The 45,029-nt window shown below is 56.2% G+C and carries 50 protein-coding genes (1 of these 50 only partly in view); 35 read left to right on the forward strand and 15 right to left on the reverse strand.

Going from position 1 to position 45,029, the window contains the following annotated elements:
• The 6 genes from DT594_RS15990 to DT594_RS16015 form a co-directional block, all read left to right on the forward strand.
• Window positions 1-81 carry the 3' end of an alpha/beta fold hydrolase gene (locus DT594_RS15990; RefSeq protein ID WP_281290923.1) on the forward strand. The gene continues 636 nt to the left of window position 1, outside the view, so only the last 81 of its 717 coding nucleotides appear in the window; its start codon lies beyond the left edge, outside the window; it ends in the stop codon at window positions 79-81.
• Complete coding sequence (gene bioC / locus DT594_RS15995) at window positions 74-862, forward strand: malonyl-ACP O-methyltransferase BioC (RefSeq protein WP_149333770.1); 789 nt, start codon at window positions 74-76, stop codon at window positions 860-862. Before DT594_RS15990 ends, bioC begins: the two co-directional genes overlap by 8 nt.
• Window position 863: 1 nt before the next feature.
• The gene (bioD, locus tag DT594_RS16000; RefSeq protein ID WP_149333772.1) at window positions 864-1,544 is read left to right on the forward strand and encodes a dethiobiotin synthase; all 681 of its coding nucleotides are present in this window, start codon (window positions 864-866) and stop codon (window positions 1,542-1,544) included.
• Between the two features lie 91 nt (window positions 1,545-1,635).
• Window positions 1,636-1,944, forward strand: coding sequence for a flagellar basal body rod C-terminal domain-containing protein (locus DT594_RS16005; protein ID WP_096345660.1), 309 nt, complete (start codon window positions 1,636-1,638; stop codon window positions 1,942-1,944).
• 18 nt (window positions 1,945-1,962) lie between these two features.
• Window positions 1,963-2,715, forward strand: a complete 753-nt coding sequence (locus DT594_RS16010; protein ID WP_246164665.1) for a putative metalloprotease CJM1_0395 family protein — start codon at window positions 1,963-1,965, stop codon at window positions 2,713-2,715.
• A 262-nt stretch (window positions 2,716-2,977) separates the two neighbouring features.
• Window positions 2,978-4,783, forward strand: a complete 1,806-nt coding sequence (locus DT594_RS16015) for a phenylacyl-CoA dehydrogenase (RefSeq protein WP_149333774.1) — start codon at window positions 2,978-2,980, stop codon at window positions 4,781-4,783.
• Between the two features lie 93 nt (window positions 4,784-4,876).
• Here DT594_RS16015 and egtB read toward each other — a convergent pair whose 3' ends face one another.
• The 3 genes from egtB to yjgA all read right to left on the reverse strand — a co-directional run bounded on the left by egtB (window position 4,877) and on the right by yjgA (window position 7,689).
• On the reverse strand, window positions 4,877-6,079 hold the full coding sequence (gene egtB / locus DT594_RS16020) for an ergothioneine biosynthesis protein EgtB (RefSeq protein ID WP_178091548.1): 1,203 nt from the start codon (window positions 6,077-6,079) through the stop codon (window positions 4,877-4,879).
• Complete coding sequence (gene egtD, locus DT594_RS16025; protein ID WP_178091549.1) at window positions 6,076-7,053, reverse strand: L-histidine N(alpha)-methyltransferase; 978 nt, start codon at window positions 7,051-7,053, stop codon at window positions 6,076-6,078. The genes egtB and egtD overlap by 4 nt, the downstream gene beginning before the upstream one ends.
• A 120-nt stretch (window positions 7,054-7,173) precedes the next feature.
• Window positions 7,174-7,689: a ribosome biogenesis factor YjgA gene (yjgA, locus tag DT594_RS16030; protein WP_149333778.1), complete on the reverse strand. Its 516-nt coding sequence runs from the start codon at window positions 7,687-7,689 to the stop codon at window positions 7,174-7,176.
• A 103-nt stretch (window positions 7,690-7,792) separates the two neighbouring features.
• Here yjgA and pmbA point away from each other — a divergent pair, with 103 nt between their 5' ends.
• A complete protein-coding gene (gene pmbA, locus DT594_RS16035; RefSeq protein ID WP_149333780.1) occupies window positions 7,793-9,148 on the forward strand; it encodes a metalloprotease PmbA in 1,356 nt (451 codons plus the stop codon).
• Window positions 9,149-9,389: 241 nt separating this feature from the next.
• Here pmbA and DT594_RS16040 read toward each other — a convergent pair whose 3' ends face one another.
• The 10 genes from DT594_RS16040 to DT594_RS16085 form a co-directional block, all read right to left on the reverse strand.
• Complete coding sequence (locus DT594_RS16040) at window positions 9,390-9,662, reverse strand: HPr family phosphocarrier protein (protein WP_149333782.1); 273 nt, start codon at window positions 9,660-9,662, stop codon at window positions 9,390-9,392.
• Window positions 9,663-9,664: 2 nt separating this feature from the next.
• Window positions 9,665-10,519, reverse strand: a complete 855-nt coding sequence (rapZ, locus tag DT594_RS16045; protein ID WP_149333784.1) for an RNase adapter RapZ — start codon at window positions 10,517-10,519, stop codon at window positions 9,665-9,667.
• A 3-nt stretch (window positions 10,520-10,522) separates the two neighbouring features.
• Complete coding sequence (gene ptsN / locus DT594_RS16050; RefSeq protein WP_096346808.1) at window positions 10,523-10,984, reverse strand: PTS IIA-like nitrogen regulatory protein PtsN; 462 nt, start codon at window positions 10,982-10,984, stop codon at window positions 10,523-10,525.
• A 17-nt stretch (window positions 10,985-11,001) separates the two neighbouring features.
• Window positions 11,002-11,310: a ribosome hibernation-promoting factor, HPF/YfiA family gene (gene hpf, locus DT594_RS16055; RefSeq protein ID WP_096346809.1), complete on the reverse strand. Its 309-nt coding sequence runs from the start codon at window positions 11,308-11,310 to the stop codon at window positions 11,002-11,004.
• 93 nt (window positions 11,311-11,403) lie between these two features.
• Complete coding sequence (locus tag DT594_RS16060; RefSeq protein ID WP_149333786.1) at window positions 11,404-12,903, reverse strand: RNA polymerase factor sigma-54; 1,500 nt, start codon at window positions 12,901-12,903, stop codon at window positions 11,404-11,406.
• Window positions 12,904-12,985: 82 nt separating this feature from the next.
• The gene (lptB, locus tag DT594_RS16065; RefSeq protein WP_149333788.1) at window positions 12,986-13,711 is read right to left on the reverse strand and encodes an LPS export ABC transporter ATP-binding protein; all 726 of its coding nucleotides are present in this window, start codon (window positions 13,709-13,711) and stop codon (window positions 12,986-12,988) included.
• Window positions 13,708-14,190, reverse strand: a complete 483-nt coding sequence (lptA, locus tag DT594_RS16070) for a lipopolysaccharide transport periplasmic protein LptA (protein WP_246164666.1) — start codon at window positions 14,188-14,190, stop codon at window positions 13,708-13,710. Before lptA ends, lptB begins: the two co-directional genes overlap by 4 nt.
• 37 nt (window positions 14,191-14,227) lie before the next feature.
• Window positions 14,228-14,815, reverse strand: a complete 588-nt coding sequence (gene lptC, locus DT594_RS16075) for an LPS export ABC transporter periplasmic protein LptC (RefSeq protein WP_149333792.1) — start codon at window positions 14,813-14,815, stop codon at window positions 14,228-14,230.
• Window positions 14,815-15,348, reverse strand: a complete 534-nt coding sequence (locus DT594_RS16080) for a KdsC family phosphatase (protein WP_149333793.1) — start codon at window positions 15,346-15,348, stop codon at window positions 14,815-14,817. Before DT594_RS16080 ends, lptC begins: the two co-directional genes overlap by 1 nt.
• Window positions 15,345-16,316: a KpsF/GutQ family sugar-phosphate isomerase gene (locus tag DT594_RS16085; protein WP_149333795.1), complete on the reverse strand. Its 972-nt coding sequence runs from the start codon at window positions 16,314-16,316 to the stop codon at window positions 15,345-15,347. Before DT594_RS16085 ends, DT594_RS16080 begins: the two co-directional genes overlap by 4 nt.
• Before the next feature lie 280 nt (window positions 16,317-16,596).
• Between DT594_RS16085 and DT594_RS16090 the strand changes: the two genes are divergently transcribed.
• From DT594_RS16090 to hisC, 10 genes are all read left to right on the forward strand, one after another.
• A complete protein-coding gene (locus tag DT594_RS16090; RefSeq protein ID WP_096346816.1) occupies window positions 16,597-17,412 on the forward strand; it encodes an ATP-binding cassette domain-containing protein in 816 nt (271 codons plus the stop codon).
• Window positions 17,412-18,194, forward strand: a complete 783-nt coding sequence (mlaE, locus tag DT594_RS16095; RefSeq protein ID WP_096346817.1) for a lipid asymmetry maintenance ABC transporter permease subunit MlaE — start codon at window positions 17,412-17,414, stop codon at window positions 18,192-18,194. The genes DT594_RS16090 and mlaE overlap by 1 nt, the downstream gene beginning before the upstream one ends.
• A 19-nt stretch (window positions 18,195-18,213) precedes the next feature.
• Window positions 18,214-18,678 carry an outer membrane lipid asymmetry maintenance protein MlaD gene (gene mlaD / locus DT594_RS16100; RefSeq protein WP_096346818.1) on the forward strand — a complete coding sequence of 155 codons (465 nt, stop codon included), beginning with the start codon at window positions 18,214-18,216 and terminating at the stop codon, window positions 18,676-18,678.
• 13 nt (window positions 18,679-18,691) lie between these two features.
• A complete protein-coding gene (locus tag DT594_RS16105) occupies window positions 18,692-19,339 on the forward strand; it encodes an MlaC/ttg2D family ABC transporter substrate-binding protein (protein ID WP_149333797.1) in 648 nt (215 codons plus the stop codon).
• The gene (locus DT594_RS16110) at window positions 19,336-19,641 is read left to right on the forward strand and encodes an STAS domain-containing protein (RefSeq protein ID WP_149333799.1); all 306 of its coding nucleotides are present in this window, start codon (window positions 19,336-19,338) and stop codon (window positions 19,639-19,641) included. Before DT594_RS16105 ends, DT594_RS16110 begins: the two co-directional genes overlap by 4 nt.
• 64 nt (window positions 19,642-19,705) lie before the next feature.
• Window positions 19,706-19,945 carry a BolA family protein gene (locus DT594_RS16115; RefSeq protein WP_149333801.1) on the forward strand — a complete coding sequence of 80 codons (240 nt, stop codon included), beginning with the start codon at window positions 19,706-19,708 and terminating at the stop codon, window positions 19,943-19,945.
• 63 nt (window positions 19,946-20,008) lie between these two features.
• Window positions 20,009-21,274 carry a UDP-N-acetylglucosamine 1-carboxyvinyltransferase gene (murA, locus tag DT594_RS16120; RefSeq protein ID WP_096346822.1) on the forward strand — a complete coding sequence of 422 codons (1,266 nt, stop codon included), beginning with the start codon at window positions 20,009-20,011 and terminating at the stop codon, window positions 21,272-21,274.
• A gap of 19 nt (window positions 21,275-21,293) precedes the next feature.
• The gene (gene hisG, locus DT594_RS16125) at window positions 21,294-21,935 is read left to right on the forward strand and encodes an ATP phosphoribosyltransferase (RefSeq protein WP_149333803.1); all 642 of its coding nucleotides are present in this window, start codon (window positions 21,294-21,296) and stop codon (window positions 21,933-21,935) included.
• A gap of 34 nt (window positions 21,936-21,969) precedes the next feature.
• Window positions 21,970-23,283 carry a histidinol dehydrogenase gene (gene hisD, locus DT594_RS16130; protein ID WP_149333805.1) on the forward strand — a complete coding sequence of 438 codons (1,314 nt, stop codon included), beginning with the start codon at window positions 21,970-21,972 and terminating at the stop codon, window positions 23,281-23,283.
• Between the two features lie 90 nt (window positions 23,284-23,373).
• Window positions 23,374-24,429: a histidinol-phosphate transaminase gene (gene hisC / locus DT594_RS16135; RefSeq protein ID WP_149333807.1), complete on the forward strand. Its 1,056-nt coding sequence runs from the start codon at window positions 23,374-23,376 to the stop codon at window positions 24,427-24,429.
• 33 nt (window positions 24,430-24,462) lie between these two features.
• Here hisC and DT594_RS16140 read toward each other — a convergent pair whose 3' ends face one another.
• Window positions 24,463-25,614: a S1C family serine protease gene (locus DT594_RS16140; RefSeq protein ID WP_149333809.1), complete on the reverse strand. Its 1,152-nt coding sequence runs from the start codon at window positions 25,612-25,614 to the stop codon at window positions 24,463-24,465.
• 162 nt (window positions 25,615-25,776) lie between these two features.
• On the opposite strand from DT594_RS16140, the gene DT594_RS16145 reads away from it, so the two are divergent.
• The 4 genes from DT594_RS16145 to tadA all read left to right on the forward strand — a co-directional run bounded on the left by DT594_RS16145 (window position 25,777) and on the right by tadA (window position 29,986).
• Complete coding sequence (locus DT594_RS16145; RefSeq protein ID WP_149333811.1) at window positions 25,777-26,535, forward strand: Nif3-like dinuclear metal center hexameric protein; 759 nt, start codon at window positions 25,777-25,779, stop codon at window positions 26,533-26,535.
• A 126-nt stretch (window positions 26,536-26,661) separates the two neighbouring features.
• On the forward strand, window positions 26,662-27,567 hold the full coding sequence (gene cysD, locus DT594_RS16150; RefSeq protein ID WP_149333813.1) for a sulfate adenylyltransferase subunit CysD: 906 nt from the start codon (window positions 26,662-26,664) through the stop codon (window positions 27,565-27,567).
• A 36-nt stretch (window positions 27,568-27,603) separates the two neighbouring features.
• Window positions 27,604-29,511 (forward strand): sulfate adenylyltransferase subunit CysN, encoded by a 1,908-nt coding sequence (gene cysN, locus DT594_RS16155; RefSeq protein WP_149333815.1) that lies wholly within the window; start codon window positions 27,604-27,606, stop codon window positions 29,509-29,511.
• 10 nt (window positions 29,512-29,521) lie between these two features.
• Window positions 29,522-29,986 carry a tRNA adenosine(34) deaminase TadA gene (gene tadA, locus DT594_RS16160; RefSeq protein ID WP_149333817.1) on the forward strand — a complete coding sequence of 155 codons (465 nt, stop codon included), beginning with the start codon at window positions 29,522-29,524 and terminating at the stop codon, window positions 29,984-29,986.
• A gap of 146 nt (window positions 29,987-30,132) precedes the next feature.
• Here tadA and mltF read toward each other — a convergent pair whose 3' ends face one another.
• The gene (gene mltF / locus DT594_RS16165; protein ID WP_149333819.1) at window positions 30,133-31,581 is read right to left on the reverse strand and encodes a membrane-bound lytic murein transglycosylase MltF; all 1,449 of its coding nucleotides are present in this window, start codon (window positions 31,579-31,581) and stop codon (window positions 30,133-30,135) included.
• A 190-nt stretch (window positions 31,582-31,771) separates the two neighbouring features.
• On the opposite strand from mltF, the gene purL reads away from it, so the two are divergent.
• The 14 genes from purL to DT594_RS16230 all read left to right on the forward strand — a co-directional run bounded on the left by purL (window position 31,772) and on the right by DT594_RS16230 (window position 44,936).
• Window positions 31,772-35,668 carry a phosphoribosylformylglycinamidine synthase gene (gene purL / locus DT594_RS16170; protein WP_149333821.1) on the forward strand — a complete coding sequence of 1,299 codons (3,897 nt, stop codon included), beginning with the start codon at window positions 31,772-31,774 and terminating at the stop codon, window positions 35,666-35,668.
• A gap of 282 nt (window positions 35,669-35,950) precedes the next feature.
• The gene (locus DT594_RS18985) at window positions 35,951-36,097 is read left to right on the forward strand and encodes a hypothetical protein (protein ID WP_178091551.1); all 147 of its coding nucleotides are present in this window, start codon (window positions 35,951-35,953) and stop codon (window positions 36,095-36,097) included.
• A gap of 114 nt (window positions 36,098-36,211) precedes the next feature.
• Complete coding sequence (locus DT594_RS16175; protein WP_149333823.1) at window positions 36,212-36,499, forward strand: hypothetical protein; 288 nt, start codon at window positions 36,212-36,214, stop codon at window positions 36,497-36,499.
• Window positions 36,500-36,585: 86 nt separating this feature from the next.
• Window positions 36,586-37,035, forward strand: a complete 450-nt coding sequence (locus tag DT594_RS16180; protein WP_149333825.1) for a hypothetical protein — start codon at window positions 36,586-36,588, stop codon at window positions 37,033-37,035.
• A gap of 78 nt (window positions 37,036-37,113) precedes the next feature.
• Entirely contained in the window at window positions 37,114-37,425 is a 312-nt protein-coding gene (locus DT594_RS16185) for a hypothetical protein (protein ID WP_149333827.1), read from the forward strand.
• A gap of 161 nt (window positions 37,426-37,586) precedes the next feature.
• Complete coding sequence (locus DT594_RS19160) at window positions 37,587-38,288, forward strand: toll/interleukin-1 receptor domain-containing protein (RefSeq protein ID WP_149333829.1); 702 nt, start codon at window positions 37,587-37,589, stop codon at window positions 38,286-38,288.
• Between the two features lie 121 nt (window positions 38,289-38,409).
• Window positions 38,410-38,955 carry a hypothetical protein gene (locus DT594_RS16195; RefSeq protein ID WP_218574544.1) on the forward strand — a complete coding sequence of 182 codons (546 nt, stop codon included), beginning with the start codon at window positions 38,410-38,412 and terminating at the stop codon, window positions 38,953-38,955.
• Between the two features lie 77 nt (window positions 38,956-39,032).
• Window positions 39,033-40,064: a DUF6236 family protein gene (locus DT594_RS16200; protein WP_149333831.1), complete on the forward strand. Its 1,032-nt coding sequence runs from the start codon at window positions 39,033-39,035 to the stop codon at window positions 40,062-40,064.
• Window positions 40,065-40,084: 20 nt separating this feature from the next.
• A complete protein-coding gene (locus DT594_RS16205) occupies window positions 40,085-40,507 on the forward strand; it encodes a hypothetical protein (protein ID WP_149333832.1) in 423 nt (140 codons plus the stop codon).
• A gap of 96 nt (window positions 40,508-40,603) precedes the next feature.
• Window positions 40,604-41,644, forward strand: coding sequence for a hypothetical protein (locus DT594_RS16210; RefSeq protein ID WP_149333834.1), 1,041 nt, complete (start codon window positions 40,604-40,606; stop codon window positions 41,642-41,644).
• A 27-nt stretch (window positions 41,645-41,671) separates the two neighbouring features.
• Window positions 41,672-42,484: a DUF2971 domain-containing protein gene (locus DT594_RS16215; RefSeq protein ID WP_149333836.1), complete on the forward strand. Its 813-nt coding sequence runs from the start codon at window positions 41,672-41,674 to the stop codon at window positions 42,482-42,484.
• Between the two features lie 137 nt (window positions 42,485-42,621).
• Window positions 42,622-43,353, forward strand: a complete 732-nt coding sequence (locus DT594_RS16220) for a DUF2971 domain-containing protein (RefSeq protein WP_178091553.1) — start codon at window positions 42,622-42,624, stop codon at window positions 43,351-43,353.
• A 177-nt stretch (window positions 43,354-43,530) separates the two neighbouring features.
• The gene (locus tag DT594_RS16225) at window positions 43,531-44,124 is read left to right on the forward strand and encodes a RipA family octameric membrane protein (protein WP_484103619.1); all 594 of its coding nucleotides are present in this window, start codon (window positions 43,531-43,533) and stop codon (window positions 44,122-44,124) included.
• Window positions 44,125-44,519: 395 nt separating this feature from the next.
• Window positions 44,520-44,936: a hypothetical protein gene (locus DT594_RS16230; RefSeq protein WP_149333842.1), complete on the forward strand. Its 417-nt coding sequence runs from the start codon at window positions 44,520-44,522 to the stop codon at window positions 44,934-44,936.
• The last annotated feature ends 93 nt before the right edge of the window (window positions 44,937-45,029 follow it).

The following is a 45,029-nucleotide window of genomic DNA, read 5'->3' on the forward strand; positions in this document are numbered from 1 at the left end:
GCCAGCCATGCGCTCCCTCTGGAGCAGCCAGAGTGGCTGGCCGAGCACATCGCCGCGTTTTTGGTTCGGCTATATGACTGAGATGGTTATCGATAAACGCCGGGTGGCTGAATCCTTCAGTCGCGCCGCAAGTTCCTATGATCAGGCGGCAGAGTTTCAGCGCCAGGTAGGTTCGAATCTGCTGGCGCGGCTGCCCGAGCGCTTTGCGCCCCAGGCGATCATTGATCTGGGCTGTGGCACTGGTTATTTCACCCGCGCGCTGACGCAACGCTATCAACAGCCGGTAATGGGTCTGGATCTGGCAGAAGGCATGCTGCGTTTCGCCAATAGCCAATCCATTGCCGAGAGCTCCTGGGTAGTGGCCGATGCGGAAGCATTGCCGCTCAAAACCGGGTCGCAGGATTTGATCTTCTCCAGTCTCGCGCTGCAATGGTGCCCTGATCTGTTGCGGGCATTGACTCAGGCCGCGCAAGCACTGCGACCTGGCGGCTGCCTGGCGTTTTCTACACTGGTAGAAGGCACGCTGACAGAGTTGCAGCAGGCCTGGCAGACCGTCGATGGCTTCGTTCACGTCAACCGGTTCATGCCCTTGGCCGACTTGCAGCAATTGCTGGCGATGGCCGGTTTCGGCCGCTGGCACTGTGAGGTAGAAGAGCACGTGCTGCGTTATGCGCAGCTCAGTGGCCTGACCCAGGAGTTGAAGGCTCTGGGCGCTCATAACCTTAACGCAGGACGCCCGGGAGGCTTGACCGGGCGTGCGCGCTTGCGCGCGTTAACCCAGGCCTATGAAAGCTTTCGTCAGCCCGCCGGGCTGCCCGCGACCTACCAGGTGGCGCAGATTCTCATGTTCAAGGAGTCGTAACATGCCCCAACGTTTCTTTGTTACCGGTACCGACACCGAGATAGGTAAAACCACTATCGCCTGTGGCCTGCTGCATGCGGCCAGGAAGGCGGGCCTGACTACGGCTGCCGCCAAACCGGTCGCGGCGGGCTGTGATGAAACCCCAAACGGCCTTCGCAACGAAGACGCGCTGGCGTTACAGGCGCAGTGTCAGCCGGAGCTGGCTTACGAGCTGATCAATCCGATTGCGCTCAAATCGGCCATAGCGCCGCACATTGCCGCCCTCGAAGAAGGCGTGCCATTGACGGTGGAGCTCCTGGCAGGTGGCTGCCTTCAGGTGTTCGACCGCAATGCCGACCTGACTCTGGTGGAGGGCGCAGGTGGCTGGCGCGTGCCCTTGAATGACGAACAAACCCTGGCAGATCTGGCCAAGGATCTGGATATTCCAGTGGTGATGGTGGTGGGCATGAAGCTGGGTTGCATCAATCACGCGATCTTGACCGCCGAAGCCATCGCTGCCGATGGATTGAAGTTGGCCGGCTGGGTAGCCAACCAGGTCGATCCACATATGAGCCGTCCGTCGGAAAATCTGGCGACCCTGCGTTTGCAGTTGAATGCACCGTGTCTGGGATTCGTGCCGTGGATGGAGCAGCCTTCAGCGGCCGCCATCGCCGACTATCTGGATCTGGCACCATTGTCTTGATCCCGGCTGTCGCGAACTGACCGATGGCGGTGCTCGCTGTAGTGGCTTTGTGCTTTAATGGTGCTAACCGTATTTATTGAGGGTAAACCCCATGGCTTCACTCGACCTGATGTCAGCCGGACTGAATAGTGTTCGTCAGGGACAGTACCGCGCCAATACCGCCGCTGCCGAGATCGCCCGCATGGGCGTTCAGCGCGACCCTGCCGCGTCCCAGGCTATCCCGTTGCAACCTGCCAATGGCCAGCCTGCAGCTACCGTTGCCGTGGATACCAATCGGCCAGTCAATCTGGTGGATAGCCTGGTCGAGTTGCAGCTGAGTCAACGCGAAGTAGAGGCGGGCGCCTCTGTCATTGATACAGCAGATGAAGTGCTTGGCACACTGCTGGACGTCACTGCCTGATCCGCCAGGCCTTTTTCAATGAGTAATCTCTCTATTTCCCCCGCCTTTTCGGGCATGGCTTCTGCCTACCCGCGCATGGCGGGCGCGTCGATGGGCGTTGCGGTCAACGGCTTTTCCGATCCTGCTGCTGTCCGTAGTTCCATTGCCCGGGAAGATGACCCGGCGGCGCGCAGTGCTGCGCTCCCAGTTACCGCCGCCAGCCCTTCAGATGAATCCTCCGCTGATAGCCAATCCGAGCGACAGGCGCAAGTACAGAGGCAGCTCAGTCAGGTAGAGGCGGAACTGTTACGCGTTACCCAGACAGAAATCCGTGAGCTTGCCAGTCGTGACCGGGAAGTGCGTACGCACGAGCAGGCGCACAAGGCGGTCGGCGGTCAGTATGCCGGTGCTGTCAGTTACAGTTATGAGCGTGGTCCGGATGGCCGCATGTATGCGGTGGGCGGTTCGGTTGCCATCGATACGGCGGCAATCCCCGGCGATCCGGCAGCGACGTTGCAGAAATTGCAGCAGGTTCAGCGCGCGGCTCTGGCTCCAGCGCAACCCTCCGCGCAGGATTTGTCGGTTGCCGCGCAGGCGGCGCAGGCCATGGCGCAAGCGCGCGCTGAACTGGCGACTGACACCCTGGATGCTGCGACCGGCGAAGATGACGCGAACGCGGAGAATCGCGATCGCACGCCAGTTAATACCGAAGCGGACAAGGGCATCGCAGCATACAAGCAGGTAGATGCAGCAGACAGCCTCCCCGGCCCGTCTTTGCGAGCTCAAGCTTAAACGTTCCAGCCTGACTTCCAGGCGCAAGTCATTTTCTTCTCCACTCAATCTGTCTCTCTGGGCTCTCCCGTTACAATTTTTTTGTAGCGTCGCGGCGTACAAAGAGTTGACATCATTTGCGCGTAAACGTATGTTTCAAACGTCTGTTTGAATTAGCTGCTGATGGCGTGCTGAATTTAGTCCGCACACGATCGAACGCAGCACCCAACCGCAGCCCTGATGCTGCTCTTGAATCCCGTTATAACCGTTGAGGTCAAGTACCATGCCCGATTACAAGGCTCCCCTGCGTGACATCCGCTTCGTCCGCGACGAACTGCTGGGTTATGAAGAACACTACAAGAGCCTGCCAGGCTGCGAAGACGCCACGCCGGATATGGTCGATGCCATTCTGGAAGAGGGCGCCAAATTCTGTGAGAACGTTATCGGGCCGCTCAACCGTGTCGGCGATACCGAAGGCTGTACCTGGAGCGCTGAAGGCGTCAAGACGCCGTCCGGTTTCAAGGAAGCTTACAAGCAGTACGTAGAAGGCGGCTGGCCGAGCCTGGCACATGATGTTGATCATGGCGGCCAGGGCTTGCCCGAGTCTCTGGGGCTGGCGATCAGCGAAATGATCGGTCAGGCCAACTGGTCCTGGGGCATGTACCCCGGCCTGTCCCATGGTTGCATGAACACCATTTCTACCCACGGTACCGACGACCAGAAGCACACCTACCTGACCAAGCTGGTTTCCGGTCAGTGGACCGGCACCATGTGCCTGACCGAATCGCATTGCGGTACAGACCTGGGCATGCTGCGTACCAAGGCAGAGCCACAGGCCGACGGCAGCTACAAGCTCAGCGGCACCAAGATCTTCATCTCTTCGGGTGAGCACGATATGGCTGAGAACATCGTCCACATCGTCCTGGCCCGCCTGCCCGATGCACCGGCTGGCACCAAGGGTATCTCCCTGTTCATCGTGCCGAAGTTCCTTCCCGATGCGAATGGCGAGAAAGGCGAGCGTAACGGCGTTAACTGCGGTTCGCTGGAACACAAGATGGGCATCCACGGTAACGCGACCTGCGTGATGAACTTCGACGGCGCCACTGGCTTCCTGATTGGGCCGCCGAACAAGGGCCTGAATGCGATGTTTACCTTTATGAACACCGCGCGTCTGGGTACCGCACTGCAAGGTCTGGCGCATGCCGAGATCGGTTTCCAGGGTGGCATCGAATATGCCCGCGATCGCTTGCAAATGCGTTCACTGACCGGTCCGAAGGCGCCAGAGAAGGCCGCTGATCCGATCATTGTGCATCCTGATGTACGCCGCATGCTGCTGACTATGAAAGCCTTTGCCGAAGGCAACCGCGCGATGGTGTATTTCACTGCCAAGCAGGTCGACATCGTCAAGAACAGCCAGGATGAAGAGCAGAAGAAGCAGGCCGATGCATTGCTGGCCTTCCTGACGCCGATCGCCAAGGCCTTCATGACCGAAGTCGGCTTTGAAGCTGCCAACCACGGCGTGCAGATCTACGGTGGCCATGGCTTTATCGCCGAGTGGGGCATGGAGCAGAACGTCCGTGATGCGCGTATCTCCATGTTGTACGAAGGTACTACCGGTATCCAGGCACTGGATCTGCTGGGCCGCAAAGTCCTGATGACCCAGGGCGAGGCGCTGAAGTGCTTCACCAAGATCGTGCACAAGTTCTGTCAGAATCAGGAAGGCAACGACGCCATCAAGGAATTCGTAACGCCGCTGAATCAGCTGAACAAAGAGTGGGGCGAGCTGACCATGAAGGTCGGTATGGCTGCCATGAAGGACCGTGAAATGGTCGGCGCTGCGTCAGTGGATTACTGCATGTACTCCGGTTACGCCTGCCTGGCCTACTTCTGGGCCGATATGGCTCGCGTTGCAGCCGAGAAGCTGGCTGAAGGTACCTCCGACGAAGCCTTCTACCAGGCCAAGCTGCAGACCGCGCGTTTCTACTTCCAGCGCATTCTGCCGCGCACTCGCATGCACGTTGATGCGATGCTGTCAGGCGCAGACAACCTGATGGACATGCCCGCAGAGAACTTCGCTCTGGGTTATTGATCGTTTAGGTTGTTATGCTGAAATAGTCGTACTGAAAAAGGCTGCTCCCGTGAGGGGGCGGCCTTTTTTGTGCTGATTGCTTTAGGTCGATGGCTACCGTGCCAGACGCACGCCGCTGAATTGCCAGCGCGCCTGGGCAGGAAAGAAATTACGATAGCTATGCCGCGCATGGCTTTCTGGCGTAGCGACCGAGCTGCCGCGCAAGACCATCTGATTGAGCATGAATTTGCCATTGTATTCACCCACCGCGCCCGCCGCTGGCTGGTATCCGGGGTAGGCGAGATAGGAGCTGTTGGTCCATTGCCATACTTCCCCATGTAGCCCCGCCAGATCCTCTGACTGCGCAGCCAGCTCCCATTCCGCTTCAGTGGGCAAACGTGCCGCGGCCCAACGTGCATAAGCGTCCGCCTCGTAGAAACTGATATGGCTGACTGGCGCATGGTGATTGAGCGGCACTCTTCCATGCAGGGTAAATACGCTCCAGCCCTGTTCATCGTGCTGCCAGTAAAGCGGCGCCTGCCAGCCATGCAGGCCGATATGATCCCAGGCTTCCGAGAGCCACAGCTCCGGACGGCGATAACCGCCATCAAGCATAAACGCCAGAAACTCACCGTTACTGACATTGCGCGTGGCCAGTTCGAAGGGTTCCAGCCAGACCCGATGCCGTGGCCGTTCATTGTCAAAACCGAAACCCGAGCCCTGATGACCAATTTCGATCAGACCACCCGAATAAGTTTGGAAAGCCACGCCGAGGTCGTCGCCCGCCCGCGGTGACTGGTCCGCAGATTCTGCCCGCCAGGCAGGGGCTAACGGGTTGCAGCTGAAGTGGTGTTTGAGGTCGGTGAGTATCAGCTCCTGATGCTGCTGCTCGTGTTGCAGCCCCAGTTCGATCAGATCGAGCTCTGTATCGCGAAGCTCGGAGTCGGCAAGCAGGGCGAGCATATGCCGATCCACATGATCGCGGTATTGGAGAACCCGATCCAATCCAGGGCGCGACAGCAGGCCACGTTCGGCGCGCAAGTGTCGCTCGCCGACGCCAATATAATAGGAGTTGAACAGCACCTTGAAGGCTGGGTCGAAGGGCGGCGGCGGGTGTTTGGATTCCGCCAGCAGAAAGGTCTCGAAGAACCAGCTGGTGTGCGCCAGATGCCATTTCAGCGGGCTGGCGTCAGGCATGGACTGCAGTTGGCAGTCCTCTGCACTCAAGCCGTGCACCAGCGCCAAGCTGTGGGCGCGGACCTTATGGAAGCGCGCCGCTAATGATGCCGCGCGGGGTAGTGGTTGAGGCATGCTCATGCTTGCGCCAGAAACACGCCGAACCAGTGTTGTTCGTCGGTCCAGTAATGGTGCCGGGTAAAGCCCGCTTCCGACAGCATGGCGGCAAAATCCGCTGAAGTGTATTTGTGCGAGTACTCGGTCAAGATACTTTCCCCCTGATCGAAATGCCTGACGCAGCCTGAACCCAGGCCTACGTCGTGATCCGTTTGCGACACAAGGCGCATTTCGATACGGCTGTCATGCTGATTGAAAACCGCATCATGCTTGAAGTTTTCGAGCTGGAAATCCGCCTTCAGTTCCCGGTTGACGACGTTGAGCACATTCAGATTGAAGGCGGCCGTCACTCCCTCACGATCGTCATAGGCGGCTTCGAGTATGGCGCGGGGCTTGAGCAGATCAACGCCGATCAGCAGCTTGCCGTGCTCGCCACAATGCTGGCGGATGCGCCGCAGCAGTCGTAACGCATCCGGTCTGGCGAAGTTACCGATTGAGGAGCCGGGGTAAAAAAATACCGGAGGGGCAAGGGGTTGCTCCGACAACAGATCGCGCAATTCCAGCGATTGGGTGAAATCACTGACCACGCCAATACATTCAACGCCGGGATGGCTGATCGCTATTCTGGCCAATGAATGCTGGAGAAAATCTGCGGCGATATCGACGCCTACCAAGCGCGAGGGCTGCACTGTATCCAGCCATTTTCTGGATTTGGAGCAATCGCCGCAACCCAGATCGATCCATTGCGCGCCACTGGGAAGAGCGGCAGCTATCTCGGCACCGCAGTGGCTGAGAATCGCGGCTTCAGTGCGGGTAGGGTAGTACTCGTCGAGCTCACAAATATGGGTAAAGAGCTCGCAGCCGAAATCATCGTAGAAATACTTGGAGTCGATGCGTGCGGCGGGTTGCAGGAGGCGTTGGCGGAGGAGCTGATGCTCCCTGGTGTGATCTTCCACCAGGGTATTTTCCAGACGTGGCACGGCGAGGGCTGGGGTCACGGTCAGATCCTGTGCGTTGTGGGCTCAGAACCTGAAAGCTAGCAGCAGCTCCGTGCTTTTGCCAACCGATCGGACGACAGGTAGTGCCGTTCGGCTAGCACGCAGCAGCACAGAGGGTAGTTACATATCCGCTTCTACGGTCTCGCGAATCAGCTTGAACAGCTTGCGTGCGGCGGCTGGCGGCTTGTTCTCGGCGGCTTCCTTGCTGGCCTGGCGCACCAGTTGCCGCAGCGTCTGGCGCTCGGTTTGCGGATAGGCGCTCATAAAGGCTTCCTGCTCTTCTGCACTGCCGGTCAGCAACCGATCGCGCCAGCGCTCCATTTGATGAAAATGCTGAGCGTGCGCCTGGGTACTGCTGTCCAGCCGGTCGATATAAGCGCGAATGGCGTCTACGTCCTGATCCTTCATCAGCTTGCCGACAAAACTCAGGTGGCGCTTGAGCGCGCCGCGGGCGGTGTGCCGATGTGCTTCCTCAAGGGCAACACGCAGCTCTTCGGTCAGCTCGAGTTTCTGCAGCTGCGCCGGCTTGAGTTCGACCAGGCGGCGGCCCAGATCGCGCATCTCTTGCAGCTCGCGCTTGACCTGAGTTTTGCTGATGCCTTCCTCGTACTGTTCGTCGTCGTAAAACTCTGTCATGGTCACCTCGTTGCGGCCCGGCTGCGGGTACGTTTCAATGCGCCATGATACCCGTTCACAGCAGCGCTGTCCGAGGTACAATGCCTGCCTTAGAGGAGATTACATGAGCCAGATTCAACCTGCCCAACACGAAGACCCCGAAATCCTGCGCGCCGAATTGGAGCAACGGGTTGCCTTTATTCTGGACGAATCGCGCCGCCAGGGCGCTACCGCCTGTGAGGTGGGTGTCAGTCAGAATACTGGCCTGTCAGTGGGCGTGCGTCAGGGGGAGGTTGAAACCGTCGAGTTCAATCGCGACCAGGGCTTTGCGATCACACTGTACGCAGGACAGCGCAAAGGCTCGGCGAGCACCTCTGATACCTCGGACGAAGCGATTCGTTCGGCTATCGAAGCTGCACTGGGCATTGCCCAGCATGCCTCCGAAGACAGTTTCGCCGGGCTCGCCGATCCCCAGTTGATGGCCACCGAATTGCCGGATCTGGATCTCTATCATCCCTGGGCGTTGAGTGCCGAGCAGGCCATCGAGCGGGCTCTGGTGTGTGAGAACGCCGCGCTGGAGATGGACCCGCGGCTGACCAGCGACAGTGCCAATATCAGCACACAGCAAGGCTGCCGTGTGTATGGCAACAGCAATGGTTTTATCGGCAGTTCGCTGGGCACTCGGCATAGTGCTTCGGCGGTAATGATCGTGGCATCGGATCAGGGTATGCAGCGCGACTATTGGTATGGTGTTGACCGTTTGGCGGCCAATCTGCCGAGTGCCGAGGCTCTGGGTCGCAAGGCGGCGCAGCGCACGCTGGCACGGTTAGGCACGCGCACAGTAAAAACCGCCAAGGTCCCGGTCTTGTTCGCCGCAGATCAGGCTTCGGGGCTGCTGGGTCATTTGATTGGTGCGATTGCTGGCGGCGCCGTCTACCGGCAATCGACCTTCTTGCTGGATGCCATGGGTCAGCCGATATTTCCTGACTGGGTAACCATCGACGAGCGGCCTTATATGCCCCGTGCTCTGGGCAGTTCCGCGTTTGATGGTGACGGTCTGGCGACTCGCGAACAGGCGTTCGTTGATCAGGGCGTGTTGCGTAGCTGGGTGCTTGGCACCTACTCCGGGCGCAAGCTCAATTTGCCGAGTACCGCCAACGCGGGGGGTGTGCACAACCTGCACGTGACCAGCAATGCCGGTGATTTACTGGCGCTGCTCAAGGAAATGGGCACCGGCCTGCTGGTAACCGAATTGATGGGGCAGGGTATCAATGGCGTGACCGGCGACTATTCCCGGGGTGCGGGTGGCTTCTGGGTCGAGGGCGGAGAGATCCAGTTCCCGGTGCAGGAAGTGACGATCGCCGGCAACCTGAAAGACATGTTCGCCAATCTGCGCTGTGTCGGCTCGGATATTGAGCGTCGCGGTAATAATCTGACCGGTAGCTGGTTGGTGGACGGTATGACGGTGGGTGGGGAGTGAGAGGCAGCGGCAAGCCGTGAGCTACAGGTTGCAAGCTTCAAGCGGCAAGTAAAACCTGGGGTTTGCGAGCTCTGGGGGTGATTCTTGGTCCGCTTGGGTTCCCGCCTGCGCGGGAATGACGGGAATGACGGGAAGCCGGCGGGAATGGCGGGGATCGGCGGGAATGTTGGGCCGCGGCGGGAATGACGGCTAGGGCGGGTTGCGGGATAGGTTGGGGCCGGTTACGAGCTTGCAGCTTGGACTACTCACCCTCGCCGAAATAATCCCCGATCAACGCCAACAGTTCCTCCATGGCTTGATCCGCTTCTTCGCCTTCGCAACTGATACAGACTTCCGAACCTTTGCTCGCGGCCAGCATCATCACTTGCATGATGCTTTTGCCGTCGACCAATTCTTCTTCGTTTCCACCGATTCTCACCTGACAGCCATAGCGGTTGGCCACGCCGACGAATTTTGCGGCGGCGCGGGCGTGCAAGCCGAGTTTGTTGATGATTTGTACGCGGGTAGTCGGCATTGTCAGGGCAAGTCGCGGTGGCGGATCAGCAGGTTCGGGATACTCGAAGACAGTTCTTTCACCAATCGCTCGGTTAGATACACCGAGCGGTGGTGGCCGCCGGTGCAGCCGATGGAAATGGTCATGTAGCTGCGCTCGCCTGCGGCATAGCGCGGCAACCATTTGCTGAGAAACTGGTGGATATCGTCGTACATTTCCTGCACTTCAGGCTGGGCCTCTAAATAATCACAAACTTGCGGGTCACGACCTGAATAGGGTCTCAGCTCGGCTTTCCAGTAGGGATTGGGCAGGCAACGCACGTCGAACACCAGATCGGAGTCGACCGGGACACCGCGCTTGAAGCCAAAAGACTGGATCATCACCGACGTGCCATGGGACTGGCTGCCCAGCAAACGCTGCTTCAACAAATCCCGCAGCTGATACAGGTTGAGATGGCTGGTATCAATCTTCAGGCCGGCCAGATCGATGATCGGCTCAAGTAAGCGTAATTCTGCGGCCAGTGCCTCTCCCAGCGAATGGGTGCCATTGGTCAGCGGGTGTTTGCGTCGGGTTTCCGAGAAACGCTTGATCAGCACTTCATCAGTAGCGGCGAGAAACAGGATGTCGCATTGAATACCGGCTTCACGCACCTGCTGCAGCAACTCGGGAAAACGCTCCAGGTCACTGGGAAGGTTGCGTGCATCGATACTGATCGCGACCTTGGGCAAGTTAAGCCCGGTACTGTTGACCTGCCGCGCCAGCTCCGGCAGCAGGCCAGCAGGCAGGTTGTCTATACAGTAATAGCCGTTGTCTTCCAGCAGATGCAGGGCTGTACTCTTGCCGGATCCAGAGCGTCCGCTGACGACTACCAGACGCATGGGTCAGCTCCCGTCGTCTTCGCTGGTCATGATGCGGTACAGGCTCTCAGCGTCCGGTGCGTTGCGCAGGGCTTCGCGCAGACTGGACTGGTCCAGCTTGCCGGCGAGCATCTTGAGAATCTGCAAATGCTGCTCGGTAGCCTCAAGCGGCACCAGCAACACAAAAATCAGGTCGACAGGCTCGCCATCAAGGGCGTCATAGTCGATTTTGGATTCGAGTTGCAATAACGCGCCAACAGCCTTGTGACAGCCCTCCAGGCGGCAGTGCGGAATGGCAATACCATTGCCGAAGCCGGTGGAGCCCAGTTTTTCGCGGGCGATGAGGCTTTCATAAATGCTGTCGGGATCAAGATGGCTATGCTGGGCGACCAGTTTGCCAATCAGCTCCAGAACGCGCTTTTTTGAAACCCCCTGCACACCGGCAAAGGTGCGCTCGGGGGTGAGTATGTGATCAATTTGCATAATGATGCGGAGAGTCTGCCTTAACGGTCGTTGACGCCTTGCTGGCGATTCAGGTTCTTTTCCTTGTACTTGATCAGTTGACGATCAAGCTTGTCCGTCAGTAAATCTATGGCTGCATACATATCGGTATGCTCGGCATTGGCGACTACCTCGCCCCCGGCCACATGGAGTGTAGCTTCGGCCTTCTGGCGCAGCTTTTCAACTTCCAGGGTGACTTGTACGTTGGTTATCTTGTCGAAGTGTCGCTCGAGACGTGACATTTTCTCGTTGACGTAATCGCGCAATGCATCGGTGATGTCCAGTTGATGACCGCTAAGGTTCAGTTGCATACGACTTCTCCTGATTGGCTTGGAGTAACAGGGAACCGTGCTTGGCTCCCTATGGTGCCACCTGCTATCACTAAAATCGTTATTGCATGCTGGCTAGACCAGCCGTTTGCGTTCGCTCGAAGGGGCGATGTTGAGCGACTCGCGGTATTTGGCGATGGTTCTGCGGGCCACATCGATGCCCTGTTCTTCCAGTAAACCAGCGATCTTGCTATCGCTCAATGGTTTCTTCGGGTTTTCTGCTGCCACCAGCTTTTTGATCAGCGCGCGGATCGCAGTGGAGGAGAATTCACCGCCTTCTGCGGTGCCGACATGGCTGGAGAAAAAGTATTTTAGCTCGAAGATGCCGCGCGGGGTATGCATGTATTTCTGCGTGGTCACGCGCGAAATAGTCGACTCGTGCATGCCCACCGCCTCGGCGATATCGTGCAGCACCAGGGGTTTCATCGCTTCTTCGCCATGCTCCAGAAAGCCGCGCTGATGCTCGACGATCTGCGTGGCGACTTTCATCAGTGTTTCGTTGCGGCTTTGCAGGCTCTTGATGAACCAGCGTGCTTCCTGCAGATGATTACGCAGGTAAGTGTTGTCCTGGCTGGCATCCGCGCGGCGGACCATGGAGGCGTAATGATTGTTCACCCTGACCTTGGGCACTGACTCCTGATTCAGCTCGACAATCCAGCGCTTGTTGTCGCGATGCACGATCACATCAGGAATCACATATTCGGGCTCGCCCGAGGCGATTTCCGAGCCGGGGCGCGGGTTGAGCGTCTGTATCAGACTGATCGCGCGGCTGAGTTGCTCTTCCTTCAACCGGGTGCGGCGCATCAGCTGAGTAAAGTCGCGGCTGCCGAGCAACTCCAGGTGATCCTTGACGATCTTCTGCGCCTGTTCAAGCAGGGGTGTGTCTTTGGGAAGCTGGCGCAGTTGCAGATAGAGGCATTCACTGAGGTTGCGCGCGCCTACACCCACAGGTTCGAACTGCTGAATGCGGTGCAGAACCATCTCTACTTCATCCAGCTCGACTTCCAGCTCGGGATCGAGGGAAGCGAGAATCTCCTCAAGGGATTCTTCCAGATAGCCGTCGGCGTTGATCGCATCGATCAACGACAGCGCTATCAACTGATCGGTTTCCGACAGCGGAATCAGGTTGAGCTGCCATTCCAGATGGCTTTGCAGTGTCTCGCCCGAACCGGTGCGGGCGGTAAAGTCCCACTCGTCGTCATCCTGGCTGGGTAGCGAGCTGGCTGAAGTCTGATATACGTCATCCCATTGCGTGTCCACCGGCAGCTCGCTGGGGATCTGTTCGTTCCAGTTGCCTTCTTCTTCAGCCTGACTGTGCTGCTCAATCGCGTCCATCGCCACCGGTTCCGGGATGGTGACCGCCGGCGCGTCATCCTTGTCGAAGCCATTTTCCTGGCTCGGAGAGAAATCATCATCGCCTTCATCAGCCATTTCCAGCATGGGATTGGCTTCCAACGCCTCCTGGACCTCTTGCTGGAGGTCCAGACTGGATAGCTGCAACAGTCGGATGGCTTGCTGCAGCTGCGGCGTCATCGTCAGCTGCTGCCCCATCTTGAGGACGAGCGATGGTTTCATGTTTGAGCGTATTACCTTGTGCGCAATGTTAAATCGATAGCGTTAATCGACAGAATTTTAGCATGCATGGTCTGTTGAATATCTACAGGCGGAAGGCGTGCCCCAGATACACGTCTTTTACCGTCTGGTTGGCAAGGACGGTTTCAGCGTCGCCTTCGGCAATGATATGCCCGTCGTTGACGATATAGGCTTTGTCGCAGATATCCAGTGTTTCTCGCACGTTATGATCGGTAATGAGTACGCCGATGCCCTTGCTTTTCAGGTGCTGGATAATCTGTTTGATATCGTTGACCGAGATCGGATCAACGCCAGCGAACGGTTCATCCAGCAGAATGAACTTGGGTTCGGTGGCCAGAGCGCGAGCGATCTCCGCGCGGCGGCGCTCGCCACCGGACAGACTCATACCCAGACTGTGGGCCAGGTGATGGATGTGGAACTCACGCAACAGCGACTCCAGCGCATCCGCGCGGCCTTGCTTGTTAAGGTCCTTGCGGGTCTCCAGGATCGCCATGATGTTATCGGCAACGCTGAGCTTGCGGAAAATGGAGGCTTCCTGAGGCAGGTAGCCGATACCCTGACGTGCCCGACCGTGCATCGGCAGCTTGGTCACATCCACGCCGTTGACCAGAATATTGCCTTCGTCAGCTTTGACCAAGCCGACAATCATGTAGAAGCACGTGGTTTTGCCTGCACCGTTGGGCCCGAGCAGACCGACCACTTCGCCGCTGTTGATGGATACCGATACATCCCGTACTACTTTGCGGGATTTATACGCTTTGGCCAGGTGACGCGCTTCCAGTGTGGTCATGGGGTGGCCGGTTCACTGCGCTTGCGCGGCTGGATGAGGATCTCGATTCGGTCCTGTTCGCCACCGGTGCCGCCGTTGCTGTTGGCGCGGCCGGCGTCCACCACCTCGCGGGTGATGTCATAGCTGATGTATTCACCCTGAAAGGTATTGCCGTCCTGTTCCAGAAAGGCATCGTCGATCAGCACTACGCGGTCGGCATCGGCCAGATATTCAATAGTCTGGCCGCGGGAATCCACTGGCGAGCCGCCTTCTGGCGTCTGCTTGTAAGTCGCTGGTGTGCCCTGGCTGACAATCTTGCTCACCGCGCCCTCGGCGTCGGTATTCAGCGTCACCCGGTTGCCGGTCAGGCGCATGCTGCCTTGGGTGATGATGACATTGCCGGTGTAAACGGCGGTGTTGCTGCGGTCATCCAGCGTCGCGCTGTTGGCCTGAATGCGGATGGGCTGGTCACGGTCGGCAGCAACAGTTGCTGCGGACATTCCCAGCCCCAGTACCAGGGCCGCGAGGCCCAGGGATTTAACGCACCTCATGTTGACCCCTTACGGTGGACAGCAGCTCTAGGCGGCCGTCGTTAAGATAAACCTGCATGCCGACAGCGTTGGTCACGTTGTCGGCGTTTTCGATTTTAACGCTTTGTGCGGTTTCGGCATAATTTCGAGCGGGAAACAGCGTCAGCGCCTGTGTCGTCATGCGTCGGTCGGATTGGGCGGGGTTCTGGCTCTGGAGCAAAACATTATCGGTCAGCTCAACCTGATCCCCTGCCTGTGTAACGACGCCGTGCTCTGCTTCAAGCAGCCAGGGCTCACCGTCCTCCGCCCGGTAAAAAATCAACCGCGGACTCTCCAGCTTGGTGCTGTCGTCATCGGCTTGATGGGTAGCGCGGACGCTGGTCAATTCATAGGCCGGGGTACCCTGCTCATTGAGCATGAGTATGCGGTTGTTTTCCATGAAGAAATCCGGCTGATTAGGGTCGCTGATGGTCAGGCTGTCATTGAAGCTGGCAGGTCGAATATTGAAATAGCCGATTGACAACCCGAGCACCACAGCCAGGCCAATAAAGCCGGCTGTCAGCAGGTAGCGCGGAATTTTCGGAATAGTCGGCATCAGAGGTAGGCTGCCCGGGCGTCATCAAGCGTACCTTGCGCGTACATGATCAGCTCGCAGAACTCGCGCGCTGCGCCAGCTCCGCCTGATGCTTCGGTAATACCGTGCGCATGTTCACGGACGAAAGAGTCAGCGCTGGCGACGGCTATACCCAGGCCAACGCGACGCATCACCGGCAGGTCTGGCAGGTCATCGCCCAGAAAGGCAATTTGCTCCAGCTCAACATCCAGCACGTTGCGCAGCTCCGCCAGGGCATTGAGCTTGTCTTCGCGGCCTTGAATGAGGTGACGAATGCCCAGGTTGGCGGCGCGCTTTTCCACCAGCGGCGACGAACGCCCGCTGATGATGGCAACTTCCACCCCCGAAGCCATCAGCATTTTGATGCCGTGCCCGTCCAGGGTGTTGAAGGATTTGAACTCGGTGCCATCGGGCATGAAATACAAGCGCCCGTCAGTGAGTACACCGTCCACATCAAAGATTGCCAGACGGATGGCTCTGGCGCGCTCAAGCAATTGCTGGTCTGGTCCGCTCATACAACTCCTGCGCGTAAAAGGTCATGCATATTGAGGGCGCCGACCGGGCGATGCTGCTCGTCGACGACAAAAAGGCCGCTGATCTTGCCGTCTTCCATCACTTTCAACGCTTCTGCGGCGAGTATGCCCTGTTGCACGGTCTTGCAGTTACGGGTCATTACTTCGGCAATGCCGGCAGTGCGTATATCAATGCTTTGATCCAGCGTGCGACGCAAATCGCCATCGGTAAAGATGCCGACCAGGCGGCCTTCTTCATCGGTAATGCCGGTCAGCCCCAGCCCCTTGCGAGTCATTTCCAGCAGGGCGTCGCGTAACGAGGTCGACGGGCTTACCAGCGGCATGCTGGCCTCGCCATGCATGATGTCGTCTACCAACAGCAACAGCCGTCTTCCAAGCGTGCCGCCTGGGTGGGAAAAGGCAAAATCTTCAGCACTGAAGCCCCGCGCTTCGAGTAGGGCAATGGCCAGGGCGTCGCCCATCACCAGCGCCGTGGTGGTGCTGGAGGTCGGGGCCAGATTGAGCGGACAGGCTTCCTGCTCCACGCCAGTGTGCAGGTTAGCCAGCGCTGAACGGGCCATGATCGAATCCGGGTTGCCGGTAATGCTGATCAGCGGCACGCCCAGGCGCTTGAGCAGTGGCAGCAGGGTGACCACCTCAGCGGTGTTGCCGGAGTTGGACAGGGCGATAACCACATCCTGACGGGTAATCATGCCCATGTCGCCATGGCTGGCCTCGCCAGGATGAACAAAAAACGCCGGGGTGCCGGTGCTGGCCAGGGTGGCGGCAATCTTCTTGCCTACATGCCCGGATTTGCCCATGCCGGTGACCACCACGCGCCCGGTACAGGCCATCAGCGCTGTACAAGCGGCATCAAAATGGTGATCCAGCCGCTCCAGCAGGCTGTGGACGGCGTCGCGCTCCATCTCGATGGTGCGGCGGGCAGAAGCTATGTAGTTGAAATCAGGCATGAAGTATCTTGAGTAATGGTCTGACTGGCTAGTATAGCGCCTTGTGCCACCCAACTCACCAGTGAGGGTGGCAGCGCTATGTCAACTTGGAGGGCTTCAGCGCTCCGACGTTCCCTTGGGTTTATCGCGTGCGCTTGATCTGCGCGCCCAATTGATTAGCAGATATTGCCTAAGCAGCTAATTGTTTGTCGGTTACTTGGGCTGCCTAACGCAAACTGATATATTAGCGCGTTCAAATTGCCCGCCGCAGTATGGCAGCTCCGAGAAGCCTGATTCATTTATGACCGACTCTTCAGACTATATCGTTGACCTGAAAAAGGTAACTTTCAGGCGCGACGACCGCCTCATTTTTGATGGGGTGGATATTCGCATACCACGCGGTAAGGTGACCGGGATCATGGGTCCCAGCGGTTGCGGCAAGACCACGCTGCTGCGCCTGATCGGTGCACAACTGCGCCCGGAAAGCGGCGAAGTGCTGGTCAATGGCCAGAATATTCCGCAGCTCAAGCGCGAGGCCTTGTTCGAGGCTCGTCAGCATATGGGCATGCTGTTCCAGAGCGGCGCGCTCTTTACTGATCTGTCAGTGTTCGAAAACGTCGCCTTTCCGCTGCGCGTGCACACTGATCTCAGTGAAGAGCTGATCCGCGATATCGTGCTGCTCAAGTTGCAGGCCGTGGGCCTGCGCGGTGCCCACGCATTGATGCCGGACGAGCTGTCCGGTGGTATGAAGCGCCGCGTTGCCCTGGCTCGGGCGATTGCGCTGGATCCCGAACTGATGATGTATGACGAGCCTTTCGTCGGCCAGGACCCTATTTCCATGGGTGTGCTGGTGCGGCTGATTCGCTTGCTCAACGACGCGCTGGGACTGACCAGCATCGTGGTGTCGCATGACCTGGCCGAGACGGCAAGCATTGCCGACTATCTATATGTGGTGGGCGACGGTCAGGTGCTCGGGCATGGCAAGCCAGATGATCTGATGCACTCGGACAATCCGCGTATCCGCCAGTTCATGCTCGGCGAGCCTGACGGCCCTGTGCCTTTCCATTATCCTGCGCCGTCCTTTATGGACGATCTGCTCAAAGGGAAGAGCCAATAATGCGAACCCTGACTGACAGAGTAGCGCTGATGGGCGCCTCCGGGTTGAATGTGCTGGCCGCCCTCGGGCGCTCGGGTGTGTTTTTGTTTCAAGCGCTGTGCGGACGCTCGAATTTCGGCAGCGGTTGGACATTGTTACTCAAGCAACTGTATGCGGTCGGCGTATTGTCGCTGGCGATTATTATTGTGTCCGGGCTGTTTATTGGTATGGTGCTCGCCCTGCAGGGCTTCAACATTCTGAGTACTTACGGTTCGGAACAGGCCGTGGGCCAGATGGTTGCCCTGACATTGCTGCGCGAGCTGGGGCCGGTGGTGACTGCGCTGTTGTTCGCCGGGCGTGCTGGCTCGGCCTTGACCGCCGAGATTGGCTTGATGAAAGCCACCGAGCAGCTCTCCAGCCTGGAAATGATCGGCGTCGATCCGCTCAAATATGTGATTGCGCCGCGGTTGTGGGCCGGCTTTATCTCCATGCCGCTGCTGGCAATGATTTTCTGCGTGGTGGGTATCTGGGGTGGTGCGATGGTCGCAGTGGACTGGCTGGGTGTGTATTCCGGCTCCTACTGGGCCAATATGCAGAACTCCGTGACCTTCTCGGATGATGTAGTAAACGGTCTGATCAAGTCCGTGGTGTTTGCTTTTGTGGTGACCTGGATCGCGGTGTTCCAGGGCTACGACTGCGAGCCTACCTCCGAGGGTATAAGTCGTGCGACGACCCGCACCGTAGTCTATGCGTCACTGGCTGTTCTCGGCCTGGATTTCATTCTTACCGCGTTGATGTTCTGATCAGCCAAGGAAACCGAACATGCGTACCCGTACACTCGAATTAACTGTTGGTCTGTTCATCCTGATTGGCATCCTGGCGTTGCTGGTGCTGGCATTGCGTGTCAGCGGCCTGACCATGAGCGCCTCGACAGACAGCTACAAGGTCTATGCTCATTTTGACAACGTGGCGGGGCTGACTTCGCGCGCCAAGGTCACCATGGCCGGTGTCACCATCGGCCAGGTCACGGGCATCGAATTTGACAAGAATCGCTACACCGGCAAGGTCGAGATGGCCATCAATGACAACATCAATACCCTGCCATCGGACAGCACCGCCTCAATCCTGACGGCTGGGCTGCTCGGTGAAAAATATGTCGGTATCAGCGTTGGCGGCGAAGAGACCATGCTGGCGGACGGGGATCAGATCTACGATACCCAGTCAGCACTGGTGCTTGAGGAACTGATTGGACGTTTCCTGCTCAATACCGTCAGCAAAGAAGATTAATCGGAGATTCACTATGCGTGTACTGACCAACCTGTTTCTGACCCTGGCGCTGAGCATTCCGTTCGCAGCCAGTGCAAATACCGCTTCCCCGCAGGAAGTGGTGGAAGACACCTCCACACGCGTGATGACGGTGCTGGACGCCAATCGCGAAACCTACAAGCAAGACACCGACGCCTTCGTTGAAGGCCTCAATGAAGTATTGGAGCCCGTGGTCGACTTCCAGGGCATCGCCCGCAGTGTGATGACCGTCCGCTACAGCCGCGAAGCGACAGACGAACAGATGCAGCGTTTCATCGATACCTTCAAGCGCAGCATGGTTGAATTCTATGGTAACGCGCTGCTCGATTTCGACAGTGGGCAGATCAAGGTCCTGGAAAGTGATGGCCGTGGCCAGCAGTCACCAGATCGCACCAGCGTTGATATGGAAATCCGCTCCTCTAGCGGCAATGTCTACCCGGTCACTTACACGATGGTCAATGTGGATGGCCAGTGGAAGGTGCGTAACGTTATCGTCGAAGGCATCAACATTGGTCTGCTGTTCCGCGACCAGTTCGCCCAGGCGATGCAGACCAATCGCAATGATCTGGACGCAGTAATCAACGGCTGGGGCAACGTAGTAGCCAAGTCAGTTGAACAGGTGGAAAAAGAGGTCGAGAATTGAGCGCGCAAGTCAAACGCGGCGAGCAGGGCGTGATCGCCCTGGAAGGGCAGCTGGATTTTGGCAGCGCCATGGACGTGCGCAAGCAGCTGCAGCAGAGTCTGGCCGACACCCAGGGCGATATCACCCTGGATCTGTCTGGCGTAGAGCACTCCAACAGCGTCGGTTTAGCGCTGATTCTATTGGTGGCACGCATCGTCTCTGAGCGCGGCGATCAATTGCGGGTGGTATCCATGCCCGCAGGGCTGGAAAGCATCGCCCGCGTCTGCGAACTGGATGACTGGCTGACCACGCTGGCTGCCTGATCCCGAGCCACTGAGCCGTGGCCAGGCCGCGCAATTAGTTAACACATCGAATACTGGAATCATTATGCAGGCTGTTGAAGTAAAAAAACTGATCGAAGCTCAGTTGGCGGACACCCAGGTAGAGGTGGACGGCGAGGGCTGCAACTTCCAGTTGCTGGTTATCAGCGATAGCCTGGCGGCGTTGTCGCCAGTCAAGCGTCAGCAGCAGATCTATGCGCTGCTCAATGAGCAGATTGCCGATGGCAGCATCCACGCGGTGAGCATGAAGTTCTTTACCCGCGAGGCCTGGGACAACCGTCCCTGAGAGCTGTTGCGGCTCGCGTAATTTCAATCACCTGCATCAAGCCCTATTAGAGACGATCTGCACATGGACAAACTCATTATCACCGGCGGTAACCGCCTGGACGGCGAAATCCGCATTTCCGGTGCCAAGAATTCTGCGCTGCCGATTCTGGCCGCAACCCTCCTGGCCGACGGACCGGTGACCGTGTGCAATCTGCCGCACCTGCATGACATAACTACCATGATCGAGCTGTTTGGCCGCATGGGTGTGGAGCCGGTGCTGGACGAGCGTATGAATGTCGAGGTTGATCCCACCCGCATCACCACGCTGGTAGCGCCCTACGAGCTGGTTAAAACCATGCGCGCCTCGATTCTGGTACTAGGCCCGATGGTTGCGCATTTCGGTTATGCCGAAGTGGCATTGCCCGGCGGCTGTGCGATCGGTTCACGGCCGGTGGACCTGCATATTCGTGGTCTGGAAGCCATGGGTGCGGAAATCACCGTGGAAGACGGCTATATCAAGGCGCGTGCGCCAGAGGGCGGCCTGCGTGGTGCGCACTTCTTCTTTGATACCGTTACCGTGACCGGTACTGAAAACATCCTTATGGCCGCGACCCTGGCCAAGGGCCGGACCGTGCTGGAAAACGCTGCCCGTGAGCCGGAAGTTGTGGATCTGGCCGAGTGCCTGATCGCCATGGGCGCCAATATCAAGGGTCACGGCACCGACACCATCACCATCGACGGCGTTGAGCGTCTGCACGCTGCGCGCTATTCAGTGATGCCCGATCGTATCGAGACCGGCACCTATCTGGTTGCCGCCGCTGCTACCCGCGGCCGCGTCAAGCTCAAGGATACCGATGCTTCGATCCTTGAGGCTGTGCTGCTCAAGCTGGAAGAGGCCGGTGCGCAGATCGAGACCGGCAAGAACTGGATCAGCCTGGATATGAAAGGTAATCGGCCCAAGGCGATCAATCTGCGCACTGCGCCTTACCCTGCGTTTCCAACCGACATGCAGGCGCAGTTTATCGCGATGAATGCGGTCGCCGAAGGCACGGGTACAGTGATCGAGACCGTATTTGAAAATCGCTTTATGCACGTGCAGGAAATGAACCGCATGGGTTCGCATATTCTGGTGGAAGGCAACACTGCGATTGTTACCGGGGTAGAGCGTCTTAAAGGAGCGCCGGTCATGGCGACCGACCTGCGCGCCTCTGCCAGCCTGGTGATCGCTGGTTTGGTCGCTGATGGCGATACCCTGGTTGATCGCATTTATCACATCGACCGTGGTTACGAATGTATTGAAGAGAAATTGCAGATGCTCGGCGCGATCATTCGCCGCGTGCCAGCCTGAACCAGACAAGGACTTCCGCATGACCGAGACTCTGACCATCGCGCTGTCCAAGGGCCGCATTCTGGATGACACTCTGCCGCTGTTGAAGCAAGCCGGCATCGAGCCGCTGGAAGATCTGGAAAAAAGCCGCAAGCTGATTTTTGATACCACCGATCCGAGCGTGCGCCTGTTGATAGTCCGCGCCACTGACGTGCCGACCTATGTCGAGCTCGGCGCCGCCGATCTGGGCGTGGCCGGCAAGGACGTGCTGATGGAGTACGGCAGTCAGGGTCTGTATGAGCCGCTGGATCTGAAGATCGCCAATTGCCGATTGATGACCGCAGGCCCGGTCGACACGCCCGAGCCGCGTGGCCGTCTGCGTGTCGCGACCAAGTTCGTCAATGTTGCCCGCCGCTATTACGCCGAGCAGGGTCGCCAGGTAGAAGTCATCAAGCTTTATGGCTCGATGGAGCTGGCGCCGCTGGTTGGCTTGGCCGACAAGATTATCGACGTAGTGGATACCGGCAATACGCTGCGTGCCAATGGCCTGGAGCCGCAGGAATTGATCGCTACCATCAGCTCGCGGCTGATCGTCAACAAGGCGGCGATGAAGATGAAACATGCGCGCATCAAGGCGCTGATCGACCTGCTGGCTGCCGCTGTTGAGCAGCGCGCTGCCTGAATATTCTTTCTCATTTTCAAGATAGGTAACCGCCATGAGTACGCCGCTGAAAATCACCCGTCTGGATGCCAATCAGGTGGATTTCAAGCAGCATCTGGATGCGTTGCTGGCGTGGGAAGGGGTGTCGGACAAGAGCGTCAATGAGCGCGTGGAAGAGATTATCGCCGCAGTGCGCGAGCGTGGCGATGCAGCGCTGGTGGAATACACCGCACGGTTTGACGGCCTGCAAGTGAACAGCATGGCCGATCTGATTCTGGACCGCGCGCGTCTAGAGCTGGCGCTGGAGCGCATCACGCCGGAGCAGCGCACCGCACTGGAAGTCGCTGCAGAGCGGGTGCGTATCTATCACGAGCATCAGACCCAACCCTCCTGGCGTTACACTGAAGCAGACGGCACCGTACTCGGCCAGCAGATCACACCGCTGGACCGCGCCGGCCTGTATGTACCAGGCGGCAAGGCCTCCTATCCCTCATCGGTGATCATGAACGCGGTGCCGGCCAAGGTCGCGGGTGTACCGGAAGTGGTCATGGTGGTGCCTACGCCACGTGGTGAAATCAATGAACTGGTGCTGGCTGCGGCCTGCCTCGCCGGCGTGGACCGGGTGTTTACCATCGGTGGCGCCCAGGCTGTGGCCGCTCTGGCTTACGGCACTGAAAGCGTGCCGCGCGTGGACAAGATCGTGGGCCCCGGCAATATCTATGTGGCTACCGCCAAGCGCGCCGTGTTCGGTCAGGTCGGCATTGATATGATCGCCGGCCCATCGGAAATTCTGGTGATCTGCGATGGCCAGACCGACCCGGACTGGATCGCCATGGATCTGTTTTCCCAGGCTGAGCATGACGAAGACGCGCAGTCGATCCTGCTGTCGCCGGATGCGGCCTTCCTGGATGCCGTCGAAGCCAGCTTGAACAAGCTGCTGGATAGTCTGGAGCGGGCCGATATGGTGCGCATCTCTCTGGAAAATCGCGGAGCGCTGATCAAGGTCGACAGTCTTGAGCATGCCTGCGAAATATCCAACCGTATTGCTCCCGAGCACCTGGAGTTGTCAGTGGCTGACCCGGACGCGTTACTGCCGGCTATTCGTCACGCTGGCGCGATCTTCATGGGCCGCTTTACCCCCGAGGCGTTGGGCGATTACTGTGCTGGCCCGAACCACGTACTGCCGACCTCCGGCACCGCGCGCTTCTCGTCGCCCCTGGGCGTGTATGATTTCCAGAAGCGCTCCTCGGTGATCTTCTGCTCGCCCGAAGGTGCGTCGGAACTGGCCAAAACCGCGTCCGTCCTGGCCCGCGGTGAAAGTCTCACCGCCCACGCGCGCAGTGCGGAATACCGTATAAAACCCCAGTAGCAAGTTGCAGGCGGCCAGTCGTAAGAGCGCTAGTGCGCAGTCGCACGTCGCGTTGCCGCCTGGCGCTTGAAGCTTAATCGAGGAATGATTGTGAGCCGATTTTGGAGTCCGTTCGTCAAAGACCTGGTGCCCTATGTGCCCGGTGAGCAGCCGAAGTTGGACAATCTGGTCAAACTGAACACTAACGAAAATCCCTTCGGCCCCTCACCCAAGGTGCTTGAGGCTATTGCCGCGGTGACCGACGCCTCCCTGCGCCTGTATCCGGCGCCCAACGCGGACAGCCTGAAAGCCACCATCGCCGAATATTACCGTGTGCAGCCAAGCCAGGTGTTTGTCGGGAACGGGTCTGACGAGGTGTTGGCGCATGTGTTTCATGGTCTGTTTCAGCATGGCAAGCCGTTGCTGTTTCCGGATATCAGCTACAGCTTCTATCCGGTGTATTGCGGTCTTTACGGCATAGCGCCGAAGACCCTGCCATTGGCTGACGATTTCACCATCAACATTGCCGACTACGCCCAGCCCAACGGCGGGATCATTTTCCCGAATCCGAATGCGCCCACCGGCATTGCATTAACGCTGGCGCAGATAGAGCAGATCGTCCAGGCCAGCCCGGATTCCGTGGTAGTGGTGGATGAGGCCTATGTCGATTTCGGCGCAGAGACTGCCATCACCTTGGTCGATCGTTACCCGAATCTGCTGGTAACCCAGAGTCTGTCGAAATCTCGCTCGCTGGCCGGGCTGCGGGTAGGTCTGGCGGTGGGTCATGCTGACCTGATCGAGGCGCTGGAGCGAATCAAGAACAGCTTCAATTCCTATCCGCTAGATCGCCTGGCGTTGGCTGGGGCTGAGGCGGCGTTCCGCGATCAGGCGTATTTCGACAGTACGCGCAATGCGGTGATACAGAGCCGCGACGAGATGGCGGCCAAGCTTGAGGCGCTGGGCTTTGAAGTGTTGCCGTCGGCGGCCAACTTCCTGTTCGTTCGGCATGCGCAGAAAGATGCGGCGCAATTGGCTCAAGGTTTACGAGAGCAACGCGTTATCGTGCGGCATTTTGCCAAACCCCGTATTGAGCAGTTTTTGCGTATTACCATAGGTACGCCAGAACAGAACGCCAAGCTGATCGACGCATTGCAAACCTTGCTCTGATAGTCGCGGCTAGGATGCCCTAGTGGGCGCGGGCTAGCCGCGGAAGCTCGGTCTGACGCCCACCTCGGCTTCGAACTGCATCGCTTGACCGTCGCGCAAGATGCGCAGCCGCACCTTCTGCCCGGGATGGGCTCTGGCTACCTGATTCATCGCCTGCCGGCCATTGCTGACTGGTTCCTGGTCGATGTGCAGGATCACATCGCCTGGCAGCAAGCCGGCATTCCAGGCCGGGCCTTCCCGGTACAGTCCGGAGACCACGATTCCCTCGCGGCTCTCCAGCCCGAACGACTCCGCCAGTTCATTGGTCAGCGGTTGGACTTCGACCCCCAGCCAGCCGCGGATCACCCGACCCTGGCTAATGATCGCCTGCATCACTTCCACCGCCAGGTTCGCTGGAATCGCAAAACCAATGCCCTGAGAGCCGCCGGACTGGGAAAAGATCGCAGTATTGATGCCGATCAGGTTGCCATTGGCGTCAATCAAAGCCCCGCCGGAGTTGCCCTGGTTAATGGCTGCGTCAGTCTGAATAAAGTCTTCATAGGTATTCAGCCCCAATTGATTGCGTCCGGTGGCGCTGACGATGCCCATGGTCACCGTCTGACCCAGGCCGAACGGGTTGCCGATGGCCATCACTACATCGCCAATGCGCTGCTGGTTAGGGCTGATGGTCACCACTGGCAGATCGGGCAGATTGATCTTGAGTACTGCCAGGTCGGTTTCCGGGTCCGTACCGATCAGCTCGGCCAAGGCTTCGCGGCCATCGCGTAACAGCACCAGGATTTCATCTGCGCCAGCAACCACGTGGTTATTGGTCAGCAAGTAGCCTTCGGCATTGAGAATAACCGCAGAACCCAGGCTGCTTTGTTGGCGATTGGGTACGGGCAACGTTTCCGAGTAATCACGTAGCGGCGGGGTGGGGAAGGCTTGGGGCGTGTCGCTATCAGCGGCTTTACTGGTATAGATGTTGGCTACTGCTGGGGCAGCCCGCTGCACGGCATCGCTGTAGGAGTAGGGCCCCTGGGTCGTAGGTTGCTCGCGTACAATATCTTCGGCGGAAATCACAGGCACAACAGTGGTATTGCGTTCCGGCATACCCAGCCAGTGCGGATAATAATGAAGAATCAGCAGCGCCAGCAGTACCCCACACAGGGCCGGCCAGATCCAGTTGCGCAATAGAGCGTTCATTCTTTATTCCCAGATTCCCCAGCTGTCGGCAGACTAGCATTGCGTAACAGTATAAAGCTTAGCGGCTATCCTGCCGAGCCCGTGAACAAGAATGCTGCGCATGACTGGCCAAAGTCGAGGGCAGGCAGGACAATGGCAATATCGAGTTAAAGGAGGCCCCCCATGATTGATCGCGCCACGTTAGTGGAGTACTGCAACACGCTGCTGGACAGCGCCGCCTTTCAGGACTATTGCCCCAATGGTCTGCAGGTCGAAGGCCGCGAGCAGATCCGCATGTTGGTGACTGGGGTGACCGCCAGCCAGGCGATGGTGGATGCGGCGGTAGCCGCCGGTGCCGATATGCTCCTGGTTCATCATGGCTATTTCTGGAAGGGCGAGTCGGCGCCCATCACCGGCATCAAACAGCGGCGGCTCAAGGGTTTGCTCGGCAACGATGTGAATCTGCTGGCTTATCATCTGCCGTTGGACGTGCATGCTTCGCTGGGTAATAACGCCCAGTTGGCGCGGCTGATGGGTTGGTCGATCACCGGTGGGCTTGAGCCGGAAAATCCTCGCTCTGTGGGTTTGCAGGGTGAGCTGCCGGCGCCGATGAGTGGCGGCGAAGTAGCAGCGCATCTGGCCCGCGTGTTGAACCGCGAACCCTTGCACATCGCCGGTAACGACCGGCCGATCAAGCGCATTGCCTGGTGCACGGGTGCTGCCCAGGGCTACATCGACAAGGCCATTGCTCTGGGTGTGGATGCCTTTGTCACCGGTGAAATATCCGAGCCCACGGTGCACGCGGCGCGGGAAAACGGCATTCACTTCTTCTCCGCCGGGCACCATGCCACCGAGCGTTACGGGGTCAAGGCGCTGGGCGAGCATCTGGCTGAGCGCTTCGGCATTGAGCACCAGTTTATCGATATCGCTAATCCGGTTTAAAAGCAGCTATATCTATATAACTTAAAGGTATCAACAGGCTTCTTATTAGATTGCCTAGCGTTTGTTACAATGCCTGCCACCTGACCTCGGGATGCCCGGCGTCCCCCTCATTATCGTGAGTACGCCATGCTGGAAAAATTGACCCACCTCAAGCAACTGGAAGCCGAAAGCATTCACATCATTCGTGAAGTGGCGGCCGAGTTCCAGAACCCAGTGATGCTTTACTCCATCGGCAAAGACTCCGCCGTGATGCTGCATCTGGCGCGCAAGGCCTTCTACCCAGGCCGCCTGCCGTTCCCCGTGCTACACGTGGACACCGGCTGGAAATTCCGCGAGATGTACAGCTTCCGCGAGAAAATCGTCGAGGAAATGGACCTGGATCTGCTGGTGCATATGAACCCCGATGGCGTTGCTCAAGGCGTCGGTCCGTTCACTCACGGCAGCGCAGTGCATACCGACATCATGAAAACCCAGGGCCTGAAGCAGGCGCTGGACAAGTACGGCTTCGACGCTGCTTTCGGCGGCGCTCGTCGCGACGAGGAAAAGTCCCGGGCCAAGGAGCGCGTTTACTCCTTCCGTGACAAGCACCACCGCTGGGACCCAAAGAATCAGCGTCCGGAGCTGTGGAATGTCTACAACGGCAAGGTGCACAAGGGCGAAAGCATCCGCGTATTCCCGCTGTCTAACTGGACCGAGCTGGATATCTGGCAATACATCTATCTGGAAAGCATCCCGATCGTACCCCTGTACTTCGCCGCTGAGCGTCCGGTGGTCGAGTACAACGGTTCGCTGATCATGGTCGACGATGACCGTATGCCTATGGCAGAAGGGCAGAAGCCGGAGATGAAAATGGTCCGCTTCCGCACGCTAGGCTGTTACCCGCTCACTGGCGCTGTCGAGTCCACTGCCGCCACGCTGCCGGAAATTATTCAGGAAATGCTCCTGACTCGTACTTCCGAGCGCCAGGGTCGTGCGATCGACCATGATCAGGCAGGCTCCATGGAAGAAAAGAAACGCCAGGGTTATTTCTAACTTCAGCTAAGCGGGGCGCTTAGCCCGGAGAGATACATGAGTCACCAATCAGAACTAATCAGCGAAGATATCCTGGCTTATTTGGGCCAGCACGAACGCAAGGAACTGCTGCGGTTTCTGACCTGCGGCAACGTCGATGATGGCAAGAGCACGCTGATCGGGCGTTTGCTGCATGACTCCAAGATGATCTACGAAGATCATATGGAAGCTATCACCCGTGATTCGAAGAAATCCGGCACCACCGGTGAAGAAGTCGATCTGGCGCTGCTGGTCGATGGTCTGCAGGCCGAGCGCGAGCAGGGCATCACCATTGATGTGGCCTACCGCTATTTTTCTACCGCCAAGCGCAAGTTCATCATTGCCGACACCCCCGGCCACGAGCAGTACACCCGCAACATGGCCACCGGCGCCTCGACCTGCGACCTGGCGATCATCCTGATCGATGCCCGTTACGGCGTACAGACGCAGACCAAGCGTCACAGCTTTATCGCCTCCTTGCTGGGCATCAAGCATATCGTTGTCGCCATCAACAAGATGGACCTGAAAGACTTCGACGAAGGCGTTTTCAACCAGATCTGCGACGACTACCGCCAGTTCGCCAGCGGCCTGGAAATGCTTGATGGCAACAGCGTGCACTTCGTGCCGATGTCTGCGCTTAAAGGCGACAACGTCGTCAATCGCAGCGAACGCAGCCCCTGGTATACCGGCCAGACCCTGATGGAAATTCTGGAAACCGTTGAAGTCGCGGCGGACCGTAACCTCAAGGACCTGCGTTTCCCGGTTCAACTGGTGACGCGCCCCAACCTGAACTTCCGCGGCTTTGCCGGCACATTGGCCTCCGGGGTCGTGCACAAGGGTGATGAGCTGGTGGTACTGCCCTCGGGCAAGACCAGCCGAGTGAAATCCATTGTCACCTTCGATGGCGAACTGGAAAGCGCTGGCCCCGGCCAGGCCGTAACCCTGACGCTGGAAGACGAAATCGATATTTCCCGTGGCGACGTACTGGCCCACGTGGATAACCGCCCACTGATCGGCGATCTGTTCGAAGCCAACCTGGTATGGATGGACGATCAGCCCATGCAGCCCGGCCGCAAGTACGATATCAAACGCGCTACCAGCAATAGCCCGGGCTCTTTTACCCGGATCGTGCACCGCATTGATGTGAATACGCTGGAAGAGCAGCCCGCGCCGCAATTGGGTCTGAACGAGATTGGCCGTGTTGAGCTGTCGCTGGAACGCCCAATCGCCTATGACGATTACCGCGCCAACCGCACCAGCGGCTCCTTTATCGTTATCGACCGTATGACCAATGGCACCGTCGGCGCCGGCATGATTGTCGCCAAGGGCCTGCTGGGTCAGAACACCACTGGCAGCCGCCATGGCGGTTATGCCCACGTCACCGCCAGCGAACGCGCCCAGCGCTTTGGCCAGGAGCCGGTAACCCTGCTGCTGACAGGCCTGTCCGGTTCCGGCAAGAGCACCATCGCCTACGCGGTTGAACGCAAGCTGTTCGATAGTGGCCGCGCCTGCTACGTGTTGGACGGCAAGGCGCTGCGTCAGGATCTGAGCAAGGGCCTGCCGCAAGACGCCCAGGGCCGTGGCGAGAACCTGCACAAGGGTGCACGCATTGCCCGGCAGATGAACGAAGCGGGTCTGATCGCGATTGGCGCCTTTATGGCGCCCACCGAAGAAAGCCGTGCCAAGGCGCGTTACATTCTCGGTGAGCGTTGCCTGCTGGTGCATCTGGATGCGCCGCTCTCGGTATGCCAGGAACGTGATCCGTCAGGCCTGTATGCAGCCAATGAGGAAAATACCGTGCCGGGCGTTTCCTACCCCTACGAAGCGCCGACCGATGCGGACCTGGTACTCAAAACCGCCGAGTTGAATCTGGAGTCCTGCGTTAATCAGGTGATAGAGCTGCTCAGAAGCCGCAAGCTGATCTGACGCCCAGCCCATGAAGCCAGCCGATATCGACTTCATGCGCTTGGCGCTGGCCGAAGCACAACAGGCGGCGGCCCTGGGCGAAGTGCCCGTGGGCGCCGTGCTGGTGCGCAGTGGTCAGGTGATCGGCCGCGGTTTCAACCAACCCATCAGCAGCAACGACCCCAGCGCCCACGCTGAAATGGTCGCGCTGCGCCAGGCGTCCTTAAGCGAAGGCAACTATCGCCTGCCGGACACCACGCTCTACGTCACCCTCGAACCCTGCACCATGTGCGCCGGCCTGCTGGTACACACCCGCATCACCCGCCTGGTTTACGGCGCCACCGAACCCCGCTCAGGCGCCGTCATCAGTCGCGCACAGGTCCTGGCTCAGCCTTGGCTGAATCATCATGTGGAAGTGGAGGGCGGTGTATTGGCAGAGGAGTGTGGAGCGGTGCTGAGAGATTTTTTCCGGGCTAAGCGCGAGCAAAGTCAGTAACAGTTAGCTGGATACGAGCCATCGTAGGTCAAGCCGCCTTGTTGCCGCCCCCACCGTCATTCCCATATCTCACCGTCATTCCCGCGAAAGTGGGAATCCATTTTGACCTTAACGTCCTTCCTGCCAAGGCCCAGGCCAGACCCAACTCAAAACCCCTGCGGAATCTGCTCCAAAATCCCCGGCGTATGATATTTCTCCGCCGCCGCCTGAGCCATTTCCGACTGCGGCTGGGTCACCCACTGCAGAATCTCGTGGTAGCGCCGGATGTTCTGCACGTAATGCACCGGTTCCGCCCCGCGGGCATAACCGTAGCGGGTCTTGCTGTACCACTCCTTTTTCGACAGTAGCGGCAGGTGATCCTTCACATCCACCCAGCGATTCGGGTCGCGGCCGTTGCTGCTGGTCAGTTTGCGCGCGTCATCCAGATGCCCAATACCCACGTTATAGGCGGCCATCGCGAACCAGGTACGATCCGGCTCGGGGATGTCCGTCGACAACTGATCACGCACCCAGATCAGATAACGCGCACCACCAAAAATGCTCTGCTTGGGATCCACTCTATTGGTCACACCCACAAACTTCGCCGTCGGCAGTGTCAGCATCATCAGCCCACGCACCCCGGTAAAGGACTTGGCGTCCGCATCCCATAGCGATTCCTGATAACCCATTGCCGCCAGTAGCCGCCAGTCCAGCCCGTACTGGTCGCCGGCCTGGCGAAACAGCGTTTCATAGCGGGGCAAGCGCTGTTGCGTGTGTTGGGCAAAGCCGCGCGCACCGACATAGTCGAGCACATCGGAGTGGCCATAAAAGCGCTCGATCAATTGATCAAGGGTGCCGTCGGCGCGGATGTCGGTGAAGAATTTATTTACCGCATCCAGCAGGGTGTCGTCCGGGTCATTGGGCAACGCCCAGGCCATCGGGCGCTCGTCAGACAGGTCAAAGCCCACGCGAACTGCCGGATAGAACGCCTGATTGACGATCAGCTCATTCGAGTAAACCACGGCATAGTCGATCTCGTTATCGTTGACCAGGCGCAGCAGGTCGACAACCTCGACGTTATCCGATTCCTCGAAAATCAACTGCGGGTGCTCGGTTTGCAGGTCGCGCAACTGGTCGGCCAGGCTGCTGCCCTTGAGCACCATGATGCGTTTGTCGTAAAGATCTTCAATTGCGGTGGGCTGGCGATCGCCGCGGCGAAAAACCACCTGCGGGGTGACGTCCAGATAGGAGTCGGCGAAGCGTACCTGACCTTCGCGCGCCGGATTCACCGTGATACCGGCAGCACCGATATGCGGGCCGCCTTCACTGGCCAGCTGCGCATACAGCTCATCCAGCGTGCTGATGGTTTCAACTTCCAGTTCCAGATCCAGGCTGTCGGCAAAGCGCCGGCTCAGCTCGTACTCCAGGCCGGTACTGCCGTGGCGATCCTGGTAGTAGGTGGTCGGCGAGTTGCGGGTTACCACCCTGAGCGTGCCGTCTTCCTTGATCTGCTCCAGCCGCGGCGGTTGCGGCTGCTCACAGGCGCTCAGCAGCAGCGCGCAGAGAAGAGTCGTCAGGACCGGTAGCTTGATCGAACGGGATGATTTTTCGCTCATGCGGGCAGTATATTCAAAAGCGGCAGAGGGCAATAGCCGCATGCTGTTAAGGAATGTCTTTGACGCGCTGCGGGCCCGCTCGGCATGGCCCATGGGCGCAGTTTAAGGTATCCTGTCCGCCTTATTTTTCGGTACGTTTTTCCGATACGCCGTATTTCCCTTTATCCAGCTTCCCGAGGCCGTATACAGCATGCATACCCTGCGTGGCGCCCCAGCCCTTTCCGAATTTCGCCGTCAAAAACTGCTTGCCCGGCTCAAAGCCGCTGTGCCGGCCGTCACTGGCGTTTATGCCGAGTTCATGCATTTTGCCGAGCTGCACAGCGAGCTGGATGAACAGCAGAATGAAGTGCTGGCGCGCCTGCTCAAGTACGGCCCGTCTGTGCCGGTGGAAGAGCCCCAGGGCAGCCTGTTTCTGATCGTGCCGCGCTTCGGCACCATCTCGCCCTGGTCGAGCAAGGCTACCGATATCGCCCACAATTGCGGCCTGCAGAATGTCGCTCGCCTCGAGCGCGGCATTGTCTACCATGTCGCCGGTGATATCAGCGCCGAACAGCGCCCGCAACTGGCCGCGCTGCTGCATGACCGCATGACCGAGCTGGCGCTGGATGATCTGGACGCTGCCGCCGATCTGTTTCGCCACACCCAGCCACAACCCTTTCAACGTGTGGACATCCTCGAAGGCGGCCGCGAGGCGCTGGAGCAGGCCAACACCACCTTGGGTCTGGCCCTGGCCGATGACGAGATCGATTATCTGGTCAGCAGCTTCAAGGAGCTCAAGCGCAACCCCAGCGACGTCGAACTGATGATGTTCGCCCAGGCCAACTCCGAGCATTGCCGCCACAAGATCTTCAACGCCACCTGGGATATCGACGGCCAGGCGGAAGAGAAGAGCCTGTTCGGCATGATCAAGAAGACCTACCAGATGCGCAGCGAAGGCGTGCTGTCCGCCTATAAAGACAACGCCGCCGTGATTGAAGGCTTTGTTGCCGGGCGTTTCTTCCCGGTACCGGGTACCTGCGAATACCGCACCCATGAAGAGCCGGTGCACATCCTGATGAAGGTGGAAACCCACAACCACCCGACCGCGATTGCGCCTTTCCCCGGTGCATCCACCGGCTCCGGTGGCGAGATCCGTGATGAAGGCGCCACCGGTCGTGGCGGCAAGCCCAAGGCCGGTCTGGCCGGCTTTACCGTGTCCAACCTGCGTATTCCTGGCTTTGTTCAGCCCTGGGAAGAAGACAACGGCAAGCCCTCGCGCATCGTCACGCCGCTGCAGATCATGATCGAAGGCCCGCTGGGCGGCGCTGCGTTCAACAACGAATTTGGTCGCCCGAACCTGACCGGTTACTTCCGCACCTTCGAGCAGACCGTCAGCTCGCCGCGTGGCCCGGAGATTCGCGGTTATCACAAGCCGATCATGATTGCCGGCGGCATGGGCAACATCCGTGCAGGCCACGTAGAGAAGGCCGAAATTCCCGTCGGCGCGAAGCTGATCGTACTCGGCGGCCCGGCCATGCTAATTGGTCTGGGTGGCGGCGCAGCCTCGTCCATGGCCACCGGCAGCAGTGCCGAAGACCTGGATTTTGCCTCTGTACAGCGTGAAAACCCCGAGATGGAACGCCGCTGCCAGGAAGTCATCGACCGCTGCTGGCAGATGGGCGACAAGAACCCCATCCGCTTTATTCATGACGTGGGCGCGGGCGGCCTGTCCAATGCCTTCCCCGAGCTGGTCAACGACGGTGGCCGCGGCGGCCGCTTTGAACTGCGCAATGTACCCAATGACGAGCCGGGCATGAGCCCGCTGGAAATCTGGTCCAACGAATCCCAGGAACGCTACGTGATGGCGGTGGATAACGCCGACTACGACCGCTTTCAGGCGATCTGCGAGCGCGAGCGCTGCCCCTTTGCCGTCGTCGGCGAAGCCACCGAAGAACAGCTGCTGGTACTCAACGACACGCATTTCGACAACCAGCCGGTAGACATGCCCTTGTCCGTGCTGCTCGGCAAGCCGCCGCGCATGCACCGCAGCGTCGAGCGTGAGGCCGAGCCCTCGGATGATTTCGATGGCACCGGTCTGGCGCTGGACGAAGCCGTACAGCGCGTATTGCGCCTGCCGTCAGTTGCCAGCAAGAACTTCCTGATCACCATTGGTGACCGCAGCATTACCGGCCTGGTTGCCCGCGACCAGATGGTCGGCCCCTGGCAGGTGCCGGTTGCCGATTGTGCCGTGACCAACAGTAGCTTCGACGTGCACACCGGTGAAGCCATGGCCCTGGGTGAACGCACGCCGCTGGCGCTGCTGGATGCTCCAGCCTCTGGCCGCATGGCCGTTGCTGAAGCCGTCACCAACCTGGCGGCTGCGCGTATTGACGCCATTTCCGATATTCGTCTGTCTGCCAACTGGATGGCCGCTGCCGGCCACCCCGGTGAAGATGCACGCCTGTTCGACACCGTGCGCGCCGTAGGTATGGAGCTGTGCCCCGAGCTGGGCATCACCATCCCGGTCGGCAAGGACTCCATGTCGATGAAGACCCGCTGGTCCGATGACGGTGAAGACAAGTCCGTTACCTCGCCCATGTCGCTGATCGTCACCGGCTTTGCCCCGGTGCAGGATGTACGCCTTACCCTGACGCCACAGCTGCAACTGGACCAGGGCGATACCGACCTGATCCTGATCGACCTCGGCCGTGGCCAGAACCGCCTGGGTGGTTCTGCGCTGGCGCAGGTGTACAACCAGATCGGCAAGACCGCTCCGGATCTGGACGACGCTGAAGACCTCAAGGCCTTTTTCGCCGTGATCCAGGGCCTGAACCAGGAAGAGCAACTGTTGGCCTACCACGACCGTTCCGACGGTGGCCTGTTGACCACCCTGGCGGAGATGGCCTTTGCCGGCCGCTGCGGCCTGCAGATTCAGCTGGATGTACTGGCTGACCAGGAGAGTGAACTGGCCGGTGCGCTGTTCAACGAAGAGCTCGGCGCAGTGATTCAGGTGCGCCAGAGCGATACCGAAGCCGTCCTCAGCCAGCTGTCCGCAGCCGGCCTGGGTGACTGCAGCGCGGTGATCGGCCAGCCAAGCCGAAATCAGGATCTGCATTTCAGCTTCGCTGACCGAACTGTAGTTAGCGGCACCCGCGCCGCCTGGCAGCAAGCCTGGAGCGAAACCAGCTGGCAGATCCAGCGCCTGCGTGACAACGTCGAGTGCGCCGATCAGGAATTCGAGAACATCGCCGATGACGCCAACCCGGGTCTGGAAGCCATGCTCAGCTTCGACATCAATGAAGATGTCGCCGCGCCGCTGATCAACACGGGCAAGCGCCCGCAGGTGGCGATTCTGCGTGAGCAGGGCGTTAACGGTCAGGTCGAGATGGCCGCCGCGTTCAACCGCGCCGGTTTCAACCCGATCGACGTACACATGAGCGATATTCTCAGCGGCCGCGTAGAGCTGGAAGACTTCCGCGGGCTGGTCGCCTGTGGCGGTTTCTCCTACGGCGACGTACTCGGCGCCGGCGAAGGCTGGGCCAAGTCCATCCTGTTCAACGCCGAAGCCCGCGAAGCCTTCAGCGCCTTCTTTGCCCGCCCGGACACCTTCACCCTGGGCGTGTGCAACGGCTGCCAGATGCTCTCCAACCTGCGCGAACTGATCCCCGGCAGCGAGCACTGGCCGCACTTCGTGCGCAACAAGTCCGAGCAGTTTGAAGCGCGGGTAGCCATGGTAGAAGTGCAGGCATCACCGTCGATCTTCCTCAATGGCATGGTCGGCTCACGTATGCCCATCGCCATCGCCCACGGCGAAGGCCACGCCGAGTTTGCTGACAGTTCCGCCGTCGATGCCTGTGAAGCTAGCAACAGCGTGGTACTGCGCTTTGTCGACAACCGTGGCCGCATGACCGAACGCTACCCCGGCAACCCCAACGGCTCGCCACGCGGCATCACCGGCCTGACCACCCGCGACGGCCGCGTCACCATCATGATGCCGCACCCCGAACGCGTGTTCCGCGCCTCACAGAACTCCTGGCACCCCCGTGACTGGAGCGAAGACGGCGCCTGGATGCGCATGTTCCGCAACGCGCGGGTCTGGGTCGGCTAAACCCAAGCCGCTTCAGTACCACACAATCCCGGCTAATGCCGGGATTGTGCTTTCTGGCCTTTGCTGCCCCTCAACAAAACCCCTTGGACAAGTCATGCCCAGCTGGACTAATCTCGAATCCAGCAAAGGAATGCCAGTCACATCCCGCCTCCAGGCAAGGACAGCCTGCATTCCCTCCCAATACTGTTAAAGCAATTCCCCGACTTGTCCGTGAAGAGGATAGGGCGGTAGCGTGCCTGGAAATGCTTTGGTCTTCGAGTGGGTCATTGAGCTGAGCGGGTTATGGGAAAAATGATCGCAGTGACCGATATCTGGGAGCTAGCTAGAAAATATGGATTTTGGTTTGAGAATCAGTTGGTTAGCAGAAATCTGGAAAATGGTGATATGAGGCTTGGTGATCGTTTTGTCGGCTATGTGAAAATTGATTGATAGGCGGAGAGGGCCGGGTTCTGGGCGTTGTAGAGGATTTTTGGGCCAGGTTGGAAAAAACAAAACGATCACCGACATATTGGTCGGTGTGACTCATATACAAATGTTAATGCTATGAATACGCTGCAATCACATAAGGAAGAGTTCGCGAGTGGCATCGTCACCGAACTGGGATATTCGGCAATAGCTGATGCCGAAGGTTACGATGCCGCATCTTCTGTCGGTGCGGGTAGCGTGAGCATCACTTTGCTGTGGCAAGTCTTTCGCCAGGGCAAGGCGCTCTCGTTGTTTCGTAAGGGGCGCTCGCCGCTTCAACCTCATTCAGAAAATGAGCTCGCTAAGTGGTGCGTAGATAATTTTCCGGCGTGCTATGAGGAGCACCTTCGACGTGCAAAGCATTAACAATCGCAGGCACAGCGACGGCTTTTCCCTTGCGGCTGCGCCTTCACTACAAAGCCGCGCGTGCTGCGGGCGTTAGGCAAATCAAAATGAAACACCTCATCATCAAGCTCTTCCGAGAGCTGGAAAATATGTGCGAAGGCATAATCAACTCGCTAGAAAGCAATTGTTATCAAATTTTCCGCGGCGGAATATTCCTTATAGGCATAAGTTTGGCGGGCCTATCTCAAACAATGCCGGTGCTTCTGGATCACGAGCAAAAGGCAATGGAGCTTAAGTATGATTTCGAAGAAATAAGCAATACAAGGCTCAATGACGCAAAGTGCGAAAACTTTAAAGCCCTTCATAAAGAGTGCAATCTTGCAAAATACAAGGTAGAGGTTGTTTCCTCAACAATCGATCTTTTGAATACCTTGGTAAGAATATTATTTTTTATTGGGCTTTCGATGTTGCCATTTTCAATTCTTGGCTATGTCATCAAAGCAACATCTAAAAAGTCTCAAACAGAAAATACACCTGAGACCAGTGCCAATGTCTAACAACTGGTTCAAATCGTTCGCTTCGCTCACTGGGACGGGCTAAAGTCCGCCCCTTAACCAAACGTTAAGTGTCTGATTATGAAAGTCATCGATAGCGAGAATTGGGCGTGGTTCCTGTTTGAGCATGAAGACCATTTATACCTTGATGCCAACTGCAACATGAGCGCGTTCGGGTATACCTACATGATTCAGCTAAATGATGAAGAGCGCTACGCTTTCAAGGCAGGAGGTCATGAGTACTTGAACCAGCTCGCACACGACATCCATTACTCTGTGCCAATAGCTGCAGACACACGATCAAAATATAAAGATCGAGACGTGTCGAAAAAGTTCTCAGAAATGGCAACCGACGCAGTTCGTGAGTGGAGGCAGGCCAAGAGTGTCGAGTAAACACTTAACAATTGCATTAAATTCGCTCCGGCCCTATGGGCCTCCACCGGACGGCTTTTGCTCCGCTTCGCTGCGCAAAATCCGCCGTTTATGCAGGCGTTAGAGCGCATCGTCAGGTTCTGTCGCAACCGGAAGTAATAAGCTAAAACAGGGAGTAAGAGATGGCTAGATGCACGGCTCCAGTTCGCGGTCATAGTTCAGCGGCAGCAGCAGCTGCATGCCCAGCATGTCGTTATCGTAGTAGAGGTTACGGCGGCTACTCTTCGTCTTACACCTCTTCCGGTAGTGGAGGGAGTAGCTACCGCAGCAGCAGCGGGGGTAGCGGATCAAGTGGTGGTTCAAGACCACGCTGGTCGAGAGTCGGCTCTTCCGTCTCTTACACGCCTGCCCAGATCGTATCGTTAACACCATTCCGCGAAGCAGTTGAAGCACGGGCAGCGCAGCAACCAGATCTTCGGGATGTGTTTCTCTGCCATGCCTGGGACGACCGCCAAGAGTCAGCGAAGGAGCTGCACGACTTGCTCGTGGCGGCTGGAGTCAAAGTCTGGTTCAGCGAGAAGGACCTTGGCTTAGGTGTACCGATGATGCGCGCCATCGATAAGGGCTTGGCGAACTCAAAAATTGGACTTGTTCTTGTAACACCTGCGCTTCTTGAGAGGCTGCCAAAAGAAGGTGTCGCCGATAAAGAGCTCTCGGCCTTGCTGGCGCGTAATCAGCTTGTCCCAATTGTGCACAAGACGACTTACGACGCACTGCGCAATGTCAGCCCAATGCTGGCCTCGAGGAGCGGCCTAGATACTGCAGAAGACTCTATGGCTGTTGTAGCAAAGAAAATTGCTGAACTCGTTGATCTTCATGCGTAGCTCGGATGCGCTCTAACAATCGGCTGTTGTCGCCCCTGCGGGGCTGGGACGGCCTTTCCGCCGCTGCGCGGCTATAAGTCCGCCCCAAAGCCGGGCGTTAAATTTCTCTGAGATTCGTGCAATGAATGAGAAGAAATTTCCGAATAAGGAAAGTCTGAGAAAATGGCTAATTTCTACGACTGGCATTGTGCTTACATCTGTTTCTTTGATGAGTAACGTTCAAGATTTGGAGTTTCAATTTTCAAACCCGAAGGCATTGGCTACGGTGATGGAAGGTTCCCCTACTTACTTTCCCAATGGGCAATACGTTATTACCTACTCCAACAGCTCAGATCTGGATTCTGACGATCTCGATTATTCAAAAATGGCAATGGTAATATCCCTTGAGGCAAAATTGGCCAAATCGGATACATTAATTGGTGGTCTGAGACCACTACTTTCTGCGCTCACCGACTTTGAGTATTGCTGCACCATAGATCGAACTAATCCAGCTTACGTAACCGCAGGTATCTGGATAGTTGAGCCTAGCAATCCCGCCGAACTTGAGAAGTTGAAACAAGTCTTGCACGAAAATTCTGTATTTTATGCTTTTAACGACGGCACCGGATTTGTGACTCTCAACAACGCTAGGATGGGTAATGGTGTAAAAAAGTTGGTCAAAATTTAACAAGCAAAGGCAGGGCGACGCCAAAAAGCGGCGCGCCTGCTTTGAGCGTTATGCATAAAGAAGGATCGAAATCATAGATGAGAGACAACGCTCTATACTTTCCATATATTTCAGTGCCAAATGATAGATGGACGATTAAAACCCTTCTGTATTGGGATAAACTGTCCTCTATTGTACCAATGGATCATATTGATAACCCTGAACAGCTAACTCCCTTCATGCAGTCATTGGTTCAGGAGGGATTAGTACAACAGGTATTTCCTGCTCATTATCTTTATGAAATACCTGATTTCGAAAAGTGTTTTATTGAATTGATAGAGCATCGAGTAAAAAGAAGACAAACAGCGCCGCTCCAAAGAGCACAAAGACACACAGAGAAAACCCAGCCAAGATCTACTATCCATGCAGAGAAATTGGGGGAAATCCCTGAATTCTTGATAAAGAACGGCCTTGCCAAGAGAGTAAATTGGGCATGGTATGAAGTTGAAAGCTGGGTAGCTAATTTGTTCATGGCATACCTAGCATCATGCTTGGGTGCATTGGCTCACGTCAATGCTGCTCCAGTAACAAATCAAACCACTTTCTCTCGAATGTTTGGTAACTCAAGTCTTAGATCCAGCGGAGAAAGTGCAGCGCATCATAATAAAGCTAGAGATGTGATTCTTCGTTCATTGCTCCCAGTACCTGATGAAAAAGTAACATTAGATGAATTGCTCCGATTCAAGGATGATCATGGGCATTTGTTGCCTGCGCTTCGTCGCTCAATAGAATCGCATTGCTCAATCATTGCTACTTTACCGAATACTGAAGATAGAGTGTTGTTAACGGAAGAGTTCATCGTAAAAAGCAAAGTTAGTATTGATCAAATCACAGATGCGATGAAGCCAACTTGGAGTCAAGTTTCTTTTGGTTCTATTGCACCGCTATTTGGAGCAGGCCTTACTCTTCATGCAACACCAGTTAGCAATGAGGTGGCATATATGGGATCTGCTTTTACATTAGCTGCATGTGCATACCAGGCAATATCCAGTGTACGAGGTAATCGAGATGAAGAGTTACGAAAGCCGCTTGCCTACATTGCACATGCCAATAGAAGGTTGCTTGCATAAATAAATGTTAGGGATCAACAATGGACATCATGAAGACTACCCTCATAGCCTTTACTATTCTTGCAGCTTTATCATCGGCGGCACTGTTATGGCTCATTCGGCATCCGAAGACACCGCGGGCGCTAGATTTTGTTGTCGGTATACAGTTGATTGTGTTCGCAGCCTTCTTCCTTGGCCTATTGGGCAACCTTCGAGGCTTGATCTCTGATGACAATGAACTCAAAGCGGGCTATGACGTCGCCTTACTGGTTATCCCTTTCTTTACGGCTGGTCTAGGTACGAACATCTTGTCTCATGTAGTACTTTCCGATAGGGACTATGAAGGTACGATAAGCACCCCTGCGATTGGGAAGAAACTGGTTCACTGGCTGTTGATTCTTACCGGCATCTTATTTCCGCCAATATTAATTGGGTATGCCGTATATCTAAAAAGAGCTGCCTAAAAATGCGCTTAAATCGTTCGCTACGCTCACTGGGACCAGCTAAGGCCGGCCCCTTAGCTTAGCCATTAGGCGCCTATAGTACTGAGAGAGCTTAAAATGAATGAAGATCTACCACCAGAAGTAGTGGAAGCAATAAAGCATTTTCAAGAGCGAGCTGAAAAAGCGATTGCTTTAGAAGATCTTCTTAAAAATACTGAGTTTCCTCAAGGAATTGATCTTAACGATCTTCCTTCTCTTGAGGAACGAGCCAAGCTTTACATAAAGATCGCACAGGCTAGATACGCAGCTGGTGACATTTCTGAGCAGGAGCTTGCGTTTCATAGATGCTATGCAATCGAGGTTCAGATACACGAGACAAGATGGTTAAACGGGCAGTACCAAAACATACTTGAGCCAATATCAAAGAAAATGCGGGCCGTTGAAGAGTCTTATGGACTTTCTGATGACGAGTATTGGCCGATATCAGAGGCGCCGGATGAATATAAAGAGCTTTCAAAAGAATACGATTTGGCTGTAGAGCAGAAACTGTTAGAAGCATTTAGCGAGTTCGGTGCTGATGATTTAAAAGATCTATATCTTAACGACCTTGACGAGTTCTATAAATTACACGACGCGGGCAGGGTCGCAGTTTTTCAAAAAGACGAACAGGCAAAACTAAAATCAATTGCAATTTACTATGAGAATGAAGCTAGGGCTTGCGAGGAGGCTGGTTCTTTCTTGGCTGCGGCAGTCATGCTTGGCTCAGCTATTGAGACCAGATTGATTTTGACCTGCCTCGAAAATGAAGTACACGTAAGGACGACTCTAGATGTATTAGGGTTAACGAATCGACTTCTGAAGTCGAAGAATCCATTAACATGGACTCTGGATACTCTTATAAAGGTTTGCTCTACTGCTGGTTGGATACCCAACTATGATGCCGGGGAATACACATTTAGCGGGCAAGCCATGATGGAATTCTTGAAAGCTTCGAGAAATCAGGTCCATCCTAAGATAAAAGTAAAAAACAAAGGGTTGGTCGTGGGAGAAGAACAGTTCAAAGACATAAAGTTTGCGCACCAACTTCTTTCTTCAACGCTAAACTGGCCTAACAAATCAAGGCAGAAGGACGCCGATAAAGCCGTCGCCTCTGCTTGAGGCGTTAGCTTCTTTCGAGAGAGGTTCATGATTCTATACAAGTACATGTCCTTCGGTTCCGCCCGAAAGGTGATCGATACCGTATCACTAGGATTTTCATGCCTTGAAGATTTGAACGACCCTTTTGAATGCACAGCCTTTGGTTTTAAAGATAGCGATGAGTCTATAAGCGCGAAAACCGCCACGAATGCTTGTAGAAACCGTTTCTCGAGAAAATACGGTGTCTTATCTATGACCCGTCAGCCGTTGAACGCGCTTATGTGGTCGCATTATGGAGACTCTCACCAAGGAGTAGTCCTTGGGTTCGATTGTGATTCGGCCGGCTTATCAGACCCGCAAAGCAATGTGATTCCAAGCCAATATGGAGAGATGATTTACTCAGCTACGAAGCCGCACAATGATCTACCCGTGATTGACGAGCATGAGCTAATGAATATTGGCGGCAGCCTTCGTTTTGACTCGAATGCCTTCAATCTAATGAAGAGAGCTTTTCTGTATAAGTCTCTCGAGTGGGCATACGAAGAGGAGGTCCGTGTTGTAAAAAATATAGAAAATATCCCCTTCAGCTATCACTCCGGTGGTGGTCGCTACTGTGAATGGAATAAGGTGACCGTCTCTGGTCGACCTCTATACTGCTTTGATGTGCCGAAGAACTCACTCAAAGAGATTTACTTGGGTCGACATTTATACAGAAATGCTACCAAGGGTGGCTCTGTTACCGATGAAGAGTTGAAAGGCGTGCTTCAATCCTGGGGGAGAAAAGATATCAAGATGATGCAATGTGAACCCGATGTTCACTCGTGGAGCCTCGTTGCAAAACCATCTATCAACAAAAGCTAACCAGTGGCTGTTGGCGGACGCACCTACGCTGGCGCTCCGGCACGCCGCAAAGCCAAGGCGTTAGAAGAAAGCAAATGAATCACTCCAAAATTAAAAGTCTCTATAAGTATGTCGCTTCGACTCAAAGAGTCCTTGACATGGTCGAGAGCCAAGAAGTTTGGTTCTCGACCATGTCCAAATTCAATGATCCTTTTGAGGGCATATACGATATTGTCGATGATATATCACACGAGGCAATAATCTCTCTCGCAGTAAAAAGTCTTTCTGAAGAAGGATACTCTTGGTCTGGCATATCAAGCCATATAGCTAAAAATATAATGAAAGATGACTTTGGAGGCCTTCCAATAAAGGATGAGGTAAAGACAAAAATCAAAGAATCAGTTCAAGGTATGATTGAAGCTACTAAGAGATCTGGAATTATCTCACTAGCCGAAGACCCAAAAAATATACTGATGTGGTCGCATTACGCCAATGAGCATAAAGGCGTTTGTGTAGAGCTTGAGCGTAATATCGATGAAGATTTAGGGGATAATAAGAGATGCAGACCAGTAACATATTCAAAAGAGTACCCTCAGCCAAGTATTGAAGATATTTTAAAAGGTGACCATGCTTTAACAGACAAGGTGGCGTATACCAAGTCAGTAGACTGGGCATATGAAAAAGAGTGGCGAGTTAGGCGAGATAGGGGGGATTGCCTGCACCCTCTGCCTGGACCGATAAGAAGTATTATTTTGGGAGCTAAATGGGAAGGAGATTTAGGAGAAATACAGAGTTTCTGTGTCGTAAATGGCATTTCTCTTTTGGTCGCATCAATAACTAAGGGTGAGTTCTCGCTATCCTTCGAGGACATAACTCATAAGCATCTATAGTAATAATCTTCTAACAAGCGCATGTTGTCGGACTGGTTTTTCGCTGAGCTCCAAACCAGCCGCAAATGCAGGCGTTAGGTTCATGGGAGAATTAAAATCATCAAATATCTATACTCCAATAAACAATCAGCCTTAACTAAGCTTAGCGAGGACGAGTATAAGTCTGAGCTGGTAAATATATGCCCCAAGAAAGCTGAAAGAGCTTTTGAGAAAGCATGGGCCACCAGAAATTTTGAGATAGAAATGTATTGGAAAAGAGCTACATATTTCTGGGCATTTATTGCCAGTACATTTGTAGGTTATTTTGCTTTAATTTCCTCTGAAAGCTACGCAAAGCCAGATCGTTTCAATCATGTCGAGGTTTACTTCCTAATATGTATCGGCTTCGTGCTGTCTTTAGCATGGCATTTTACTAATATAGGTAGTAAGTCTTGGCAGCGACACTGGGAAGTCCATGTAGACCTACTTGAAGATGCTTTCACAGGGCCTTTATATAAAACCGTCCATCCACAAAAAACCTTTTCTGTTTCAAAAATTAATGAGATAGTCAGCTTTGTTTTTATTCTGATTTGGTTCCTGCTTGGTGTTAAGTACTTCTTTGATCAAAATCTTGTTCGCTCACTTGGTGAAAACTATTCTTTGAATTGGTTTGTAGTTGTAAGCACAATAATTTCTTTATTGGTCGTAATTTCAATGATATATGGTCACGGTCGGGGGCACTTCGGATCAAGGCCCGTTACAATGTATAAGCGTAACGTAACTTACTTATGATAAATAGAACCTAACAAGCAAACAACGTGAACGGTGGATTTCCCCCGCTTGGTTCGCTGGAACGGGCTAAACCCGCCCATTAGCTTAATCGTTAGAGGACGAGTAATATCACATGGCACTGCAGACATATGGCGATGAGAAAACCGGGGTCAGATGAAGGTTTTCCTATTAATTTTCATCTGACCCCAATTACTCTCTGAGCGTATTGAAGCTTACGGTTGAGGAGCTCCAGCAAATAGGTGCAATGTGTTCCTGACCAGTGGTTCAAGTCGTTCGCTGCGCTCACTGGGTCGGGCTAGAGCCGGCCCTTAACCAAACTTCAGGCGCTTCGAGTCATCATGACGAAACACAAACCGAGTTGCGGTACTCGGCCACATACCCCAGCCAGTAGTGAAATGGAAGAACTGCTGAAGGCAAGGATGTCCCTTAGCCATCTCATGAATGACACGCATCCACTCAAAGACCGCGACTACGAACTGATCGGAAAATTTGTTCAGACCTATTGCATCGCCGATCTTGAGGCGCGGCGCGTTATCAATTGCCTTACTCATATCAGACTGGGAAATCCAACAACATTTGCGCTTAAACTCAATGACAAGGACACACTAGACCATCTAATAGCTTGCGCAGACAGCTGCGTCTGGAACCTAGAGCTCGCTGAAGGCATTCGGAAAGCCGCAGAAATCTTCGTGATGCATCGTCAATTGCGTCATATGTTCGCGCACTGGGCAGGTCGCAGAGTTCCTGATCATGACGTCTATATCTTTTTCACAGCAAGCTTAGACAAACAAAAGTTGCCAAAGGGAGTGTAGTGGTCAACTGATTCCGGACAGTGGATAAAGTTTTTCCTCTGCCCTGGCAGGTGCTAAACCATCATTGAATTGATGTGGTCTCAGCCAGTTGTA

The sequence above is a fragment of the Halopseudomonas laoshanensis genome, assembly GCF_008365385.1.
Classification (GTDB): domain Bacteria; phylum Pseudomonadota; class Gammaproteobacteria; order Pseudomonadales; family Pseudomonadaceae; genus Halopseudomonas; species Halopseudomonas laoshanensis.

Bases quoted from the DNA above. Each gene is read 5' to 3' on its own strand.
- bioC (WP_149333770.1), top strand. From the start codon at position 74: ATGACTGAGATGGTTATCGATAAACGCCGGGTGGCTGAATCCTTCAGT.
- DT594_RS16145 (WP_149333811.1), top strand. From the start codon at position 25,777: ATGATTGATCGCGCCACGTTAGTGGAGTACTGCAACACGCTGCTGGAC.
- DT594_RS16010 (WP_246164665.1), top strand. From the start codon at position 1,963: ATGAGTAATCTCTCTATTTCCCCCGCCTTTTCGGGCATGGCTTCTGCC.
- tadA (WP_149333817.1), top strand. From the start codon at position 29,522: ATGAAGCCAGCCGATATCGACTTCATGCGCTTGGCGCTGGCCGAAGCA.
- DT594_RS16195 (WP_218574544.1), top strand. From the start codon at position 38,410: ATGAATGAGAAGAAATTTCCGAATAAGGAAAGTCTGAGAAAATGGCTA.
- egtB (WP_178091548.1), bottom strand. From the start codon at position 6,079: ATGAGCATGCCTCAACCACTACCCCGCGCGGCATCATTAGCGGCGCGC.
- DT594_RS16115 (WP_149333801.1), top strand. From the start codon at position 19,706: ATGCAGGCTGTTGAAGTAAAAAAACTGATCGAAGCTCAGTTGGCGGAC.
- DT594_RS16015 (WP_149333774.1), top strand. From the start codon at position 2,978: ATGCCCGATTACAAGGCTCCCCTGCGTGACATCCGCTTCGTCCGCGAC.
- pmbA (WP_149333780.1), top strand. From the start codon at position 7,793: ATGAGCCAGATTCAACCTGCCCAACACGAAGACCCCGAAATCCTGCGC.
- murA (WP_096346822.1), top strand. From the start codon at position 20,009: ATGGACAAACTCATTATCACCGGCGGTAACCGCCTGGACGGCGAAATC.
- DT594_RS16200 (WP_149333831.1), top strand. From the start codon at position 39,033: ATGAGAGACAACGCTCTATACTTTCCATATATTTCAGTGCCAAATGAT.
- bioD (WP_149333772.1), top strand. From the start codon at position 864: ATGCCCCAACGTTTCTTTGTTACCGGTACCGACACCGAGATAGGTAAA.
- mltF (WP_149333819.1), bottom strand. From the start codon at position 31,581: ATGAGCGAAAAATCATCCCGTTCGATCAAGCTACCGGTCCTGACGACT.
- lptA (WP_246164666.1), bottom strand. From the start codon at position 14,190: ATGTCCGCAGCAACTGTTGCTGCCGACCGTGACCAGCCCATCCGCATT.
- DT594_RS16210 (WP_149333834.1), top strand. From the start codon at position 40,604: ATGAATGAAGATCTACCACCAGAAGTAGTGGAAGCAATAAAGCATTTT.
- DT594_RS18985 (WP_178091551.1), top strand. From the start codon at position 35,951: ATGGGAAAAATGATCGCAGTGACCGATATCTGGGAGCTAGCTAGAAAA.
- DT594_RS16005 (WP_096345660.1), top strand. From the start codon at position 1,636: ATGGCTTCACTCGACCTGATGTCAGCCGGACTGAATAGTGTTCGTCAG.
- DT594_RS16230 (WP_149333842.1), top strand. From the start codon at position 44,520: ATGGAAGAACTGCTGAAGGCAAGGATGTCCCTTAGCCATCTCATGAAT.
- DT594_RS16220 (WP_178091553.1), top strand. From the start codon at position 42,622: ATGGTCGAGAGCCAAGAAGTTTGGTTCTCGACCATGTCCAAATTCAAT.
- mlaE (WP_096346817.1), top strand. From the start codon at position 17,412: ATGCGAACCCTGACTGACAGAGTAGCGCTGATGGGCGCCTCCGGGTTG.
- DT594_RS16175 (WP_149333823.1), top strand. From the start codon at position 36,212: ATGAATACGCTGCAATCACATAAGGAAGAGTTCGCGAGTGGCATCGTC.
- hpf (WP_096346809.1), bottom strand. From the start codon at position 11,310: ATGCAACTGAACCTTAGCGGTCATCAACTGGACATCACCGATGCATTG.
- hisG (WP_149333803.1), top strand. From the start codon at position 21,294: ATGACCGAGACTCTGACCATCGCGCTGTCCAAGGGCCGCATTCTGGAT.
- DT594_RS16185 (WP_149333827.1), top strand. From the start codon at position 37,114: ATGAAAGTCATCGATAGCGAGAATTGGGCGTGGTTCCTGTTTGAGCAT.
- DT594_RS16140 (WP_149333809.1), bottom strand. From the start codon at position 25,614: ATGAACGCTCTATTGCGCAACTGGATCTGGCCGGCCCTGTGTGGGGTA.
- mlaD (WP_096346818.1), top strand. From the start codon at position 18,214: ATGCGTACCCGTACACTCGAATTAACTGTTGGTCTGTTCATCCTGATT.
- DT594_RS16040 (WP_149333782.1), bottom strand. From the start codon at position 9,662: ATGCCGACTACCCGCGTACAAATCATCAACAAACTCGGCTTGCACGCC.
- yjgA (WP_149333778.1), bottom strand. From the start codon at position 7,689: ATGACAGAGTTTTACGACGACGAACAGTACGAGGAAGGCATCAGCAAA.
- lptC (WP_149333792.1), bottom strand. From the start codon at position 14,815: ATGCCGACTATTCCGAAAATTCCGCGCTACCTGCTGACAGCCGGCTTT.
- hisD (WP_149333805.1), top strand. From the start codon at position 21,970: ATGAGTACGCCGCTGAAAATCACCCGTCTGGATGCCAATCAGGTGGAT.
- cysD (WP_149333813.1), top strand. From the start codon at position 26,662: ATGCTGGAAAAATTGACCCACCTCAAGCAACTGGAAGCCGAAAGCATT.
- purL (WP_149333821.1), top strand. From the start codon at position 31,772: ATGCATACCCTGCGTGGCGCCCCAGCCCTTTCCGAATTTCGCCGTCAA.
- DT594_RS16090 (WP_096346816.1), top strand. From the start codon at position 16,597: ATGACCGACTCTTCAGACTATATCGTTGACCTGAAAAAGGTAACTTTC.
- DT594_RS16205 (WP_149333832.1), top strand. From the start codon at position 40,085: ATGGACATCATGAAGACTACCCTCATAGCCTTTACTATTCTTGCAGCT.
- rapZ (WP_149333784.1), bottom strand. From the start codon at position 10,519: ATGCGTCTGGTAGTCGTCAGCGGACGCTCTGGATCCGGCAAGAGTACA.
- DT594_RS16080 (WP_149333793.1), bottom strand. From the start codon at position 15,348: ATGAGCGGACCAGACCAGCAATTGCTTGAGCGCGCCAGAGCCATCCGT.
- DT594_RS16215 (WP_149333836.1), top strand. From the start codon at position 41,672: ATGATTCTATACAAGTACATGTCCTTCGGTTCCGCCCGAAAGGTGATC.
- cysN (WP_149333815.1), top strand. From the start codon at position 27,604: ATGAGTCACCAATCAGAACTAATCAGCGAAGATATCCTGGCTTATTTG.
- DT594_RS16105 (WP_149333797.1), top strand. From the start codon at position 18,692: ATGCGTGTACTGACCAACCTGTTTCTGACCCTGGCGCTGAGCATTCCG.
- DT594_RS16085 (WP_149333795.1), bottom strand. From the start codon at position 16,316: ATGCCTGATTTCAACTACATAGCTTCTGCCCGCCGCACCATCGAGATG.
- DT594_RS16180 (WP_149333825.1), top strand. From the start codon at position 36,586: ATGAAACACCTCATCATCAAGCTCTTCCGAGAGCTGGAAAATATGTGC.
- lptB (WP_149333788.1), bottom strand. From the start codon at position 13,711: ATGACCACACTGGAAGCGCGTCACCTGGCCAAAGCGTATAAATCCCGC.
- DT594_RS16060 (WP_149333786.1), bottom strand. From the start codon at position 12,903: ATGAAACCATCGCTCGTCCTCAAGATGGGGCAGCAGCTGACGATGACG.
- DT594_RS19160 (WP_149333829.1), top strand. From the start codon at position 37,587: ATGGCTAGATGCACGGCTCCAGTTCGCGGTCATAGTTCAGCGGCAGCA.